Annotated in this window: 50 protein-coding genes, 10 tRNA genes and 1 pseudogene (1 of these 61 running past the window's edge); 22 read left to right on the top strand and 39 right to left on the bottom strand. The window is 42.1% G+C overall.

Translation table 11 applies throughout. The features are described 5' to 3' along the window. The 3 genes in view from metC to metH are tightly spaced (at most 3 nt apart) and all read left to right on the top strand, a layout consistent with a single transcriptional unit that may run on beyond the window. A protein-coding gene (gene metC, locus Q7A53_RS13050) for a cystathionine beta-lyase (protein ID WP_411789608.1) crosses the window boundary here: on the top strand, positions 1 to 20 show its end. The gene continues 1,168 nt to the left of window position 1, outside the view; the window shows 20 of its 1,188 coding nt (coding positions 1,169-1,188); its start codon lies beyond the left edge, outside the window; its stop codon occupies positions 18 to 20. Positions 21 to 23: 3 nt separating this feature from the next. Next, positions 24 to 1,886, top strand: a complete 1,863-nt coding sequence (locus Q7A53_RS13045) for a bifunctional homocysteine S-methyltransferase/methylenetetrahydrofolate reductase (protein WP_411789607.1) — start codon at positions 24 to 26, stop codon at positions 1,884 to 1,886. Then, entirely contained in the window at positions 1,867 to 5,319 is a 3,453-nt protein-coding gene (gene metH, locus Q7A53_RS13040) for a methionine synthase (protein ID WP_411789606.1), read from the top strand. Before Q7A53_RS13045 ends, metH begins: the two co-directional genes overlap by 20 nt. Positions 5,320 to 6,012: 693 nt before the next feature. Here metH and Q7A53_RS13035 read toward each other — a convergent pair. Then, positions 6,013 to 6,237 carry a DUF3892 domain-containing protein gene (locus Q7A53_RS13035; RefSeq protein ID WP_411789605.1) on the bottom strand — a complete coding sequence of 75 codons (225 nt, stop codon included), beginning with the start codon at positions 6,235 to 6,237 and terminating at the stop codon, positions 6,013 to 6,015. A 215-nt stretch (positions 6,238 to 6,452) separates the two neighbouring features. Between Q7A53_RS13035 and Q7A53_RS13030 the strand changes: the two genes are divergently transcribed. Next, positions 6,453 to 9,266 carry an EAL domain-containing protein gene (locus Q7A53_RS13030; RefSeq protein ID WP_411789604.1) on the top strand — a complete coding sequence of 938 codons (2,814 nt, stop codon included), beginning with the start codon at positions 6,453 to 6,455 and terminating at the stop codon, positions 9,264 to 9,266. 18 nt (positions 9,267 to 9,284) lie between these two features. Next, entirely contained in the window at positions 9,285 to 10,919 is a 1,635-nt protein-coding gene (locus Q7A53_RS13025) for a thiamine pyrophosphate-binding protein (RefSeq protein ID WP_411789603.1), read from the top strand. Between the two features lie 135 nt (positions 10,920 to 11,054). Here the strand turns inward: Q7A53_RS13025 and Q7A53_RS13020 are convergent, their stop codons facing one another. From Q7A53_RS13020 to Q7A53_RS13005, 4 genes are read right to left on the bottom strand one after another with little or no spacing between them, the layout of a single operon-like run. Then, positions 11,055 to 11,579, bottom strand: coding sequence for an RNA polymerase sigma factor (locus Q7A53_RS13020; protein WP_411789602.1), 525 nt, complete (start codon positions 11,577 to 11,579; stop codon positions 11,055 to 11,057). A gap of 22 nt (positions 11,580 to 11,601) precedes the next feature. Next, positions 11,602 to 13,566 carry a hypothetical protein gene (locus tag Q7A53_RS13015; protein WP_411789601.1) on the bottom strand — a complete coding sequence of 655 codons (1,965 nt, stop codon included), beginning with the start codon at positions 13,564 to 13,566 and terminating at the stop codon, positions 11,602 to 11,604. Beyond that, positions 13,541 to 14,437, bottom strand: a complete 897-nt coding sequence (locus Q7A53_RS13010; protein ID WP_411789600.1) for an ABC transporter ATP-binding protein — start codon at positions 14,435 to 14,437, stop codon at positions 13,541 to 13,543. Before Q7A53_RS13010 ends, Q7A53_RS13015 begins: the two co-directional genes overlap by 26 nt. Next, positions 14,430 to 14,807, bottom strand: coding sequence for a GntR family transcriptional regulator (locus Q7A53_RS13005; RefSeq protein ID WP_411789599.1), 378 nt, complete (start codon positions 14,805 to 14,807; stop codon positions 14,430 to 14,432). The genes Q7A53_RS13010 and Q7A53_RS13005 overlap by 8 nt, the downstream gene beginning before the upstream one ends. Before the next feature lie 325 nt (positions 14,808 to 15,132). On the opposite strand from Q7A53_RS13005, the gene Q7A53_RS13000 reads away from it, so the two are divergent. After that, positions 15,133 to 16,530 (top strand): amino acid permease, encoded by a 1,398-nt coding sequence (locus tag Q7A53_RS13000; RefSeq protein ID WP_411789598.1) that lies wholly within the window; start codon positions 15,133 to 15,135, stop codon positions 16,528 to 16,530. A 99-nt stretch (positions 16,531 to 16,629) separates the two neighbouring features. Further along, positions 16,630 to 17,433, top strand: coding sequence for a DUF2935 domain-containing protein (locus Q7A53_RS12995; protein WP_411789597.1), 804 nt, complete (start codon positions 16,630 to 16,632; stop codon positions 17,431 to 17,433). 135 nt (positions 17,434 to 17,568) lie between these two features. Here the strand turns inward: Q7A53_RS12995 and Q7A53_RS12990 are convergent, their stop codons facing one another. Next, positions 17,569 to 18,165 (bottom strand): flavin reductase family protein, encoded by a 597-nt coding sequence (locus Q7A53_RS12990; protein WP_411789596.1) that lies wholly within the window; start codon positions 18,163 to 18,165, stop codon positions 17,569 to 17,571. 152 nt (positions 18,166 to 18,317) lie between these two features. Here Q7A53_RS12990 and Q7A53_RS12985 point away from each other — a divergent pair, with 152 nt between their 5' ends. From Q7A53_RS12985 to Q7A53_RS12970, 4 genes are all read left to right on the top strand, one after another. Continuing rightward, positions 18,318 to 19,712, top strand: a complete 1,395-nt coding sequence (locus tag Q7A53_RS12985) for an alanine/glycine:cation symporter family protein (RefSeq protein ID WP_411789781.1) — start codon at positions 18,318 to 18,320, stop codon at positions 19,710 to 19,712. Positions 19,713 to 19,905: 193 nt separating this feature from the next. Continuing rightward, the gene (locus Q7A53_RS12980; protein WP_411789595.1) at positions 19,906 to 20,385 is read left to right on the top strand and encodes a glutathione peroxidase; all 480 of its coding nucleotides are present in this window, start codon (positions 19,906 to 19,908) and stop codon (positions 20,383 to 20,385) included. Between the two features lie 15 nt (positions 20,386 to 20,400). Beyond that, positions 20,401 to 20,844: a MarR family winged helix-turn-helix transcriptional regulator gene (locus tag Q7A53_RS12975; RefSeq protein WP_411789594.1), complete on the top strand. Its 444-nt coding sequence runs from the start codon at positions 20,401 to 20,403 to the stop codon at positions 20,842 to 20,844. Between the two features lie 220 nt (positions 20,845 to 21,064). Then, entirely contained in the window at positions 21,065 to 22,153 is a 1,089-nt protein-coding gene (locus tag Q7A53_RS12970) for an NAD(P)/FAD-dependent oxidoreductase (protein WP_411789593.1), read from the top strand. Between the two features lie 39 nt (positions 22,154 to 22,192). Here the strand turns inward: Q7A53_RS12970 and Q7A53_RS12965 are convergent, their stop codons facing one another. Further along, on the bottom strand, positions 22,193 to 22,771 hold the full coding sequence (locus Q7A53_RS12965; RefSeq protein ID WP_411789592.1) for a cell wall hydrolase: 579 nt from the start codon (positions 22,769 to 22,771) through the stop codon (positions 22,193 to 22,195). Between the two features lie 199 nt (positions 22,772 to 22,970). Here Q7A53_RS12965 and Q7A53_RS12960 point away from each other — a divergent pair. Then, positions 22,971 to 23,501 (top strand): annotated as a pseudogene (locus tag Q7A53_RS12960) (GNAT family N-acetyltransferase); the annotation flags it as partial. Positions 23,502 to 23,567: 66 nt separating this feature from the next. On the opposite strand, the gene uvsE reads toward Q7A53_RS12960, so the two are convergent. The 4 genes from uvsE to Q7A53_RS12940 all read right to left on the bottom strand — a co-directional run bounded on the left by uvsE (position 23,568) and on the right by Q7A53_RS12940 (position 27,656). Beyond that, positions 23,568 to 24,524, bottom strand: a complete 957-nt coding sequence (gene uvsE / locus Q7A53_RS12955) for a UV DNA damage repair endonuclease UvsE (RefSeq protein WP_411789591.1) — start codon at positions 24,522 to 24,524, stop codon at positions 23,568 to 23,570. A gap of 90 nt (positions 24,525 to 24,614) precedes the next feature. Further along, complete coding sequence (locus tag Q7A53_RS12950) at positions 24,615 to 25,577, bottom strand: nuclease-related domain-containing protein (protein WP_411789590.1); 963 nt, start codon at positions 25,575 to 25,577, stop codon at positions 24,615 to 24,617. A gap of 325 nt (positions 25,578 to 25,902) precedes the next feature. Continuing rightward, positions 25,903 to 26,727, bottom strand: coding sequence for an aldo/keto reductase (locus Q7A53_RS12945; RefSeq protein ID WP_411789589.1), 825 nt, complete (start codon positions 26,725 to 26,727; stop codon positions 25,903 to 25,905). Between the two features lie 83 nt (positions 26,728 to 26,810). Beyond that, entirely contained in the window at positions 26,811 to 27,656 is an 846-nt protein-coding gene (locus tag Q7A53_RS12940; RefSeq protein ID WP_411789588.1) for an SAM hydrolase/SAM-dependent halogenase family protein, read from the bottom strand. A 195-nt stretch (positions 27,657 to 27,851) separates the two neighbouring features. Here Q7A53_RS12940 and Q7A53_RS12935 point away from each other — a divergent pair, with 195 nt between their 5' ends. Continuing rightward, positions 27,852 to 28,271: a MarR family winged helix-turn-helix transcriptional regulator gene (locus Q7A53_RS12935; RefSeq protein ID WP_411789587.1), complete on the top strand. Its 420-nt coding sequence runs from the start codon at positions 27,852 to 27,854 to the stop codon at positions 28,269 to 28,271. A 32-nt stretch (positions 28,272 to 28,303) separates the two neighbouring features. Then, entirely contained in the window at positions 28,304 to 29,902 is a 1,599-nt protein-coding gene (locus Q7A53_RS12930) for an MDR family MFS transporter (protein ID WP_411789586.1), read from the top strand. A 249-nt stretch (positions 29,903 to 30,151) separates the two neighbouring features. Here Q7A53_RS12930 and Q7A53_RS12925 read toward each other — a convergent pair whose 3' ends face one another. From Q7A53_RS12925 to Q7A53_RS12915, 3 genes are read right to left on the bottom strand one after another with little or no spacing between them, the layout of a single operon-like run. Next, positions 30,152 to 30,646 (bottom strand): DUF1189 family protein, encoded by a 495-nt coding sequence (locus Q7A53_RS12925; RefSeq protein WP_411789585.1) that lies wholly within the window; start codon positions 30,644 to 30,646, stop codon positions 30,152 to 30,154. Between the two features lie 14 nt (positions 30,647 to 30,660). Continuing rightward, positions 30,661 to 30,915: a YuzB family protein gene (locus tag Q7A53_RS12920; RefSeq protein WP_411789780.1), complete on the bottom strand. Its 255-nt coding sequence runs from the start codon at positions 30,913 to 30,915 to the stop codon at positions 30,661 to 30,663. Then, positions 30,900 to 31,829, bottom strand: coding sequence for a riboflavin kinase (locus Q7A53_RS12915; protein ID WP_411789584.1), 930 nt, complete (start codon positions 31,827 to 31,829; stop codon positions 30,900 to 30,902). Before Q7A53_RS12915 ends, Q7A53_RS12920 begins: the two co-directional genes overlap by 16 nt. A 188-nt stretch (positions 31,830 to 32,017) precedes the next feature. Between Q7A53_RS12915 and Q7A53_RS12910 the strand changes: the two genes are divergently transcribed. Beyond that, a complete protein-coding gene (locus tag Q7A53_RS12910; protein WP_411789779.1) occupies positions 32,018 to 32,557 on the top strand; it encodes an HD domain-containing protein in 540 nt (179 codons plus the stop codon). Between the two features lie 256 nt (positions 32,558 to 32,813). Here the strand turns inward: Q7A53_RS12910 and Q7A53_RS12905 are convergent, their stop codons facing one another. Then, on the bottom strand, positions 32,814 to 34,313 hold the full coding sequence (locus Q7A53_RS12905) for a UDP-N-acetylmuramoyl-L-alanyl-D-glutamate--2,6-diaminopimelate ligase (protein ID WP_411789583.1): 1,500 nt from the start codon (positions 34,311 to 34,313) through the stop codon (positions 32,814 to 32,816). A 705-nt stretch (positions 34,314 to 35,018) separates the two neighbouring features. On the opposite strand from Q7A53_RS12905, the gene Q7A53_RS12900 reads away from it, so the two are divergent. Further along, positions 35,019 to 35,678 carry a type 1 glutamine amidotransferase domain-containing protein gene (locus tag Q7A53_RS12900; RefSeq protein ID WP_411789582.1) on the top strand — a complete coding sequence of 220 codons (660 nt, stop codon included), beginning with the start codon at positions 35,019 to 35,021 and terminating at the stop codon, positions 35,676 to 35,678. 225 nt (positions 35,679 to 35,903) lie between these two features. Here the strand turns inward: Q7A53_RS12900 and Q7A53_RS12895 are convergent, their stop codons facing one another. Then, a complete protein-coding gene (locus tag Q7A53_RS12895) occupies positions 35,904 to 36,128 on the bottom strand; it encodes a hypothetical protein (RefSeq protein ID WP_411789581.1) in 225 nt (74 codons plus the stop codon). 149 nt (positions 36,129 to 36,277) lie between these two features. Here Q7A53_RS12895 and Q7A53_RS12890 point away from each other — a divergent pair, with 149 nt between their 5' ends. Then, entirely contained in the window at positions 36,278 to 36,703 is a 426-nt protein-coding gene (locus tag Q7A53_RS12890) for a VOC family protein (RefSeq protein ID WP_411789580.1), read from the top strand. Positions 36,704 to 37,102: 399 nt separating this feature from the next. On the opposite strand, the gene Q7A53_RS12885 is transcribed toward Q7A53_RS12890, so the two are convergent. After that, positions 37,103 to 38,227, bottom strand: coding sequence for an NAD(P)/FAD-dependent oxidoreductase (locus Q7A53_RS12885; RefSeq protein ID WP_411789579.1), 1,125 nt, complete (start codon positions 38,225 to 38,227; stop codon positions 37,103 to 37,105). Positions 38,228 to 38,374: 147 nt separating this feature from the next. Then, a complete protein-coding gene (locus tag Q7A53_RS12880) occupies positions 38,375 to 40,084 on the bottom strand; it encodes a DNA-binding protein (RefSeq protein WP_411789578.1) in 1,710 nt (569 codons plus the stop codon). Between the two features lie 291 nt (positions 40,085 to 40,375). Here Q7A53_RS12880 and Q7A53_RS12875 point away from each other — a divergent pair, with 291 nt between their 5' ends. Next, positions 40,376 to 40,906: a YceI family protein gene (locus tag Q7A53_RS12875; protein ID WP_411789577.1), complete on the top strand. Its 531-nt coding sequence runs from the start codon at positions 40,376 to 40,378 to the stop codon at positions 40,904 to 40,906. A gap of 253 nt (positions 40,907 to 41,159) precedes the next feature. Here Q7A53_RS12875 and glpK read toward each other — a convergent pair whose 3' ends face one another. The 4 genes from glpK to Q7A53_RS12855 form a co-directional block, all read right to left on the bottom strand. Next, a complete protein-coding gene (glpK, locus tag Q7A53_RS12870) occupies positions 41,160 to 42,653 on the bottom strand; it encodes a glycerol kinase GlpK (protein WP_411789576.1) in 1,494 nt (497 codons plus the stop codon). Positions 42,654 to 42,669: 16 nt separating this feature from the next. Then, a complete protein-coding gene (locus Q7A53_RS12865) occupies positions 42,670 to 43,500 on the bottom strand; it encodes an MIP/aquaporin family protein (RefSeq protein WP_411789575.1) in 831 nt (276 codons plus the stop codon). Between the two features lie 232 nt (positions 43,501 to 43,732). Then, on the bottom strand, positions 43,733 to 44,401 hold the full coding sequence (locus Q7A53_RS12860) for a Dph6-related ATP pyrophosphatase (protein WP_411789574.1): 669 nt from the start codon (positions 44,399 to 44,401) through the stop codon (positions 43,733 to 43,735). Positions 44,402 to 44,412: 11 nt separating this feature from the next. Next, a complete protein-coding gene (locus Q7A53_RS12855; RefSeq protein WP_411789573.1) occupies positions 44,413 to 44,976 on the bottom strand; it encodes a GNAT family N-acetyltransferase in 564 nt (187 codons plus the stop codon). 229 nt (positions 44,977 to 45,205) lie between these two features. Between Q7A53_RS12855 and Q7A53_RS12850 the strand changes: the two genes are divergently transcribed. The 3 genes from Q7A53_RS12850 to Q7A53_RS12840 all read left to right on the top strand — a co-directional run bounded on the left by Q7A53_RS12850 (position 45,206) and on the right by Q7A53_RS12840 (position 47,555). Next, positions 45,206 to 45,586 carry a carbonic anhydrase gene (locus tag Q7A53_RS12850; RefSeq protein WP_411789572.1) on the top strand — a complete coding sequence of 127 codons (381 nt, stop codon included), beginning with the start codon at positions 45,206 to 45,208 and terminating at the stop codon, positions 45,584 to 45,586. A 207-nt stretch (positions 45,587 to 45,793) separates the two neighbouring features. After that, positions 45,794 to 47,014 carry a DUF819 family protein gene (locus Q7A53_RS12845; protein ID WP_411789571.1) on the top strand — a complete coding sequence of 407 codons (1,221 nt, stop codon included), beginning with the start codon at positions 45,794 to 45,796 and terminating at the stop codon, positions 47,012 to 47,014. 106 nt (positions 47,015 to 47,120) lie between these two features. Beyond that, on the top strand, positions 47,121 to 47,555 hold the full coding sequence (locus Q7A53_RS12840; RefSeq protein WP_411789570.1) for a S1 domain-containing RNA-binding protein: 435 nt from the start codon (positions 47,121 to 47,123) through the stop codon (positions 47,553 to 47,555). A 219-nt stretch (positions 47,556 to 47,774) separates the two neighbouring features. On the opposite strand, the gene glmS is transcribed toward Q7A53_RS12840, so the two are convergent. From glmS to sigW, 6 genes are all read right to left on the bottom strand, one after another. Further along, positions 47,775 to 49,577 (bottom strand): glutamine--fructose-6-phosphate transaminase (isomerizing), encoded by a 1,803-nt coding sequence (gene glmS / locus Q7A53_RS12835; protein WP_411789569.1) that lies wholly within the window; start codon positions 49,575 to 49,577, stop codon positions 47,775 to 47,777. Between the two features lie 636 nt (positions 49,578 to 50,213). Then, positions 50,214 to 51,563, bottom strand: a complete 1,350-nt coding sequence (glmM, locus tag Q7A53_RS12830) for a phosphoglucosamine mutase (protein ID WP_411789568.1) — start codon at positions 51,561 to 51,563, stop codon at positions 50,214 to 50,216. A gap of 98 nt (positions 51,564 to 51,661) precedes the next feature. Then, positions 51,662 to 52,624, bottom strand: a complete 963-nt coding sequence (locus Q7A53_RS12825; RefSeq protein ID WP_411789567.1) for a CdaR family protein — start codon at positions 52,622 to 52,624, stop codon at positions 51,662 to 51,664. Beyond that, positions 52,617 to 53,426, bottom strand: coding sequence for a diadenylate cyclase CdaA (gene cdaA / locus Q7A53_RS12820; RefSeq protein WP_411789566.1), 810 nt, complete (start codon positions 53,424 to 53,426; stop codon positions 52,617 to 52,619). Before cdaA ends, Q7A53_RS12825 begins: the two co-directional genes overlap by 8 nt. 300 nt (positions 53,427 to 53,726) lie before the next feature. Then, positions 53,727 to 54,374, bottom strand: a complete 648-nt coding sequence (locus Q7A53_RS12815) for a zf-HC2 domain-containing protein (RefSeq protein ID WP_411789565.1) — start codon at positions 54,372 to 54,374, stop codon at positions 53,727 to 53,729. Positions 54,375 to 54,389: 15 nt separating this feature from the next. Continuing rightward, on the bottom strand, positions 54,390 to 54,953 hold the full coding sequence (gene sigW / locus Q7A53_RS12810) for an RNA polymerase sigma factor SigW (protein ID WP_411789564.1): 564 nt from the start codon (positions 54,951 to 54,953) through the stop codon (positions 54,390 to 54,392). Between the two features lie 161 nt (positions 54,954 to 55,114). Between sigW and Q7A53_RS12805 the strand changes: the two genes are divergently transcribed. Continuing rightward, on the top strand, positions 55,115 to 55,309 hold the full coding sequence (locus Q7A53_RS12805; protein ID WP_411789563.1) for a Spo0E family sporulation regulatory protein-aspartic acid phosphatase: 195 nt from the start codon (positions 55,115 to 55,117) through the stop codon (positions 55,307 to 55,309). 7 nt (positions 55,310 to 55,316) lie between these two features. Here the strand turns inward: Q7A53_RS12805 and rocF are convergent, their stop codons facing one another. From rocF to Q7A53_RS12750, 11 genes are all read right to left on the bottom strand, one after another. After that, entirely contained in the window at positions 55,317 to 56,222 is a 906-nt protein-coding gene (rocF, locus tag Q7A53_RS12800; RefSeq protein ID WP_411789562.1) for an arginase, read from the bottom strand. 262 nt (positions 56,223 to 56,484) lie between these two features. Continuing rightward, positions 56,485 to 56,557, bottom strand: a tRNA-Ala gene (locus Q7A53_RS12795). 2 nt (positions 56,558 to 56,559) lie between these two features. Next, positions 56,560 to 56,634: transfer RNA gene (locus tag Q7A53_RS12790), tRNA-Arg, on the bottom strand. Positions 56,635 to 56,691: 57 nt separating this feature from the next. Next, a tRNA-Lys gene (locus tag Q7A53_RS12785) sits at positions 56,692 to 56,764 on the bottom strand. 137 nt (positions 56,765 to 56,901) lie between these two features. Next, positions 56,902 to 56,976 (bottom strand) — tRNA-Gln (locus Q7A53_RS12780). Positions 56,977 to 57,077: 101 nt separating this feature from the next. Next, positions 57,078 to 57,163 (bottom strand) — tRNA-Tyr (locus tag Q7A53_RS12775). A 13-nt stretch (positions 57,164 to 57,176) separates the two neighbouring features. After that, positions 57,177 to 57,252: transfer RNA gene (locus Q7A53_RS12770), tRNA-Thr, on the bottom strand. Positions 57,253 to 57,270: 18 nt separating this feature from the next. Further along, positions 57,271 to 57,346: transfer RNA gene (locus tag Q7A53_RS12765), tRNA-Val, on the bottom strand. Positions 57,347 to 57,352: 6 nt separating this feature from the next. Next, positions 57,353 to 57,427 (bottom strand) — tRNA-Glu (locus tag Q7A53_RS12760). 20 nt (positions 57,428 to 57,447) lie between these two features. Continuing rightward, positions 57,448 to 57,519: transfer RNA gene (locus Q7A53_RS12755), tRNA-Thr, on the bottom strand. Positions 57,520 to 57,522: 3 nt separating this feature from the next. Further along, positions 57,523 to 57,597: transfer RNA gene (locus tag Q7A53_RS12750), tRNA-Asn, on the bottom strand. Positions 57,598 to 57,671 lie beyond the last annotated feature (74 nt).

The raw sequence follows: 57,671 nt of genomic DNA, 5'->3' as shown, positions 1-57,671 counted from the left end.
TAAGAAGGGTGAGTGTGTAACTCGTGAAACTTCATGAAGCCTTGCAAGAGCGGACACTTATCGGAGACGGGGCCATGGGGACCTTGCTCTATTCATACGGCATTGACCTCTGCTTTGAAGAACTGAATCTTTCCCACTCCAAAGAAGTGCTGAACGTTCATAAAGCTTACGTTCACGCGGGAGCTGACGTGATCCAGACAAATACCTACGGGGCAAATTATGTAAAGCTTGCCCGCTATGGTTTGGAGGATCAAGTTAAAGAAATCAATACAGCCGCCATCAAGCTTGCTAAAGAGGCTGCCCAGAATCAAAGTTATGTAGTAGGAACAGTGGGAGGTATCCGCGGCATTCAGAAACAAACCACCCCTCTTGAAGAGGTTAAGCGGAGTTTTCGAGAGCAGCTTTATTGTATGCTTTTTGAAGAAGTGGATGGGATCTTGTTCGAAACTTACTTTGACTTAGAAGAACTGCTAACCGTGGTTGAAATTGCAAAAAAAGAAACAAACCTTCCGATTATTGCTCAAGTGTCCATGCATGAACCAGGTGTTCTTCAGGATGGAACACCACTGACGGAAGCGCTGGAATTGATTGAGGAGTTGGGAGCCGATGTCGTAGGAGTTAATTGCCGTCTTGGACCGTATCATATGATTCAGGCATTGGAAGAAGTCCCGCTTCCCAAAAAAGCTGTACTTTCTGCTTATCCAAATGCCAGTCTGCCCGATTATGAGGATGGACGCCTCGTTTATCCAACCGACCCCACCTATTTCCAGAAGAGTGCGATCCAGTTATACGAGCAAGGGGCGAGACTCATCGGCGGATGCTGCGGAACAACACCGGACCATATCCAAGCGATCGCAGAATCCGTAAAAGGAAGGGCGCCCATCACTTCTAAAACCATTCCAGTCCGGGAGCAGCCTGCTGCTATTGAAGTCACTGAAAAAGAACGCAAGCCGCACTTACATGAGCTTGCTCATCAGGGAAGATCCATTATCGTTGAACTAGATCCCCCTAAGCGGCTGAAAACCGACCGCTTTTTCCAGGGAGCGAAGGCATTGAAAGATGCTGGGGTTGATTCCGTCACCCTTGCAGACAATTCCCTCGCTTCTCCGAGGATTAGTAATACCGCCATGGCCACCTTAATTCATAAAAAATATGACATTAACCCTTTGGTGCATATTTCCTGCCGGGACCGCAACCTAATCGGCCTGCAATCCCATTTGATGGGACTGCATACTCTCGGGATTCATGAAGTACTGGCCGTTACAGGTGATCCTACCAAAATAGGCGATTTTCCCGGGGCGACCTCCGTCTATGATTTGTCATCTTTTGATTTAATCCATTATATAAAACAGCTCAACAAAGGAATTTCTTTTTCAGGAAAACCACTGGGGGAAAAAACGTCTTTTTCAGTAGCTGCAGCCTTTAACCCTAACGTGCGCAACCTGAACCGCGCCGTTGGAAGACTTGAAAAGAAGATAAAGTATGGAGCAGACTACTTTATCAGCCAGCCCGTTTACAGTGAAGAACAGATCCTTGAAGTCTATGAAGCTACCAAACACATAGAATCTCCCATTTACATTGGGGTCATGCCATTAACCAGTTCACGCAATGCGGAATTTCTGCACAATGAAGTACCGGGCATTACCCTGTCCTCAGAAATTAGAGATCGGATGGACCTATACAGAGATGACCCTGCCCTATCGAAAGACGAAGGCATTGCGATTGCAAAATCTCTAATTGATGCCGCCCTCGATCTCTTTAACGGCATTTACTTAATTACCCCATTTCTCCGCTACGAAATGACAGTAGAATTAACAAATTATATTCAGGAAAAGACGAAGGAAAGACAAGAAAGGAAGGTTTCAAATGGTATCCACATTATTTGAGCAGCAACTTCAGAAAAAAATCATGGTACTGGATGGAGCTATGGGGACCATGCTACAGCAAGCCACCCTCTCGGCAGAAGACTTTGGCGGTGAAGAATATGAAGGATGTAATGAATACTTAAATCTTACGTACCCTTCCCTGCTTGATTCCATTCATTCGGCGTATCTTGAGGCGGGGTCCGATATCATTGAAACGAATACCTTTGGAGCTACTGATCTCGTGCTGGATGAATATAACCTTGGCCACTTAGCTGAAGAACTCAATGTAAAAGGAGCTCAAATCGCCAAGCAAGCTGCGGCAAGATATACAATCGCTGACCATCCTCGTTTCGTAGCAGGAGCCATGGGACCAACGACCAAAACCCTATCCGTCACAGGCGGAACCACCTTTGAATTACTTAGTAAAGCGTATCAGGAGCAAGCCCGAGGCCTTATTAAAGGCGGAGTAGATCTTCTCTTGCTGGAAACTTCCCAGGATATGCTGAACGTTAAGGCGGCCTACCTTGGAATTACAAAAGCCTTTATAGAAACGGATCAGCACTTACCTCTCATGATATCCGGGACCATTGAACCGATGGGAACGACGCTTGCCGGCCAGAATATTGAAGCCTTCTATCTTTCCTTAGAACATATGAATCCGGCCGTAGTCGGACTTAATTGCGCCACCGGTCCGGAGTTTATGCGCGACCATTTACGATCCCTTTCTGATTTAGCTACCACATCCGTCAGCTGCTATCCGAATGCGGGCTTACCGGATGAAGAAGGAAACTATCACGAAACACCTGAATCTTTAGCAGAAAAAATCTCCGGATTTGCGGAAAAAGGCTGGGTCAATGTTGTCGGAGGCTGCTGCGGCACTACGCCCGCTCATATTAAAGCTCTCTCACAAGTGGTTCAAGGTTTTACACCAAGAACCGCACCCGCTACTCACCCTCATGCAGTGTCGGGAATCGAACCCTTTATTTATGAAGACAAAAGCAGCCGGCCGATTCTTGTCGGGGAAAGAACGAATGTGATTGGCTCTCGAAAATTTAAGCGGCTGATCGCCGAAGAAAAATTTGAAGAAGCATCCGAAGTAGCAAGAGCCCAAGTGAAAAAGGGGGCCCAGGTCATTGATATCTGCCTCGCCGATCCTGACCGGGAAGAAGCCAATGACATGGAAGCGTTCATGCAGCAAGTTGTAAATAAAGTAAAAGTACCGCTTATCATTGATTCCACTGATGTAGAAGTTATTGAAAAAGCGCTGACTTATTCGCAAGGAAAAGTCATTATCAATTCCATCAATCTGGAGGATGGCGAAGAACGTTTCAAAGAAGTTCTTCCACTAGTGAAGCAATACGGAGCTGCCGTTGTGGTTGGTACGATTGATGAAACAGGGATGGGTGTAACCGCTGAAAGAAAACTAGAAATTGCCAAACGATCTCATGATCTTTTAGTGGAAGATTATGGCCTGCACCCTTCTGATATTATTTTCGATCCGCTTGTCTTCCCTATTGGTACGGGGGATGAGCAATATATTGGTTCAGCAGAAGCCACGATTGAAGGAATTAAATCCATTAAAGATCACCTGCCCGAATGCCAGACCATTTTAGGGATTAGTAATGTTTCCTTTGGTCTGCCTCCGGTAGGCAGAGAAGTATTAAATGCTGTTTATCTTTACCACTGTACAAAAGCTGGACTCGACTATGCGATTGTAAATACCGAGAAGCTGGAGCGATATGCTTCCATCTCTGAAGCCGAAATTAAACAGGCAGATGAACTGCTTTTTCACACCACGGACCAGACGCTTGCCGATTTCACAGCTTTTTACCGGGGAAAGAAAAAAGAAGTAAAAGTCCCTACTTCTACCATGACCTTAGCGGAACGGCTTGCCCATTATGTGGTGGAAGGCACGAAAGAAGGGCTTCTTCCGGACCTTGAGGAAGCCCTTCGTCAATACAACACTCCCCTTGAAGTCATCAATGGACCCCTGATGAAGGGCATGGCCGAAGTCGGTCGATTATTTAATGATAACCAGTTGATTGTCGCTGAGGTGCTTCAAAGCGCGGAGGTCATGAAAGCCTCTGTTGCATTTCTTGAACCCCACATGGAAAAGGATGATCACTCTAATAAAAAAGGGAAAGTCCTCCTAGCTACAGTAAAAGGCGATGTGCATGATATCGGTAAGAACTTGGTTGAAATCATTTTGAGCAACAATGGTTTTGAAGTAGTCGATCTCGGAATTAAAGTGACCCCTTCGGATTTAATCAAACAAATAAACCAGGAAAAACCAGACTTTATTGGTCTTTCAGGATTACTTGTGAAGTCAGCACAGCAAATGGTGTTAACGGCGCAGGATTTAACTCAGCAAAAAATTTCTCTGCCGATCCTTGTAGGGGGCGCTGCCCTTTCGAGAAAGTTCACCCATACTAAGATTGCCCCTCAGTATAAGGGACCGGTCTTTTATGCGAAAGACGCCATGAATGGACTTACCATCTCAAACAAGCTGAGCAATAAAGAAGACCGGGAAATTTTACTCCAGGAACAATCAGAGAAACAGGCTAAAGCAGCGGCAGGAAGTGAAAAGCAGCAAGCTGCAGCTTCAGCAACCGCTGTGGCAGAGAAACCTAAATCCAAGGTAGCCACCAATGTGCCTGTGTATCTCCCTAATGATTTTAAGCAGCATGTCATTAAGAATCATTCGATCGCTCATATCGAGCCCTTTATTAATCAGCAAATGTTATTAGGTCACCATCTAGGATTAAAGGGAAAGATCACAAAGTTATTAGAAGAAAATAATCCGAAGGCTCTTCACTTAAAACAAGTCGTCGATGAATTATTAAGGAAGGCCAGTCAAGAAGGCTGGATTAAACCATCTGCCCTGTACCGCTTCTTCCCTGCCCAGTCAGATGGAGATGATGTGATCATTTATGACCCCATAGACAAGCAAACCGTGATCGAACGTTTTACTTTTCCACGGCAAGCTCGTGATCCTCACCTTTGTCTCGCCGATTATCTGCGTCCGGTTTCCAGTAATGAAATGGATTATACTGCGTTTTTTGCGGTATCAGCCGGGAAGGGGATTCGAGATCGATCGGTAGAACTCAAAAATAATGGCGATTACTTAAAAAGCCACGCCCTGCAGGCGCTTGCACTTGAAACTGCTGAAGGTCTGGCTGAGCATGTTCACCAGCTGCTGCGTGACAAATGGGGATTTCCTGATCCTACAGATTTCACGATGCAGGAACGTTTTTCTGCTAAGTATCAGGGCCAGCGTTATTCCTTTGGCTACCCTGCCTGCCCTGATTTAGAGGATCAGCGAAAATTGTTTAAACTGCTCCAGCCTGAGCAAATTGGAATTGAATTAACAGAGGAATGTATGATGGAGCCGGAAGCTTCTGTCACAGCGATGGTATTTGCTCATCCAGAAGCTCGTTATTTTAATGTCCATTAGTAAGAGCTCTACAGCACAGCGAAGTAAATAAAAACAGGGTCAGAAGAAAAAATCTTCTGACCCTGTTTTTTTCTTTAAACTTCAATGTTATTAATAATTGCTCCCCATTCATTTAAAAAACTGAACCGACAGTTGATTTCGAGATAACTAGGATTTGAACAGCTACTCTTATTTAGGAAAAAAGATGCCTCGGGTTCATTCGAAAGTTAGTATATCGATAGCGTGACACTGTCATTTAGAAGAACGGTGTATTTATTTCTTTTTTATAGAGATTTTATACGAACATCAGCTATTGATATTTCCGTTCTCCCTTAAACATAAAGAGGTCGGGGGAATGGCGAGACTCCTATGGGAGGATAGGACAGGTGAGATCCCACAAGGCAATTTGCCCAAGGAAGCTCACCGGCCGCCCATGGAAAGTGTACAAATGCGCAATCGTCCGGGTAGACACGACTCGCATAAGCAGGAACATCAAAAGGGATGCGCTTTTTCATTCCGTTGATGTTCCTGCTTATGACGCGAGTGTCTGGGCGATGGAGCTGGCCGAGTTATTCCCCCGACCTCTAACTCTCTATAACGTAACGGAAATCTTCAAAATGGTTCTAAACTGAGTCTTCAAGAATAGAGAAATAACGGATATCCAAAATGATATTCACACAAGAAAATCACCACTCTAAGGATAACCTTTTCCTACTAAAACCCAGGAAGGTTATCCAGGTTGTTGGAAACATCCCCATCAGGATCACTGCGCAAATGTTCATCCCCATCTCTGCCTTTAAACAAATTCACATGTTCAATCTGCCCTTCCCTTGCCATTTGCTGAGCTTCCTTATAACCCACCACTTTACCTGAAGAAAGCTTCATTTCCACAATACTTCCCTCACTATTTTTACGAACTGCTATTATTTGTTCTGCCATACGATCGCCTCCTTGACCTTAGTATGGAAGTCAAAATTAATATTATTCAGCCGATAATGTAAATACACCCTCTCTTTTACTGCTCATAACGACCCAGATGCCATCAAAAAATAAATCTTTTTAACCCTTATTTATGTAAAATTTGAATAAAAAAGCAGGAAATCTAGTAAAAAAGTCGAATTTTATCAAATAACATACAACTTGGAGGTTTTCCGATGTCTGATGAACAATCCAGATATTCGCGTCTCGCACAAATTACTAAACTCATCAACACGAAACTAGACCTATATGAGGTATTGGAGCATGTCGTAACTGCTATATCTGAAGAAATTGTACAGTGTGACTCCGTGGGCATCTATTTACCTCAAGAAGACGGGACATATCAGGGCTTCGTTGGAAAACCAGCACTAATTAATGGAATGAGTCTTGATAAGCAAATTGTTGATCCTGCACAAGACTTACTTGCTAAAGAAGTGATCGAAACCAGAGAAGCTATTTACATCCCAGATACTAAGAAAGATGACCGGCCGGATCAGAGAGTTATTCAAGCGTTTAAAATCAATTCTTTACTTGTCCTCCCTATCTCACAGGAGCAGGAACTTTATGGGCTGGTCTTTTTGTTTGACTACGGTATCCCCATGAACTTAACCAATTCCGAAATTGAAACAGTGAAAGCTTATGTGAACATGGCGGCTGTAGCCCTTAGAAACGCTAATAACTTGACGAGAAAAGAAGATTTAATTGCAGATAAACAGCTGCTGCTGAACGTCACTCGAGAATTATCTCTTTGTTCTAACCTGCAGGAAGCATTAGAATGCTGTTTTGATTATCTTGGAAAAGTGTTAAAGAACCCCAACATCGGAGCCCATTTTCTAGATCCTGTGGCAGAACGCCAAATTCATGCTGCCAGCTTAAGTAAGGATAGTGATTGGACAGAGGAGGAATGGAAGAAAACCCACAGCCTCCTGAAACTGGACCATTCCCAGGACCTCGTCTTTCGTGAAGTTATAGAAACCCGGCAGTCGATTCTAATTCCAGATTCTTTTGCAGACCCACGTCCGAGCCATAAAGCCTGTAGAAAGTTTGGTATTAAAGGGATATATATGATTCCGCTGATCGCTATGGGAGAGGTCTTGGGGACAGTGGCCATTGTGAACCTTAAGGAGAAAGGCTACATTTATCCCCCATCCGCTATGCAGCTTGCAGAATCGATCGTGGACGCTACAGCACCGGTTCTTTCCAACCTCCTCTACATTGAGAAACAGGAGTTAATTATTAATGATCGCACTTCACAATTAACTAAGAAAAATGAAGAGCTAGAACAGGTTGTTAAAGAAATAAAACAACTCAGCCATGAGAAAGAACTCATTCTAAACTCTGCTGGAGAGGGAATATTCGGGTTAGATTTAGAGGGAAACATCACCTTCTGCAACCCTTCCGCTACTTCAATTCTCGGCTATAAAAACCAAGAAGAATTAATTGGCCAGTCCTATCAGTATATCTTTGACTGGAGGTTTTCAGAGAAACAGGATTACTCTAAATCCTTCCCGGCAAATTTCAAAACACAGCGGAACAGTGATCATTCTGATGAATTTTTCTTTAAAAAAGATCGATCCAGCTTCCCTGTTGAATATGTGATCACCCCACAGAAACAAAACAGCGGGGTCGTCGGCTATGTGGTCACATTTAAAGACATAACTTCCCGTAAACAGATGGAAGAGAAAATTAAATACCACGCCTACTATGACAGTGTCACGAATATCCCTAACCGGGTACTGTTTCATGACCGGTTAAGCCAGGCATTAACGTACGCAGAAATCCATGATAGTCCTTTAAGCGTACTCTTCCTGGATTTAGATCGCTTCAAGAAAATTAATGACACATTCGGCCATGGGTTTGGAGATATTGTCTTGAAAAAGGTAGCACACCGCTTAACTGCTGCCATTCCTAAAGAAGCAACGGTTTCCAGACAAGGCGGAGATGAATTCATTATCCTACTGCCCAGCGTGAAGGACCGCCAGGAAGCTATTGGCTGTGCAGAGGAGGTGCTGCACTCCTTTTCCTCGCCCTTTCTCATTGAGGAACAGGAAATTGCCATCAAAACGAGTATCGGCATCAGTATTTTCCCTGAACACGGCGTGACTGCTGACTTACTTATTAAAAATGCTGACGTGGCTATGTATAAAGCCAAGGAACAAACCGGTAATAAATATCAAGTGTATAGCCCAGAAATTGAAGACCGTTCCCTGGAAAGTATTCAATTGGAAAACGATCTTTATAAAGCGTTGGATCAGAATGAATTCGTACTCTATTTCCAGCCTAAAGTTGATACTGCTTCGAACACAGTTACAGGTGCGGAGGCCCTGGTTCGCTGGAAACACCCTAAGCTCGGGCTGCTTGCGCCAAAGGATTTCATTCCTCTCGCAGAAGAAACAGGACTGATCCTCTCCATAGGAGAATGGGTGCTGCAGCAAGCCTGTCAGCAAACGAAGACTTGGCATGATCAGGGCTATTCTTCACTTGGTGTATCCGTCAATTTATCTCCTCAGCAATTTAACCAGGATCAGCTCATTTGCCGCATTAAAGGAATTCTGGAAGAAACCGGGCTCCCTTCCCACTCTTTAGAACTGGAGCTTACGGAGAACTTGATTATTCATAATACCGAAAAGACCTTAACCACGATTCATCAGCTGAAGAAGCTCGGGATCAAAATATCCATTGATGATTTCGGCACGGGCTACTCTTCACTTGGATACCTAAAGGATTTCCCAGTGGATACTTTAAAAATTGATAAATCATTTATTGACGACATCACGACGAATCCCAACAACGCGGCAATTACAAATACCATCATTACCTTAGCAAAAAGTTTACAGCTGCAAGTTATTGCAGAAGGTGTAGAAACCAAAGATCAGCTCGATTTCCTTATTGAACATGGCTGCACACTCATCCAGGGTTACTATTTCAGCCAGCCTTTAGAAGAAGCCCACTTTTTAAAGCAGCCCTTAAGAGTCATAAACAACAATTAATAAAGGAGCAAATGAATTATGAAATCAGTACGTGCTGTATTAGATTACTTACAATCCGGAGGAGTTTCCCATATCTTTGGGATTCCTGCCGGTTCGGTGAATGCCTTTTTTGATGAGCTTTATGATCTCCCTGCTATTACTCCGGTTGTTACGAAGCATGAAGGAGCGGCCTCCTATATGGCTGCCTCATACGCGAAATATTCTCAATCATTAAGTGTATGTATTGCCAGCAGCGGGCCCGGGGGAACCAATTTAATTACCGGTGCCGCTAATGCCATGCGCGAACACCTGCCAATCCTCTTCTTAACCGGTTCCGTGCCTGTAGATACGGTGGGATTAAATGCTTCGCAGGAATTAGATGCTTCTCCACTCTTTGCTCCCGTCACAAAATACAGCAAAAGGGTAGATTCAGCAGAAGAGCTATTAACGGAAATTGATAGAGCCGTTACAATCGCTCTATCCGGTGTACCGGGGCCAGTTCATATCGCTATGCCAATCGATGTTCAGCTGACGAATATTGAACCACCACAGCTGCCTGATTTCCCTGCCCGCACTCCGCTGCTCCCCGATGACCAGCTCATTGAGCAGACGGTGAATAAACTATCAACGATTTCTAAAGGTTACATATTTGCCGGGCAAGGCATTCGAGGATGTACAGAAGATGTGATCGAGCTTGCAGAACTGCTGGACTGGCCGATTGTCTGTACTCCCCAGGCCAAAGGTTTAATGAGAGAAGATCATCCTTTATTTAAAGGCGTATTTGGATTTGCCGGGCATGAATCAGCCTCTGAGCTTGTAAACGAAGCAGATACACAAGCCGTTCTGATTGTGGGATCAAGCCTCGGAGAAACAGCAACCAACAATTACAATACAAACATAAACAAAGATAAGTTCACGGTGCAGATTGATTTAGATCCGACAGTATTTAACCGCAAATATCCGGTAGATCTAGCTATTCATGGAGATGCAGGCGTCAGTGTGAGCGGGTTAACTGCAGGATTAAAACAGGCAGGATTAAAACCGCACCAATATTCAAAAACTGCCCCTGCCACTCTTAGCCCATCTGCTGAATTTAACACGCAAAATGTATTGCGTTCACTGCAGGACATGCTTCCGAAATCGACCCGGTATACAATCGATATCGGCGAGTTTATGTCCTATGTCATTCACCATATGAATGTACTATGGGAGGACAGCTTTGATATTAATGTTCATTTCGGGGCAATGGGAAGCGGTATTGGCAGTGCCATCGGAGCTAAACTAGCTGAGCCTGAGCGTCCGACAGTGAGTATCACGGGAGATGGCTGTTTCTTTATGCATGGAATGGAGCTTCTGACAGCTAAGGAGTATCAGATTCCCGTCCTCTTTATCGTTATGAATAATGCCAGACTTGGAATGGTTCACCATGGCCACGCCCTTCAATATAAACGAGTACATGAACGGTTTGGTCAAGAAGCTGTGGACGTAGCTGCAATGGCACAAGCGTTGGGAATCCCGAATAAGCGTGTAGAGCAATTAGATGAACTGAAGCAGGAAACTTTGGAAGAGCTTCTTCAAACCGATGGTCCAGCGATCCTAGAGATCGCGCTGGTTGATGATAATGTACCACCCATGGGGGACCGTGTGAAATTCCTTTCTTCCTTTGGTAAATAACAAAGCTCCCGTTAAGCTCTGCTTAGCATCTAACATGGGAGCGAGCAATCCTTTACTTAACGCTAAACACAACGACCCCGAACCAATCTACCTGGTTCGGGGTCGTTGTGTTGTAACAATTTGATTCACACTCACTTAAGCAGACTGTTCTCCTGCTACATCTAATACTTTTGTTTTTAAATTATTTCTCGCTCGGAACAATCGCGACTTTACTGCTGAATTGGTAAGCTTAAGTGCAGAAGCAATTTCTTTTTCCTGAAGCTCGCCATAATATTTCAGTTGAAATACTTTTCTTAGTTTAGTTGGTAAAGTATTGATCTTCTCCTTAATCCCCTGACGAATATCATTTTCTTCGATCTCTTTTTCTACCGCAGACTCAGAAAAATCAAGTTGATGCTCCGGTAAACAGGTCTCCTCAAGGGACAGTACAGGCGTACGTTTTTCTTTGCGTAATAAATCAATCGCTGTACGTTTCGCAATCGTCGTCAGCCACGCCCCCACTTTGGCTTCATCCTCTATTAAATGTAGTTTGTGGTAAGCTTTCAGGAAAGATTCCTGCAGAACATCTTCAGCAAGTCCCTGATCCTTAGTCAAACTGAAAGCTGCCCGAAACACTCTTTGATAATACGTTTCATAAATGTAATTAAAATCCTGCTTCACTGTGCCTGCCCCTTTTTAGGATTTAGTTAAAGTATTTTTTTACAAAATCAGGTACTTCATCACTTTCCAGACCGTAAACTTCCGAATTCGCAGATGGTGAATCGCTATATTGAATTTGAACTAAATAAGGATAAGAGGAATGATAAACTAGCTGCTTCGTAAGCGGTAAAAGCTGGCGGATTTGAGCTTTATCGATTACTTTTTTGCCAGCTTCACTTTCCCACTGCCCACTTTCAAAAATTCTTGATCGCTCTTCCCATTTCATTGAATCCCGAACTTTTATAATTTTTATAGAGGAAATTTCATCCGGTGTAGTAAAGGCATCGTCGTATTTACCATGCTCCTTCAGCCAGTTGACTGTATGCTCAAAGGTTGGAGGTATTGTAGCTGATCCTACTACCTTTCCGTTCTTCTTCCCAAGTACGTGAGAGGAATTGGCAGGTGGCGATTGCATGCTGCTGTAAGACTCGTCTATCAATTCCTTCTTAAACCGGGTGAGATACTCTTCTATTTGTTCGGGGTCCTTAATATGGATCCCAGTATTTCGTGGTCCTACTGGGTATATGGTAATCTCATCCAGGTTGCTTGTCGTCATTTGCAGAAATGGTTCGGTAAATTGTTTATAGTCCAGGGACTCATAGATCGGTTTTAAATAAGGATCCAATGAGTGATCGTACTTGTATTCATAGCTTCGAATCACCTTACTCCCATTGTCTAATTCATAAGCTATGAAGAGAGTTCGATCCCCTTCTCCTTTTGGTACAGCATTGTTAATTAGGTGTTTTTGAAGTTTTCGAACATCCTCGATGGTTTTGGAGTCTGTTAAGTATTTCTCTTCATCGTCTTTCTTATATCGATAGGAACTTCCATCAAGGAAAACTTGCTCAATGTTTTTCTGCTGAGGAATTTTTGTTTCATAGCCAAGCGGATCCCAGTTGACGATAAGGATAATAAGTACCCCTGCCGCTAGAAAATACGCATATCCTTTGAAATGCTGCAGTCCGAAGATTCTCCACGATTTATGGAGCAGCATTTCTGCCAGCAAATAGCCAATTAACGATCCCACAATATAGCCAAAAGTCAGCCAGCCGTAGCTGGATTGAGAACTCCAGAAAAAGGATCCTGCTAACAACGCGAAGCACGCAGCGACTCCATATTTAAAGAAAGGCTTGAGCTTAGGATAAGCAAGTGCCTGAGAGGCCGTCTCAATCGGCCGCTTCTGGTAGAAATATAGCGAAAGAAAGAATAACGCTACAGAAATCAAGCCATATAACAAAATATCAATTCCAGTGATGTCACCATGTTCAGCATATAACAGCCGGGTAATGGGTGATAAATGAGAAATTTGATAGTTAAAGATAAATTCTGAAGTAAAACCTTTTAAATAAATTTGCAAATTATCAGCAGTGAGAAAAATTAAACCTGTAGGCAAGAACAAAAAGATATACGTTAAGCCCCCTTGGACTAACGAGAGACCCGTTAGCGTGCCTACAAAAATGCCAGCAATATAAAGTAACGTGGTATAAAGAAAGATAACTCCCATCCAATGCCATACATCACTAGTTGAATAATAGATCGAAACATCCACACCAGCCTGCATCAATAATAAAACTATCCCTGTAATAATGACCGGAATCATCAGTAAAACAAAACCTGTAACTACATGGAGAACAAACAGCTGGACTCTTTTCACAGGAAGACTGTGAATGAAATCTGAAGAATTCTTCACCTGTACATAACGCAGAAGAAAGATGGCCATTAATATCGGTACCGACAACAGCAAAAAGTATTGCATTCCATAACTCGTGGTAAAAAGACCTTTCTGTGCCGTTTGAAAAAATGGGTCGTCGTTTTTACTAACCTCCATCAATATTTGGAGCGGGAGAATGAACAGCAGACCGGCCAGATAGACTAAGCTGATCCACCCCGTAATACGAAGATCCTGTTTGATGATTTCTTTTTTAAACAATGATGTTTTCAATGGCATAGCCGGCACCTCCCATTTCGTAAATAAAGATCTCTTCAAGCGTCAATGGAAGCCGGTCATAAAGGAGAGGACCTTGTGAGTTGATTTCTTCCTCTACGATCTTTTCGTCACCTCGGATAATATAGAGCCTTACACTTCCTCGCTTCTCCTGATAAACTACATCCAATTGGCTGGCATCCAAATCCTTCCCACCACGGAAAGCGACCTGCACTTTATGGATATCAGACTTTAAGTCATCGAGTTCTTTTTCTATTAAAATCGAACCTTTATGAAGAATACCAATATGATCACAGATATCTTCTACTTCTCTTAAATTATGAGAAGAGATCATCACCGTCATGGAACGATCGGCCACATCCTGAATGATTAAATTCTTCACTTTCCGTCGAACGACAGCATCCAACCCATCAAATGGCTCATCAAGAATTAATAAATCCGGCATAGCGGATAAGGCCAGCCAAAAGGAAACCTGGCGCTGCATCCCTTTTGAAAAGTTGCTGATTTTTTTATTTTCATCCAGTTGAAATAAATCCTTTAACCGATGATAACGTTCTTGACTCCAGTTTGGATAGAGATCCTCATAGTAGCCTGCCATTTGTTTAGTAGTGTAATGGGCAAAGAAAAAAGGGGCATCAGGGAGAAAGATTTGACGGCTCTTTACTTCGATATTCTCAAACACCGGCTGATCTTCAATTTGTACTTCCCCCGAGTTCTGTTTAATGATACCTGCAAGCATTCTTAGTAAGGTGGTCTTCCCTGCTCCGTTTGATCCTAACAGACCGTAGATCGACCCTCTCTTAACTGTGAAACTCACATCGTTCAACACCTGAGTACGATCAAAAGTTTTATGTAAATGTTTGATATTAATCATCGTCTTTTCCCCCTTTAACTTCGTTTATTAAGGCTTCCATTTCAGAAACCGGCATCCCCAGGTAGTCTGCCTCTGCCAAAAGACGCTTCAGCTCTGCCCGAACCTTTTCAAGCTTTTTCGTATTTTCTGTTTGATCTAATGAATTCACAAAGCTGCCTTTACCTTTAAGTGAGTAAATAAACTCTTGAGATTCTAATTCCCGGTAGGCTTTCTGTATCGTATTAGGATTAATGGTCATTTGCTGTGCAAGTTCTCTGACGGAGGGGAGCTTCTCATCTGCTTCCATGACTCCTTCTATAATGAGCCGCTTAAATTTTTCAACTAATTGTTCGTATATAGGTTTACGACTCCTAACATCCAGCTCAAACATCCATTCACCTCCCAGGTTTATTTACACTGTATTAACTGTATTAATATTTGTAGTACAGTAGTAGTATAGCGAATTATATTTGAATTGAAAAGGATAAATTTCAATTTAATCAACTTTTCCGAGGGCATGCGCTGATCATCCTCAGACTTTTCACTGCTCCCCCATTGTTGAAAAGTGTCTACGCAAGCGATGCAGCTGAACGCGTTATATCCAACCTCTGACCCCTATAAAAGCAATGGAAACACCCGCTTCTCCCTTAGACTTCACGAGTATTTTTTTCTCCTTAGCCCAGACTATAGATAAGAGACAGGAGGAAAAAAAATAGATGAAAAACCATCATATAATCGAACAGACGGTAAAGCACAAACAAAAGAAACAAATGGCCAAAGGAAAAAGCGGTGCCCTCGTCTGGTGGCAGCTTTCTTTAATTGGAATTGGCTCCATTATTGGGGCAGGTTTCTTTCTAGGAACAGGATTGTCCATCCATCTAGCAGGCCCCGCTATTTTAATCAATTATTTCATCGCTGGTGTGACTGTCTTCTTTGTATTTGCCGCGTTAGCTGAAATGACCGTCAATGATCCTGTTAAGGGGTCATTTAGAATTTATGCCAAGAAAGCATACGGGCACTCGGCAGGATTTGTATCGGGGTGGATGTACTGGCTTTCTGGAGTATTAATCATGTCCAGCGAAATCATTGCCCTTTCCACTTTCACGCAGTATTGGTTTCCAGCTATTCCTTTATGGATTTTTTCAATTATTTATACAGCCATTGGATTTGGTATCAATCTACTTGGGGTGAAGAACTTCGGAAAGATAGAATCGATCTTTGCTGTGGTGAAGCTGACAACCCTGCTCGCTTTTATTTTGTTTGGCTTACTCCTTTTGTTCCACATCATTACGCCAGCAGATATAACGGCAAGCGGCAGCCATTTGTTCCAAGAATTTATGCCTAATGGATTAAAAGGATTGTGGTCAGCCCTTATTTTCGTTTTCTTCTCATTCGGTGGCATTGCCGTGATAGGCGTGGCTTCTACTGAGTTGAAAAGTAAAAAAGATGTACCTAAAGCAGGAATCGGGATGCTTGTGACACTCGTTTCCGTCTATATTTTATCGCTTTCCTTTGTATTGTGGATGGTTCCGTGGAATAAAATTAATGAATCGGAGAGTCCATTTGTTACCGCTTTATCTTCCTTTCAAATTCCATATTTAGATTCGATTTTTAATATTATTATTATTAGTGCAGCGTTCTCTACTATGGTAGGAGCACTATATTCCATTACAAATGTGCTCGTTTCGCTTGCCCGGGATGAAGACGCTCCTTCTTCCATGGCGAAAAAAAACAACCGTGGTATCGCGTTGAGATCTCTCGGTTTGACTGCCATAGCTCTTGTAGTATCAATTTCACTTTCCTTTTTTCTTCCAGATACCGTATATGAATACATTACAACCTCTGCTGGGGTACTCTTGATCATGAATTGGGCGATTATTCTTTCCTCCCAGCTTAAACTTCGTCCTCATTATAATGAAGAATCCGCTGGCAGATTTAAAATGCCAGGTTACCCCTTCACCTCCTATGCCGGACTGTTAATGATTGCTCTAACGATAATAGGCGCCCTGCTCAGCGGCGGCCAGCGCATCGGAGTTTTTATTAGTCTCGGTCTAATTCTAATAATTATCGGTGTATATAAACTGGTTCAGCATCGTCTTCATCCCAGGGAATAATTTTCATATTCCCCCGTCCCAAGGCCCTGAATTTTCATTCATCAAACGTACGAGCATTGAATACCTTTGAAGAAGAATGAATGTTGGGGAGGAGTATACGTGAAAGGCTATGTTGAAACCGCAGAATTTGAGCATCTATTCTGGCTGCAGATCTTAGGTGACCATGCTCGTTTTATCCATGATGCTCTTGTGGTAAGCGAAAAAGAAGAACTTAGACGTGCCACTGAATTTAAAGACACGTGGGATGATTTGTTAAACCATGTAAGAAACAAGGAAGTAAAGGACTATCAAATATTCACGAATGAAATCGGCGACACGGCAAGAAGTTTTCATAAATACACGCTGGCTTTGCTAGATAAAAGCCTGATTGGAGATATTAGAATTCATATTGGCCCCACCTTTATGAACCACATGATTAATGAATTAGAGGAATATTTACTCGTGATCAGCTATTTAGGTATTGGAGAAATCCCTCCTATTTTCCACGAGCTTCACCACCACATGCTGTGGCTGTTAGACGCTTCCTTCCATTCCTCCGCCATCAATGATGAAATCGACGGTGTGGAAAAACGACTGAAAGCCAAAAGCGCTGAATTTGAACATGAATTTAATCAATTCTACTTAAAAGCTGTGGAAATGCACGGATATTTGCGAACTCACCGGCAGTCCTTTCCTGCGCTCAGACGATTTAATAAAGAAGTAGAAATAGAAATGAAAATTTTTAAAACCTTCCTCAGAGAATTAGAAGAAATGGAGATTACTGCGGAGCTCTTAGGGACTTTTAATGTTCTTATGGCTGACCATATGGCAAGAGAAGAATGCTATTATTTATATAAACTAGCTGAATCCACAAAAGGTGACTATCCGGCATGCGACCCTACCAGTCCACGGGTTGAAAAATAATTAACGGTCCATGGTAAAGCGGAAAATTAGAATAGGTGAACTTCCATTTCAAACACAAGAAAGAAAAACCCGAACCAATTTAAAAATCAAAGGTTCGGGTTTTTCTGGTTCATAAATTTCCTTTTTTTCTTCCCTTTATTCAGGAAAATCCGGATTAGGCAGTTTATAAAACTCTCGAATATAGCTGTAGTCCCCAGCCATCCTTCCCACAGGTGCAAGTTTATATGGATCTACCTTGTCCGTCTGCTGGTAGAGGTCATCTTGAATATGGTAGCCGGTGACTTTTCCAAGGACGAGGTTATTCGATCCCAATTCAATGATACGGTCAAGCTCGCACTCCATACTAATTGGTGCTTCAGCTACTCTTGGAACACGGACGGACCGGCTGGAGGACGATCGGGTGCCGGCAAGGGAAAATTCATCTTCATCCGGTCGATATGCCTTGCTGGATTCATACATTTGATTGGCCAGAGACTCTGAAACAATATTAACTACGAACTGATCCATTGCTTTTATATTCGTTAACGTATCTTTCTCCATCTCGTTGCTTCCAATTGAAAAACACAAGGTAACAGGGTCCATCGAGGCAACGGTGAAGAAACTGAACGGAGCCAGGTTCCGGACTCCATCTATGCTGAGGGTGGAGACCCAGGCGATGGGTCTTGGCACAACCGCTCCTTTAATCAACTTGCTCATATCATGATTTGTAAAGTCATCTCGCTCAATAAACATCTCAATCCCTCCTCCTAGGATGTAAAGCCATTTTATCTCAGTTGGAAGTTCTTCTCACTTAAATTGCCTGAACATTTGTTTAATAGAAACAAAAAAGGGAATATAAGGATAAATACAATTAGAGAGGAGCACATCCCGTGGAACTATGGAGTATGATCCAAGCTGGTATTGCAGACACCTCAAACTTTTTATGGAAGTATGTTCTATCTATTATTTTAATTGCAGGCGGAATCTTTCTTACTTTCCGAATCAAGTTCTTTCAATTTCGTTTCTTCGGTCATGTTCTTCACCAAACCATTGGTCAGATATTCAAAAAAAATCAACAAAAAGGGACAATCAGCCCTTTTCAAGCCTTTACCTCTGCTTTAGCTTCCACAGCCGGAGCCACAAATATTGTAGGTGTACCGGTTGCCATCGCCCTCGGCGGACCCGGAGCCCTATTTTGGATGTGGACCGTAGCCGTTATTGGAATGTCAACGAAATACGCAGAAATTCTTCTTGGCATGAAATACAGGGAAACAAACAAAAAAGGAGTTTGGGTGGGCGGGCCCCAATATTACATAAAAAAAGCCCTCGGCTGGAAGTGGGTATCTACTGCCTTTGCATTTTTCCTCATGCTTGAACTAATTCCTAGTGTAATGGTGCAATCCAATTCCATCGCTACTCAAACTGAAGGCGCCTTTGGATGGTCGGTCATTATTACAGGAGCTGTGATGTGCGTGGCCATTGCCCTTGTAGTCTTTGGAGGAATTAAACGAATCGCCAGCGTCACAGACAAAATGGTTCCCGGAATGGTACTTATTTATGTAGGAGTTGCCTTGTATGTCATCTTCGCAAATGTCGGACAACTGCCTCATGTGTTTGCTCTCATCTTTACTCACGCCTTTACTCCTACTTCAGCAGCGGGAGGATTTGCCGGTGCTGGTATAGCTCAAGGTATTCGCTGGGGGGTAGCACGCGGACTTTATTCTAATGAAGCCGGACTTGGAACGGCGCCTATTGCCCACTCGGCAGCGAGAACAGACCATCCCTCTAAGCAGGGACTCTGGGGCATCTTCAGCGTTTTTATTGATACAATTGTCATCTGTACCATTTCAGGGTTAGCTGTGCTGGTCACTGATGCATGGAGACAGGTAGGAGTCAGCGATGCTTCAAATATGATTAACGTTGCATTTGCCAGTGAATTTGGTGATGCGTTCGGCGGCACCTTCATCAGTATATTTCTTCTCTTTTTCGTTATTACCACGATTGGAGTTCTGGTCTTTTACGGGGAGAAACAAGCCGAGTATCTCTATAATTTGAATGCTGCAAAAGCGATGAGAATTGTATATATCCTCTCGGTCTTTGTCGGAGCGATCGGCGGACTGCAATTTGTCTGGCAATTCCTTGATTTACTGCTCGCTTTTGTACTTCTCTCTAACATTATCCCACTCTTATTCCTGCATAACGAAATTGCAGATTTAACGGATGATTACGTCAATCGGGTCTACAAGAAACGAACGAAAGAAAAGAAAGTCGAACTCTTCCGGGAAGAAGACGCCAGTTAAATATAATTTTCAAATTTACGATGCAGCTTACAAATAGACTACAAAGCGATCTACGATTTCAAACGCAAAGAAGCCCAGAGTGCACATTCAACTCTGGGCTTTATTTAGTTGATCAAGCACGTACAAAATTGCTCCCCTCTATTATATCGTGTACAATTAAATCGTACACAACTTAAATAAGGGGGCACTATGAATGAATACAGTTTACGATTTTGCAGTGAAAAAGCCTAATGGGGAAAAACAAGCGTTGAATGATTATAGAGGAAAGACTTTGCTGATTGTAAATACTGCCAGCAAATGCGGGTTCACTCCGCAGTTTGAAGGTCTGCAGGAACTTTATAACAATCATAAAGAGGAAGGGTTAGAAATTCTAGGTTTCCCATGTGATCAATTTAATAATCAAGAGTTTGATGACATTAATGAGACCACCGAATTCTGCCAATTGAACTATGGCGTCACCTTTCCTATGTTTGCGAAAATTAATGTAAATGGGGACCAGGAAGATCCATTATTTACTTTCTTAAAAGACCAGAAAAAAGGAGTTCTATCGAAAAAAATTAAATGGAACTTCACAAAATTTCTAGTTAATAAAGATGGACAAGTAATTAATCGCTACGCCCCCACCACTAAACCTAGTGATATTGAAAAAGATATTAAAGAATACTTACAGTAAAAAAGGATGAATCCATTGAAAGACTTTTTAACCCTGGAGAACCAACTTTGCTTTACCATCTATGAAACAGGAAGCCAATTTAATAAGCTCTATACGAAAGCTCTTCAGCCCTTTGGCGTCACATATCCCCAATACCTCGTTCTGCTTGTGCTCTGGGAGAAAAATGGACGGACCGTGAAAGAATTGGGTGAAAAATTAAGTCTAGGTTCAGGGACGTTAACACCGATGATTAAAAGAATGGAAACAAAGGGATGGCTCACGAAGGAAAGGTCAAAAAAAGACGAACGTCAGGTTTGTCTTTTCCTGCGACCAAAAGCCTTCGAGGAGAAAGCAAACATCACGGAACAAATCACACGTGAAATAGCAAGCTGCAACATTGAGCTTGAAGAATACGAACAGTTAATGAAGCAGTTGAAAATTCTGCAGCATAAGTTAATACAACGACAGACAGTGACTTGAATCAACAAGTGCCCGGGCTTATATGGTCCGGGTTTTTTACGCTTCCATTTTACTTTTCATTTCTAAAAAAACCGAATGACCCCCGTTTGATTTCACCTCCTCCCACATCTTTAATGTTTCTTCAAAAAAGATCCTCCAACCTTGCATTAGAAAGAAAAAAACGGGGATACGAATAGATAAGCTGGTTCAGTAAATTCTAAGAGGATGAGGAGGGAAGTATATGAAGATAGCCATTATGGGTGCAGGCTTAGCCGGACTTTCCTGTGCTCTTATGTTAGAGAAACATGGATATAAGGCTGATCTATTTGAACGAAGAGGGATGGTTGGAGATCGGATGATCTTCGGGGAAGCGATTTTTTCCTTATTCCATACTCCTATCCCAGATTATGTAAGGTTCCTCTCAGAAAAGTATAATTTTGACGTTAAGCCCACCAGTAATATTAATAAACTGTATATCCATTCCCCTAATGAAACAGCATCCCTGGAGGGAAACCTAGGCTTTATTAATATGCGCGGCAAGCATCCTGAATCCTACGACAAACAACTGGCGGAGCAATTATCAGCACCTATTCACTATCATCAAGATTGTAGTTATGAACAGCTTTCCAAGGAATACACTCATATTGTGCTGGCAACCGGAGATGCTCTCGACACAAAGAAGATCCAAACATATGAAGAGGCCTATACCGCATGTTTTAAAGGCGCAACTATAAACGGAAACTTTAAACGTAACGAGGTTCACGCCTGGTTTAACAATGACTTTGCTCCCAAAGGAATGGCATATATTCTCCCCCACTCAGAAACCGAAGCTAGTTTAATTTTAGTTTATCCTGAGTACCCAGAGAATAAGGAAAAAGATAAAGAAGAACTTTGGAAAACACTTCTGAAAACAGTGGACAGCACCCTGGATCAAAAATTTATTATATCGAGTGAATTCAGCATGGAAAACTTTATGATTGGAAAGTCAGGATACCCACGTATTGGAAATACATTCTTTACTGGGAATTGCTTTGGTTGCATTTCCCCTTTTCTTGGATTCGGAGAATTTGCTGCAATATTAACAGGTATCTATGCGGCGGAGGACTTGTGCGGGATGTCCAGTTATGAAAAAAGAACAAAAAAACTGTATCAAAAATATCATGATTCCCTGACCCTTCGCCGTTCGATTGAAAAATTAAGCAATGACCAATTGGACAAAGTAGTCAAGACAGTGAAAATGGAACTCGTAGGCAAGGCTTTAGTTAACCCTCATATTCACCCATTAAAGATATTAGCAAGAATTCTTCATCCTTTTCACCGGGAAACGTAGAAAAAAAGCAAACCCTTGTTGGGTTTGCTTCTCTATCTATTATTTCATAAAGACATGATTTCCAATAACGGTGGTTACTTGTCGGTTACTCAAATAGTCACTTGACGCTTTTTTAGGATTATAGAAAAATAGAGAATCATGATCATACCCTTGATAAGCAATAGCCTCTCGTACTGCCTGTTTAGATTGACTACTTGCCGGCTGGTGGATTGTGCCGTTTAATACCGGAGAAAACTGATAGTTGTCATAAATTACTCCATACAGGGAATCTGGGAACTGATCGCTTTGAACGCGATTTAATACCACTGTGGCTACAGCTACTTTCCCTGCATAGCTCTCCCCTTTAGCTTCGGCTTCGACTAAGCGTGCAAGTAAATTCTTTTCAGAAGCGGTTGGTGCAACGGGTAGTTTAAGCGTCTGTCCAGGATAGATCATATTTCCATTTTTATCATTCATTGCTTTTAATTGCTGAGCAGAGATACCATATTTCTGGGCTATATCATAAAAAGAATCACCCTGCTGGACCGTATAGGTTTGATTACTCTCCGCATGGGCCTGAATTCCGAAAGTTAAAGAACTAATGATAGCAAGGGATGCGATCACTAAACGTTTTAACATGTTATACCTCCTTGAAAAATTCATCCCTTACAAAGTATCATAGCCTTTTATTCATTTCATTATTAATTCTTTCCAATGTTTCCATAACCCAAATTTAGCAGTTAGGATTTCAATTAGAGTCAGTTTTTTCCTTGGAAAATCGTACGAATTATAGTTAATCCGCTATTTAGAGGTGATTCCTATGTAGCTTTATTTAAGAGAATTGAAGGAACAGGATTGGCGGTATGTCCACCGTTACGCTGCTCAAGAAAAGGTTTGCCAATACCAGCCGTGGGGACCAAATTCAGAGGAAGATTCCCAAACATTTATTAAAGATGCATTAAAAGACAAACTGACCTCTCCCCGCACACGATTTGCCTATGGAATCATTCTTGATTCTACGAAAGAGTTTGTGGGAGTCGCAGAAATAAACCTTCGGGATCAAGTAAATCGAAACGCAGAAATCTCTTATATTATCCACCCAGATCACTGGGGGAAGGGGTTGGCATCGAAAGCCGCACTTAAGCTGCTGGACTTTGGCTTTAATGCCTTGCGCATGCATAGAATCTACGCTACCTGTGACCCCCGAAATACCGGTTCTGCACGAGTTCTGCAAAAAATCGGAATGAAAGAAGAAGGAAGAACCCGTGAAGATCTCTGGATAAAAACGGAATGGCGAGACTCCTTACTATTTGGCTTATTAGCCCACGAATATCACCACTCGAAAAAAATGGATCATGAGCTGTCATGAGGCCAATAGATGAGCAACCTTTGTTCACATCTTTCCTGGCATCAATAGGGCTCGCTCGAGGCGGAGTTACATTTCAAGAGTTCCGCCTCCCACCCTCTTCACCCCGCGTATCCCTGCGATATCTTCTACTAGCTTCAGCAATGCCCGGTCCTTCTCCTTTGCCTCTACCATAAAATCCACATTTACATCCAATTTCTTTAATTCACTAAGTAAAGGTTTAATAAAATCTGCGTCTACATAATTTGCATGACTGCGATATTCTTTCTCCGTTTTCGGTGAAGAAACATGAAGCTTCGGAGGAAATGGACTGGATTTCCATGTATTAAAAAATCGAGGAAGCAGACTTGTTAACGTTTCTTCTTCTGAATGATTCGCCATAAAGTGATGATAATCAAACATCATAGGTATGTTCTCTTTTTCACAAACATTCAGCGTCTCAGAAGTAGTATAAGTCTTATCATCATTCTCCAGTGTCATCCTCTCTTTAATAGAAGCTGGAAGCTGCTTAAGATTAGCATGGAATCGTTCAAGGGCGGCGTTCTTATCTCCATAAGCTCCTCCAATATGCAGATTAATATAGGCTTCGTCCTCAAGACCCATCGCTTCGAGCAAAGCATAGTGGTACTTCATATCTTCTACGGCATTAGCGGTTACATGAGGTTTGTCACTTGTGAAAAGGGTAAATTGATTCGGGTGAAAGCTCGTTCTTATCTCATGCTTTTTCACAAGCTTTCCAATCGCTTTGTACATTTCTTTAAATGGTGCAATATAATCCCAGTTCACTTCTGGATGGGTCGCTAGAGGAACGAGCGACGAGGAAAATCGATACAATGGAATCTCATGTGCAATATTATAATGGATCGCTCGTAAAGTATGTTCTAAATTTGCTTTGGTGATCTGTATTAACTGCTCCTTCCTCTCTTTTTTTTCAAGCTTTTGATAACGTGAATACGTCATTGTTTTCGCCGGAGTTGCGTTCCAGAGTTCCAATGCATGAGCTACGTAACCAAACCTGATTTTCATAAATTTTCTCCTTTATATAAAAAGCTGTCTGGTTACTTTTCCCTGAAACTTAATATCCTATAGCTTTCGATGTTTTATACCGCTGAAATTTTAAGGAGCATCTGGCAGGACGTACCTTCTCCAGCGGTTCACTCCAGTCTTATCACAGGCTAGTTTATTCAGTAGCCTGTTCGCAGCAGCAGGAGAATCCAAATGTAAAAAACGACGAGCTTCTTGATTGGAGATCCTTTCATGAATTAAGTATTTATAATCCTGCAAAGCAGCTGCATGGGCGTTGCTTGAAATTTTGTTACATAAAGGACATCGCCATTTCCCTTTAATTCTTATCATTGCGTATTGATCGCATCCAGGACACTGGACTCCCGTGCGAATTTCATTTAGTTTCAGTTCGTACTGCTGAAACAAGTCAGCTTTGGGTTCCAGATGTTTTTCTATTAACTGACTGCTGAGTTGGTAAAGACGGTCCTGATCAATGACTTCGTTAGGATAGGTCATTTTCATAGATTGGACTCTTTTAGGAATTCCTTCAGCACGAAGTAGTGCTGGGTGACTCTCTTTATTTTTGAATTTAATCATGACTTTTCGATGAGTAAACGCAACTAGAAAATCAACAGGTACTGCCATTGAAAAATGCTCCAGCAAAAAATTCTCTAATTGTTCTTTTTGTCTTTCCGCTTGAATGACAGGATCAGGAAACACTTCCTCTTTATTTTCATTCCCTCGAATAAGCTGATGAACTTGTTGGTCAAGGGTAATTACGCCTGAGATATTCTTTACTTCAATAATGAGAAAAAAAGAAGAAGTGAGGATAAGCGTGTCAATTTGGAAGAAACGCTGGCCATCGAATAGCCGGAGGTCATGCAAAATGAGGTCATTCGTCTGTGGTAATAAACCGAGGTAAAATTCAAGCGACTGCTCGCCCGAAAATCCTGCCTTTAATCTTCTGTAGTTGTCATTGATGAGGGAGAGCTTCGGATGATGGGGGTGGAGCCTTCGGGTGAGGGACTCTAATTTCCTCAACCTTAAAGGGAGTGAGCGCTGCTTTACAATCATTCAACCATTTCCTTTCTTAAACGAACTCCTTTTCTTATTCTCCTTAAAAGAAAAAAACTCCTTTCTTATTTCAAGATTTTTCTATCGCTCCGATTATTGGATCTATCCTTCTTTATTTAACTTTTTATCGGAGCTTCATTCAATTCTATCGTTTCTTAAAGTGATTCTATCTACTATTCCTCTGTTTCTATCGCACCTTGGCCTTTCTATCGACTGATCATTATCACTGAAATCACCTCTATCGCTCCAAATTTTCTTTCTATCACATCCAAAACTCCTTCTATCTCACCACAAAAAAAGAGCGCCTCTCCGGCGCCCTCCTCCTTTACCTTTTATTCATTTCTGCAGGTTTAGGTCCTTTACGTTCTCCGCGGTCCAGTCCGTGGATTTGGTCCATTTCCTCTGCACTTAGTTCAAAGTCAAACACATCAAAGTTTTCTTCTATACGGTGAGGAGTTACCGATTTCGGAATCACTACCGTATCGTTCTGCAGGTGCCAGCGTATGACTACTTGAGCCGATGTTTTTCCATGCTTTTCAGCGATGGATTGAATCACATCATCCTTAAGAACTTCTCCACCCTGCATCAGCGGACTCCACGCTTCTACTAGAATTCCCTTTTGACGGCAGAATTCTTTCACATCATTCTGCGCTAAGTATGGGTGGCATTCAATCTGGTTAATCGCCGGTTTAACATCACATTCATCCAGCAGTCGCTGCAGATGATCCGTGTCAAAATTACAAACCCCAATGGCTTTCACCTTTCCATCATGCTTCAGCTGCTCAAGTGCTTTATACGTTTCTACATAATCATCATATTCTGGTGTCGGCCAGTGGATTAAATATAAATCGACATATTCAAGTCCAAGCTTATCCAGACTTTCATCTAAAGCTTTTAATGTATTCTCGTAACCTTGATCACTATTCCACACTTTCGTAGTGATGAACAGATCTTCTCGAGAGACTCCACTTTGACGAATGGCCTCTCCTACTTGCCGTTCATTTCCATAAATGGCCGCTGTATCAATCGAACGATAACCAACTTCAATCGCTTTTGTTACAGCAGGAACAGCATCTTTTTCTTCTACTTGCCAGACTCCAAATCCAAGCTGCGGCATTTTCACGCCATCGTGCAAGGTAACTGTATTCATGTGAATTCTCCCTTTCTATTAAGGTTTACTGTGTTATTCTAGCATAGTAATATTTGTAAATCTCATATTATGCTTACAAGTGGTTACTCCTTTACCTTTCGAAAGCTGATCTCCCAATTGGATCCGGTACCGATTCCATAGGCTTTCGCGAAGGACCCCTGGTTGATCGCCACCGCTAAATTATCCAGAGAGTTAACATAAACCAAAGGCTCCCCCATGTGTGTATCTGCAAACGAGCGGCCAAAAGTCATTTCATTTTGATAAACGGGGCGGCCATTATGAAGAATAACTACCTCCAATGTGTCCCCATAATCCACCTTCATTTCTTTAAACAGAGAGCGTTGAATATTTGTCCATAAATTCCCGAACCGTATATCAAGAATATCAATAAGTCCCTCTACTACTCTTCCGTGGATTTGCGGCTTTTTCACCATTAAATGTGTTAAAGAGGGGACATCCACACGCGGACCTACCTGCTCAAAAGTAATCACACCAGCAGCAAGTCTAGCTCCGGTATAAGCATAGATATCCCTGCCATGAAAGGTGTACGACTCACCAGAATGAGGCAGACGATTAATCGTCTCATCAATTTCTCTTGCTTCGATGATTCCCGCGGTACGATCAATATGAGTGAGCGTTCCATTATCAGGAGTAATCACGAAATGTCCTGTTCCCGTTTTCACACCTAGACTTCGCCTTGTCGAACCCACTCCTGGATCTACAACCGAAACAAAGACCGTTCCTTTTTTCCAATACATCATGGTCTGCCATAGCCTGTAAGAGGCTTCCCATATGTTAAACGGAGGGATATCATGGGTTAAATCAAAGATAGATAACTGATGATCTACGGAATGGGACACTCCATGCATCGCACTGACTGCCCCGTCACTACTGCCGAAATCTGATTGAAGAACCAAAGCTTTCTTCATACTGACGACCCGCCTTTGTTTATCAATTTGAGAACTATATTCGATACTTTCTTTCCTTTTCCCTTTATTTTAGTCCTATTGGAACTGTCTAAAGACAGAATAGTTACATATCATTAATCAAGTAAATATTTCTTGTATAAATATTTAACTTGGTTTAATATTCATATGGTAATCATTTATGGAGGAGAGATTTTTTTGCAGGATAAAGAAACCAAACACCTCATTGCAGAACTCGAACTTGTTATGCGTTCTTTTATTAGGGATTTCAAGAAAGAATTAAATGAAATTCTTGGCGAAGGATTCACCAGCAGTGAATTTAGTTTCTTGAGGGCGATGTACGATAGCAGCTGTCAAAATGTATCCAGTCTTGCTTCTATGCTTAACGTTTCAAACAGCCACGCGACGTCTGTCATGGACCGTCTTGTTGATAAAGGATTAATTACACGAGGCAGGTCTGAACAAGACAGGCGCGTCGTCGTTTTCACTCTGACAGAGACAGGTACAGAAATCTTTAAGAGCCTTCATGATAAGCGAGAAGCCTATATGGAAGAACGCTTTAGCAAGTTATCCAGCAAGGAAATCAAAGAGTTAATTCGCATTTTTAACCGCTTATAGTCTTACTAATTACTTTTTAAAGGAGAAGTGTGATGGAGCATCTAGAGCACAAACAAAAGGTGACAATTATGATCGCCATTATGGCTGCTATGTTATTTGCAGCACTGAACCAGACGATTGTTGGAACTGCCCTGCCGATCATTGTGGCTGATATCGGCGGGATGGATTATTTCAGCTGGGTTTTTACCATTTATATGCTGACTACGAGTATTACAGCTATTCTTGTAGGGAAATTATCCGATACTTACGGACGTAAACCCTTTATTCTAACGGGGATCGGAATTTTCATTCTAGGCTCGTTTTTATCGGGTACCTCGGTTAACATTTACCAATTGATTATTTACCGCGGTCTTCAGGGATTTGGCGGAGGAATGATTATGTCTACTGCTTTCACAGCGATTGGAGATTTGTTTGCCCCCCGTGAACGAGGACGCTGGCAGGGATTAATGAGCTCTGTATTTGGTCTTGCAAGTGTATTTGGTCCAACTTTAGGGGGCTATATTGTCGATACGTGGGCTTGGAACTGGGTGTTCTGGGTCTTCCTCCCATTCGGTATCGTTGCTTTCATTATGATTTGGAAAATGTTCCCTAACGTTAAATCTGCCGAAAAGACGTCCGTGGACTTTGTCGGAGCCGTCATTCTTGCTTTAACTATCGTGCCTTTGCTGCTTGCTTTTTCATGGGCCGGCCAAACGTACGCCTGGGATTCAGCTGTGATCATCGGATTGTTCAGCTGGTCTGCAATTGCCCTTGTTTCCTTTATCTTTATTGAAACAAAAGCGAAGAATCCGATTATCCCGCTTCATTTGTTTAAAAACAGCATTTTTTCTATTTCCAATATTGGCGGTTTGCTTATGGGTATGGGAATGTTCGGAGCGATTATGTATATGCCTTTCTTTGTGCAAGGCGTACTTGGAATTTCGGCTACAAGAACCGGTTTTGTTATGATGTCTATGATGCTCAGTATGGTGGTCACAAGTACAATCGGCGGCCAGCTGATTACTAAAACAGGCCGCTATAAGATCTTTGCGATCATCGGATTAATCGTCATGAGTATCGGCATGTTTTTGATGTCCAGAATGAGCGTCGATAGCACTCTGTTCGGAGTGATTCGCAACTTAATATTGGTAGGACTGGGACTTGGATTGACCTTCCCTGTACTGACATTAACCGTGCAAAATGCGGTGGAACATAAATATCTCGGCGTAGCGACTTCTGCCTCGCAGTTCTTCCGGCAGGCAGGGGGAACCATCGGGGTGTCGATTATGGGATCGATCATGAGCATGATCATGAGGGATAAAATGACGACCATGGCTGCCGATACCGCCGAGCAGACTAAAGGGATGAAAGATATTGGCGCTATTGAAGATCCTCAAGTACTCATGGATCCGGACAAAATTGCTCAATTTAAAGACACCCTTCCTGACCAGATGATGCCTGTTTTCAATCAAATCGTTGGAACTATGAGAGAGGTGCTCAGCTCTGCCCTAAGCGGTTCATTTTTATTTGGTACTTTTATTCTGTTGTGTGCGTTCGTGCTGATTCTCTTCCTGAAAGAAATCCCATTGCGACTTACTAATAAAACGGAAGAAAAACCTAAAGAAGAAAAACCTTCAAAAATGACATCCTAGTAACATTAGAGGAGAAGAAAAAGAAGACGGAAACCACCAGCTTCGCTTCGTGTATATTAAACACAGAAAGAGACTGGGGTGGTAGTCTTTAGACAAAATAAAATCCGAACGATGATGAAATGTTAACCGCATTTTTCCATCATCGTTCGGATTTTTGTATTTCATGAGGCAGGATTTCTGCCTTTGTATAATGAGATTTCTCTACCCTTCACTTGATGCTGCGTCTGTTTTCTCAAGGTTTCTCCCATGCTATGATACCCGCTTCTGTGGAAGCTTTGGATAAATTGAGATCATCCGGTAAATGTACACAAACAAAATGGTTACGAACAGAAGAAAGCTGATCCAATTGGGCACGGGAGTATGTTTCAAAATCACACTGATAATCAAGGGCAGCGTAGACGCATAAGAGACCATTTTCCATAATTGCTGGTAAATCAACTTGCGCTTAAGTAGACTTTTAAGCAGCAGTGCCCCGCCTGCTAAGATTGAAATTCCCGTAAGGATCATAAAAATAATAAACAACGGGTAAAAAAAGAGCACTTGAAAAATGTAAAGACCCCGGGAAACTTCCTGAAGCCGAACATCTAAGTGCTGGATGGTCAAAATTAAGTCGGGTAAGAAGAGCAAGCTTAATAAAGTGAACATATAAAGGATCGTGTTCGTCATACCCTTGCGATTTAAATGAAACATTGCTTTTTTCCTTGGTAAACGCAAACTGCTCACCAGTGAATCCAGAAAACCCATCCTTCTCCCCCATTTTAGTCCGCATAAATGGCTAATTCTTCTTCAATCTTCGTACGGATTTTATCTAATGCTTCTTCAGGTGTTTTTGCAAATATGCGTGAGTTATTTACGAGAGCATAAGGCTTTAATGCGCATAGTCCGCAAAAAGAAAGACAATCATTCTTTAGAACGGCCGCATCTGGATATTCAGATTCAATGATGCTCTCGATATCCAAAACATTAATTAAGTTGCTATCACAAATTTCTACAACAACTACCCCATGTTTGATTTCTCCTTTTCTAAGGTGTCCGTAATGCCTAAAATTTTTCTAGCTTCCAATTCATCCATCTTCATTTGTTCCACTAAAGCATCCAGACCTTCAAAGTTAACTTCATCTCGAAGGTGCCGGAAGAATTTCAATGTCACTTGACGGCCGTATAAATCTCCTGAAAAATCCAGAAGATAGGCTTCTACTTTATAGGAGTCCCCATTTACCGTCGGTCGATAGCCTGCACTCACTAAGGTATAGTAAGAAGAGTCATCGGATAGATCTACTATTCCCAGGTACACACCCGGTCTGAGCTCGACATAATCCTGAATATCCCCCATGTTCAATGTAGGAAATCCAAGCTGCCTTCCTAACTGCTCTCCTTTTTCAACGATGCCAGTTATTTCAAAAGGTCTGCCCAGCATAGATTGAGCAGCTTCCATATGCCCTTTACTTATTAGTGTCCGTATAGTGGAGCTTTGAATAGTTAAACCATGTATGGTCGCAGAAGGCAGTACAGTCACAGGGACATCATTCTTACGGCCTGCCTCCTCTACCGCTTCTGAATGCTTCATATCGGTTTCATCCCAATGGAAATCTTCGCTGATAATCATCCGTTTAATATTTAAGGAACGAATAGAATTCTCGATTACTTCTTCGATCGTCTGATTTTCGGAAGAATTCATATGGTAATATCGATCAGCTCCAGCGGATTTAAAGGCATGAATCCTGTCTTCATAGGAAGATAAAGCACACCCTGGCCGGGAATGGCCTGCGAAGCCAAGCACAGATACTCTTTCTTCATAACTGGCTAACTGTTTAGCCTTATCCACCAGCTGCTGATGTCCTTTATGAAAACCGTCCCATTTTCCAATTACAAGCACAACAGGGTCAGAGCTTTGCGGAATGGCGGAAGTTACTTCGATCGTATCCATATTCATTCTATCCCCTTTATCTGTAAACTATTAGTAAACTTATTTATTATATAACACTACGTTATATTTAAGCAACCATCAGAAAGAAATGCAAGTCTTCTGCACGACCTTAATCAAACGTTTGTTTAAATGAACAGGGTTCAGTGAAATACGTTTATAACTACTCATTTTCAGGAGGAAAGGCATTGATGAGAGAAAAGGCAGAAAATTTTGCAGCTCAAGCACACAAAGGACAAAAACGAAAAAATTCGAATACGGACTACATCGTTCACCCGGTAAGAGTCGCCCGCATTCTGGAAGATGCCGACTGTCCGGAAGAAGTCATTTGCGAAGGATTTCTTCACGATGTAGTAGAAGACACCTCGATAGAACTATTAGACATTGAAAGAGAATTCAGTTCAGAAGTTATGAAAATTGTAGCTGCCCATACAGAAGATAAATCAAAATCCTGGAAAGAAAGAAAGCAGCATACGATCCATACACTGCGTAACGCAGCAAAAGAAATTAAATACTTAATCGTCGCCGATAAACTCGATAATCTTCTCTCGTTAGAAGAAGACTATACCGCTATGGGGGAGGATATCTGGAAGAATTTTAACGCAGGAAAGTCTGAGCAGAAATGGTATAACGAATCCATTGCCGAAGTGATGGCCACGGGACTTGATAAAGAGGACATTCCTTCCTTCTTTGGAGACTATAAAAGAGCCGTTCATCGTGTCTTTGCATAGAAGGGACTGAAAAACTCTAGAACCGGTCGCTGAATAAAGAAAATCCGAACCAATGCAGCTACTATGGTTCGGATCGAATACTTTCGCTACAGCCTCATTTATGAATGGACTGCTTTATCACTGCTTACTTCGACTTTTCCTTTTGAAAGGGCTAATGTACTTTAAGTACGTATTAAGTCAGGCAGATGTCAAAGCAGCATCCACACCAAAAGACCTAATCAGTCATTGCGCTCGACTGATTAGGTCTTTTATACATTTAATTCAAATGGGGAGTTGAGTGGTAATAAGCGCGAATGATTTCTTCATCCGAATGAGGGATTTCTTTACCTTTAACCATCTGGGCTTCATTAATGCAGCCGCTTGTCAGGAGAATAATATCATTAGGTTCAGCAATAGATAAACTTCGCAGCACCCCTTCTGCACGTGTTAAAGAAGTGTAAATATGATTTTCATGCGGTTGGGTAAATCCTTTCATGACTTGATCTACAATCACTTGAGGATCATGGTATCCAGGGTGGTCTACGGTTACAATAACCGCGTCTGCCTGGCCTTCAATAGCAGCGGCCATCTTTGGCATTTTGTTGAAATCCCGAATACCGATACCAGCAATCATGACGATTAAACGGTTGTAGTTCAGCTTCTTTACTTCTTCTACTAACCTTGTTAACGCTACTGGAGTATGAGCGTAATCCAAAATAACTTTCTGATTCATCGGGGTCTGGATCACTTGGAACCTTCCGACTGGGCTTTCAAGCTGTGGAAGGACATTCACAATTTCTTCAACAGAATAATTCAAATGAAGAGCAGCAGCGATTGCCGTCAAAACATTAGCCACATTGTAAGTGCCGTATACAGGAACATGAGCAAAATACGTTTTTCCTAAGATACGCAAATCGAAACTGGCCCCGTTCTCAGTGATTTGAATATGATCAGCCTGGATATCAGCATCCCGGTTCTGTTGAATACTATAAGTGAGTGAAGGACCTGTAAACGATCCGGCCAGTTCTCTTCCCATTTCCTCATCATCTATATTAATCACAGCCGCTCTTGCTTGGTCAAATAGTTTCAGTTTACAAGCTTTATACCGTTCAATGGTATGGTGATATTCTAAATGCTCCTCAGAGAAATTAGTAAGAATGGCTACATCAAATTGAATGCCTTCCAACCGCTTCTGATCAATTCCGATAGAGGTGGCCTCCATGACAGCTGCCTGGTCTTTCAAAACATCCAAGTCGTGAAAGATCTGGTGAAGATCTATAGATTCAGGCGTGGTGGGAGTGGACTTCTTATACGGAATCTTCTCGGAAGATGACCATATCCCTGTTGTCCCAATAGAGCCTGTCCGCAAACCGAGTAAAGTAAGCAGAGACCTTACATAGGCGGTTACCGTCGTTTTCCCGTTCGTTCCTGTTACACCGATGGTTTTAATTTTTTCATCTGCGTTTCTATAGAAGTGCTTGGCAAGATTGGCCATCGCCTTCCTTACGTCTGGCACAACTATGAATGTGCACGTTAAATACCGTTCGCTTAGCCGGGATAGCTGGTGAACATCACTTCCTACAATAACGGAGGCCCCCAATTGAATAGCGTCTTCAATAAACTGATGACCGTCGGCGTTTTCCCCTTTCATACTAAAAAATATGGTGCCCGTTTCCACCCTTTTTGAGTGAAAGGAGAGCTTGGCTACTTCTTGTTCCTTTGGTCCGAACAACTCTTGAATCGACAGACCTTTCACTTGCTCAAATTGTATATTCATCGCTAATTCCTCACTCTTTATCGTTTTTTTTCTATTGGTGCAGTAAACAGAAAGTATGTATGAAACAGACAGAAGTGATCTTCAGCAATTATTCATTTTTTATTTTATCTTTGACCAACAAGCGGATGGTCGCTCTTATCAAGGGGTTATTTTGGGACCCGTTGTCTTTATACAGCTATAGCTTTTTCCATAGACTATTGGATTATTCCTTTCCCTTAATACTTTGAATTCAAACCTTTTTTGCACACTGAGTACACTTGTTTTTTCTCCAGAGAAACCCCGGCGAGCATGGTCACACCCTCTTCCAAGGAATCCGACTATTTCCCACATGTATCGTGAGTCGATTTACCCGGTACAGTTTCACCCCTGATCATAACGAAACAGGAAACACTCATACAACTATCGTCTCATTTAATGGAATAAATAGAAATGGAAAATCACTGTAAACCACTGATTATATAGGCAATTAAAAAAAGGATAAACCCTGATGTGGCCTGTCCTTATGCTAATTGTTCATCGATTTTTACAGATCGATTTAATTTGTGAGTTTTTGTTTTTTTGCTGCCAAACCTCGCATAAGAACAGCACCCCTTCACATAATCACCTCATTACATTAGGTAAGTTCAATCATTTGTTTTTAGAAAAGCACAGGATTACAATGTTTCCTGTACCATCGATTTAAGCTTAAAGGGAGGAATGAAGTGTATGTCTAAAAAAATTCTAATGGTTGTAACAAACCACGAAAAGATTAATGATGATACACCAACCGGCCTTTGGTTATCTGAATTCGGCGAGGCCTATAATGAATTCAAAAAGCAAGGGTATCAGGTCACCGTTGCCAGTCCTCTTGGCGGGCAAGCTCCTGTTGACCCAGGTAGTGTTAGTGAAGATGAACCACAAGAAATTTTAAATACTAAGTCTCAGCTTGAAAACACATTGAAAACATCGGAGGTTGCTGCAAAAGACTTTGATGCTATCTTCCTGCCAGGTGGACACGGTACCATGTTTGACCTTCCAAAAGATGAGAAGCTGCAAGAATTGCTGAGAGATTTCTATGAAACAGATAAGCCAGTGGCTGCTGTATGCCATGGCCCATCAGGACTTGTTGGAGCCACCCTTTCTAATGGCGAGCCGCTCGTAGCAGGAAAGCGTGTGAATGCTTTCACTGATCTTGAAGAAAAAGATACCACATTGGATCAATATATGCCTTTCTTACTTGAAACAAAAATACGGGATCTGGGAGCAACTTTTGTTGCTGCACCAAACTGGTCCGTTCATGTTGAAGTCGATGGTAATCTTATTACAGGACAAAACCCACAATCCACTGTGGCTGTAGCACAAGAATTTATTAAGAAATTAGCCTAATCGATAAAACTAGAATGGGACAAGGTTTATGCCGATATTTAATCCGAGCGATGATGCTATGTTAGTGACATTACTTCATCATCGCTCGGATTTTTTGTGCTATATGATTCTAGATGTCTAGACATTCACCATTTTGTGACTCTGTAGCCCCTTAATGGTTCGTCTATCGATGAGGAGCAGCTTCTTCTCTTTATGTAACAGGGAGCTGGACAAGCCCCCTGAAAGTTAGTGGATATCCCTGGGAACTTCATCTAATTCATCAATGATTCGAGAAACTAGAATATAAAACATAAATTGCCAGAATAAATACAAGATACCTAGAACAATTAATGCAGGGGCAGCCTTATACCCAGGTGTTACGATGGCGGCAATGGCTACTGCCGCAAGGGATGCAGGCACAAGAAATGCAGTGAATAAAGCTAGACCAAGGGCTTTTGCAATGGCTTCCATAGGAACCTCACCTCCTGTTAACAGCTTATGAAACAGGGAATTTAAATTTTGGACGAGTACCTATGTTCACGTAAAAACAGGCGGTTTGCCAGACACTTTGTTCTCATGATGATAAAATGAAAACCATCATTTAGAAAAAGGAGCGCGGTATGATGAAGAAGCTTGATCATATTGGTATCGCCGTAAGAAATATAGAAGATAGTATCCAGTTCTACACAAACGTTCTTGGCGGCAGGCTGATTGACCGATACAGGAGTGAAAAAAAGGGCGTGGAAAGTGAAATTGCCATTATCGATGTAGACGGAGATCGGACAGAGCTTTTGATGCCTACTAATAACACAACTTCTCCGATTGCCAGATTCATAAAGCAGAAAGGTAAAGGAGTCCACCACGTTGCCTATCATGTAGGTGATTTAGATGAAGCATTAAAAGAACTTGAAGAAAAAGGGGTTCGAACACTTGAGGGCTCATTAAGAATAAATAAGCATGGGAGACGTCTTGTCTATTTAAACCCAATGGACACAGAAGGAACGATCGTAGAGTATTGCGATTACCCGGAAGAATATAAAAAGTAAAGCTCAATATATAGAGAAAGAGGCTGGAACAAAAGAAAATGCCTGCCATCTAAAGATGGACAATCAAGGAAGTACAGGACCTTACTCAGCATGACCGCTACGGAACTACACTCCGCTTTTCGCGGGCGGCTGGTCTGCCTCCTCGTGCTGCGCACTCCGGGGTCAAACCTATGCCTTCCTCCCGCAGAAGTCTGCGTGTATTTCCTACGCTCGGATTAGTTTCTATTTTTTCCTTCCTTGTTCACCAGGGAGCCAGATTATTTAATTGGTAAACCAATAGACGTCCTTGGTAAACTCAATAAATTCTGCCTCATTCTTGCCAGAAAACCCGAACGAGGAAGGTGATACTCCTTCATTGTTCGGGTTTAATAATGGCTAACAGGTTTCTGTCCCAGCCTCTTACTGCGTGAAATCCAAAGCGCCTTGTATATCATAGTCCTCAGGATCAAGTTCCGTCTGTTGATTAAGGGCAAGCTTTGCAAGCTGATCCCCTAAATATGGGCCCGAGGTCAAGCCAGAGGCACCCAGACCATTTGCTGCTAGAATCCCTTCAAACCCGGGCAATGCACCAAACACTGGTAAGAAACCCGGAGTGAACGGACGGAACCCCACCCTTGTTTCCAGAAACGTACTATCTTTAAGGCCAGGAGCATAGTCTAACGCTTTATCAAAAATTTCAAATATGCCGCCTGCCGTAATTCGGTCATCCAAGCCGACATCATTCTCATGAGTCGCTCCTGCCACAACCCTGCCGTTCTCAAAGGAAAGAAGATACTGATCATTGGGCGGCATGACGACGGGCCAGGTGCTTGTATCCGTGTTGGGAAGCTCGAGATGTACAATTTGAGCTTTCTGGGAACTCACAGCAAATTGGATTCCCAGCGGCTTGAGGAGATGCTTAGCCCATACCCCAGAGGTTACGATCACCTTATCGGCATACAATGCTTCGTCCTCCACCTCCACTCCTTTGACTCGCTTGTTTTCATGCAATAATAACGCTTTCCCTCGCCTCACGGTGGCACCATTTCTTTCGGCAGCACGAATTAAAGCAGTTCTCAATGCTCGACCATCCACTCGAGCCGCTCCGCTGACGTGAACAGCCCCGTATTCGTCCGCAAGAGGTGGGAAAAGATTCTTTGTTTCACTGGCAGACAGTCGAGTGATCTCCCCTATTTCCGGGGCATCTTCTCTTCTTTTCTTGGCACGTTCCACCATTTTCTCTAACTTTTGTTCATCGGTGTGAAGGCTTATGGCCCCTACACGCTTATACCCGGTCTCTGTCTCCCCGTCGGCTTGTAACTCTTTCATAAGAGCAGGATAGTAGGCTGCTCCGCCCTTAGCAAGCCGGTACCAAATCTTATTCCGGCGCTGGGACAACCAAGGACATACAATGCCAGCTGCCGCATCTGTAGCTTGACCCAGGTCTTTCCCATCTATGATCGTGACACTCGCACCTTCTTTAGCAAGTCGGTAGGCTGTCGATGCTCCCAGCACCCCTGCTCCTACAACAATAAAGGACTCCATAAGCTTCCCCTCTTCCGTATATTCTCGTAATCGCTATTCTACAAGATAATCGGTACTCTCACAAATGACGCGAAAACAGCGTCAGGTTTTTCACAAAAAATAAACTCAAGATGCAGAATCCACCTTGAGTTTACTTTGAAGCGCTGGTTATTTATTCAGTGCTTTAATTGTCAGGTTTTCAACCGTTGCGGTTCCATTTCCTCTTACTTTCACTTCTGCATCCACCTGATCCCCTTTTTGCAGGAAGATCGATAGCGGAGCTTTACTCACATTCACCGTATAAATGGTGGAATCTCCTTCGATCAAGAACTGCACGGACTGTCTTTTATCTGTGGAGGTGACGAGAACGCGGTTAACCGTACCACTTTTCGTTACGGTTTCTACATCTTCACTTCCCTCTACATTACTCGGATCCTGGGCAAGCTGAAGCCGATATGCATTCAATGTTTGCTGTGCGGTGTCGCCAAACACGGCAAAATCAGAATCGGAAGCTTTAATGTAAGCATATTGTTTAAATAAACCGTTCGGATCTAATACGTTTACGATCCAAGTCGGATTTCCGTCGATATTATAAAGAATAGGCATCGAGCCTTCCCAATTTTTCTCAGGAAATTCTTTATTTACGATTTGCTTTGCCCCTTTACTATCCATAATTCCGTTATTCTTCTTCCCATTATAGTATGTGAGCTGACCTGTTCGGGCATGAATAAGTGTATAACCAAGGGCTGAATCAATGTTTTCTTTTGGAGAGGCCATATCGGTAAAGTAATACATTTCTCCATTTTCATTAAAGATCGGAGTCACACTGCTTTCAGTACCCGAGTCATTGGGAATCTTCACATCTTTCTTACCAAACAACGAATTCAGCCAGCCGTGCACGTATTTACCGAAATACGTGTTCACATCAGCAGCCATTTCTGAACTGATGGACCCATCAATGAACTCAGGTGATTTATCTGTGTCATAAGATTTCACTTTTCCTGAAACAGGATCCACCACAGCCACTTTTACCTCGTTTAAATCCGGACGGTTGGTGAGAGGAATCGGCTTGTAAAGAGTCTGCACGTACCATGGCTTGCCCTTATCATCCACTTCAATCTGGGCTTCGCCACTTTGAATGTAAGCGGGATATGCACCATAAATGGCTCTTTGGACATTCTTATTAAAATAACTGGAATTGGTATATTTCATTTTACTATCCAAAAATTCAGGCTGAGCATTCACATTCGTCGCATCGATAGAAAAATACCCTTCCGTTTCTTTGCCTCTTAGATATTTCCAAAAGCTCGTAAACTCGACAGGAGCAATATAAACAATGTCACCGTCTACACGCTGCGCCTGAAGCTTACCCAAATCATAGAACTGCGTATTCGGTACTACACTCATCGCTTTTTGGATTTTATTCCTTGCTGATTCTGGAGCCACTGAAATAGGGGTATTATTTTCATTCAGTGGTTTCGCTTCCCCTTCTTCCTTTTTATCAATTGAATTATACGTGTTATCTAAGGAAAGAATACCAGCAACGAATATTCCCACGATCGCAAGAGCCGTCAGGAAGAATATGATTCCCGATGGAGATCTATGAATTTGTTTTAATTGGGTATTAATTCTAGCGCCTGCATAGAGAAGCGGCGTTAATAAAGCTGCCACTACGCCATTAATAATAATCATATTGGCAAGAGTCATCGGCGGCAGGAAAATATAAACGATTACACTGACCACAATAAATCCAAAGATCAACAGGCCAACACCGGTTTGGAGGATTTGTTTTTTGTTTTTTCTTGTAAGTAAAGCTACCACGGTTAATAAAATAAACAATAGAAATGACATTAGCGTGGTGGTTATAATTCCAGACATAAGCTTTCTCTCCCATTTTGCAATTTTTTGTATGCACCTGTTTCATACGTTCCATAAGAAGCTTTCGTTTCATTTTTCTTTTAAAGAATTCCCCCTTTGCCCGCCAATAAAAATAGCTAAGTGGATTGTGCGATTATGTCTTCCGCTATCTCCAAGGTATCCAGAACTTTTTAAAGTTATCTCGAATTAAAGATAAAAACCCTTGACGGATTCAAATGCTCATTATATACTACTTACATAAAGTAAGTTGATAAAAAATTATTAGTTACTATTTTGTAGGAGGAATTATTAATGCCAACACTAACATTAGACAAGGTACACAGCGGGATCGATTTTCAAATTAAACACATGATGGTTTCAAAAGCCAAAGGAGAATTTAAAGATTTTGACGTGACCTTCAACGGAGACTTAGATGATCTTTCATCCGCTTCAGTAAAAGTTAAAATTGCAGCGGCATCCATCGATACCGGAAATCAAGATCGTGACGGACACCTTCAATCTGGTGACTTCTTTGAAGCAGAAAAATACCCTCACTTCATTTTCGAAAGCACTTCTATTAAAAAGCTTTCTGATGAAGAATATGAAATTACCGGCGACTTTACCATTAAAGAAGTAACAAACAAAGAAACGTTTACCGTAGAATACAACGGCACATCTAAAAGCCCATTAGACGGCAGCACAGTAGCAGGTTTCGATGTTACCGGCAAACTCAACCGCGAAAAATACGGACTTACCTATAACGCAGCCCTAGAAACAGGCGGCGTACTCATCGGTAAAGACGTCAAATTCGACGGAAACTTCGAATTCATAGTAAGTGAATAACAAAAGTGGAGAGGAGCGTTTAGATCCTTCGGGCTAAGTCAGCGGCGGATTGGACCTTTTGCTCCTTTATAAATCCGAACGATGATGGAAATGTTACAGACATTCTTCCATCATCGTTCGGATTTTTTATGTTTAAATGTCTAGAAATTTAAAGAAGACTCACGCTATGGCCGTTCCCTTGTAGGTCAGCCCTTTTTTCATGTACACAAATAAAAAAATCCGGGAGCTCTTCCCTCCCGGATTTTTTGGAAACTTATTTGAATTCTCTAGTTGCTGCTACAGCTTTTTTCCAGCCATTATAAAGCTCGTCACGTTTTTCTTTTTCCATATTTTCTTCAAATGTTTTTTCAACATTCCATTGCTTAGCAATATCATTTTTATCTTTCCAGTAGCCGACAGCTAGTCCGGCAAGGTAGGCTGCCCCTAAGGCAGTGGTTTCTTGAACTTGCGGACGCTCGACAGGCACACTCAAAATATCACTTTGGAATTGCATTAAGAAATCATTCTTTACTGCTCCTCCATCCACTCGCAGCGTTTTCAGGTCAATACCTGAGTCAGCAATCATAGCGTCCAGCACATCTTTCGTCTGGTAGGCAAGCGACTCTAAAGTTGCCCGGACAATATGCTCTTTCGAAGTTCCTCTCGTTAAGCCAAACATGGCGCCGCGAGCATCACTGTCCCAGTAAGGCGTTCCAAGTCCGACAAAAGCAGGAACCATATAGACTCCATCGGTAGATTCCACAGATAGTGCATCTTTTTCACTATCGGGAGCACTTTCAATTAACTTCAATCCATCTCTCAGCCATTGAATAGCAGAGCCTGCCACAAAGATACTTCCTTCGAGGGCATATTCTACTTTGCCATCTACGCCCCATGCAAGTGTAGTCAACAGTCCATTATCAGAGCTGACTCCTTCTTCCCCAGTGTTCATAAGCATAAAACAACCTGTACCATAGGTATTCTTCGCCATTCCTTTTTCAAAGCAAGCCTGCCCAAATAGAGCTGCCTGCTGGTCACCTGCAATACCAGCAATCGGTACTTCTTCGCCAAAGAAATGATAATCAACCGTATTTGCATACACTTCAGACGACTGCTTTACTTCTGGCAGCATGCTTTTAGGTACCGTCAAGATATCAAGTAATTCTTGATCCCACTCTAAATCATAAATATTGAACATAAGAGTACGGGAAGCATTCGAGTAATCAGTGATATGAGCTTTTCCTCCAGATAGCTTATGCACAAGCCAAGTATCAATGGTTCCAAACAGCAAGTCCCCATTTTCTGCTTTCTCACGTGCGCCATCAACGTTATCTAAAATCCACTTCACCTTTGTTCCGGAGAAATAAGGATCGAGAAGCAGTCCTGTTTTCTCCCTAAAGAGGTCGTTATGTCCTTTTTCACGCAGTTCTTTACAAATTCCTTCGGTCTGGCGGGATTGCCAGACAATCGCTTTATACACAGGTTTTCCTGTATTTTTGTCCCATACAACCGTCGTTTCCCGCTGATTGGTAATTCCAATGCCGGCAATCTGATTCGGTTCTACGTCTGCTTTTCTTAATACATCAGCAATACAAGAAAGAACAGAGGTCCAAATTTCATTCGCGTCATGCTCGACCCAACCCGGCTTAGGAAAGAATTGCTCAAACTCTTTCTGCCCAGTTTCTACAATTTCACCTGCTTCATTAAAAAGAATAGCTCTTGAACTGGTTGTTCCCTGGTCTAAAGATAGAATAAATTTTTCACTCATGTTTCTTCCCCTCCATTTAGCTTATTTTTTCTTCTATTTCGTCAGCTGCTGTTTCTTTTTTCTGAAGCTCAGATTTAGCAGCACCTACGACAATAATTAGCATTACTACACTCAGTACCCAGAATAAAACCGTAAACTCACCTAGAAATAAAGCTCTATAGAAAACCGCTCCATAGGTTCCCCCTAAGATCGGCCCTACAATCGGGATCCAAGCATAACTCCAGTCGGAACTTCCTTTTCCTGGAATCGGCAGCAGGGCATGAGCAATTCTCGGCCCTAAATCACGCGCAGGGTTGATTGCATAGCCAGTTGCTCCTCCCAGAGACATTCCGATAGCGACAATTAAGGCACCCACGATAAGTGGATTTAACCCTTCTGTGAAATCATTCGCTCCGATAAACATCAAACCCATTAACAGGACAAAAGTACCGACAATCTCACTCACTAAATTTGAGAAAGGACTGCGTATCGCGGGATCGGTTGAAAATACTGCCAGTTTCGCCGCCTTATCTTTCGTTTCCCTCCAGTGAGGTAAATAATTCAAGAATACAATCCCCGCTCCAATCATAGCTCCAAGCATTTGAGCTGTGATATAAAGTGGCACCTTCGACCAAGGGAACTCCCCGGCCACAGCAAAGCCAATCGTAACAGCCGGATTAATGTGGGCTCCTGTAAAATTACCAACAGCGTAAACCCCCATCGTAACGGCAAGACCCCAGCCAATCGTAATGACGACCCAGTCGGAGCCCTCCGCCTTTGATCCTTTCAAAACAACACCGCCTACAACGCCGCCTCCTAGAATTATAAGAATCATTGTGCCAATCAGTTCTGCAGCAAACTCTGACATTCTATCCACTCCTTTTTTGTTAACGTTAGGAACAAAAAAAGACCCACACGTATCCACAGCACTTATTGGTGACCAAAAGTGCTAATGTTCGTGTGAGTCTCTAATTCTCCGTCACATTGTTAACTTGTTGTTAATTAGAATAACCCATTATGAAACCGCTGTCAAATAATAGATTGCTAATTTAAGATATTTTGTCAGATTACAACACCTTTGCATTGGCAAGCAGGTTTATCTACCATGCTGCTAACTCTGCATGAGCAAATTGACCCCCAAACGTCTCGAACCGCTGTCCTGCCTTTACGCGGACAGGAGTGTGGAAGATCGGTCCATCAAACACAAAGGTATGAAATTCTCCCCTTTCCCCGCACGGATCAACCGTATCAGGAAGAGCCTCTAAGAACGATTCATCAAACAATTGCCCCGCCATTTCTTTCGGTAGTTTCTCCTTATCTACTGTGGTAACGATCGCCTGAAATCCTCCGTCCACAAATTCTTTTGCAACTTCTAGGGTATCTCGTTTCCACAAAGGGTATAATCCTGTCATTCCAGCCTGAGCCAGATTCTTGTCCCGATATTGTCGAATGTCTTCCAAGTAAAGATCAGCGTGAACAATAGTAGTCATTCCGTCTGCTTTAAATGTATCAAACTGCTCTTTCATACGCTGCTCGTAAACAGCATTGTCAGCCTGTTCGGGAAGTTTAACTTCATATAACGGAAGTCCCAGCGCTTCGGCCTGCTTATGAATCCACTCTCGTTTCACCTCATGCATCGGCAGCCGGCCACTCTTCTCAGAAGTCGTCGACAATAACCCACTCACTTGAACGTCCTTCTGTTTCGACAATACATAAAGAGCGAAAGCACTATCCTTTCCACCACTCCAGGACACAATCACCTTATTCATAGAAACACTCCCTACAATTTGACCTTTGAATAAATGCACGTATCCCTAAGTTCCTGTTCATCAACGGATAAGTCATCATTTTCTAAAATGGCGTCTAAATGAAACCCCAGTCTTTCCGGAATCGCTCTGCTCTTCCTATTTTTCGTATCACATTTTATTTCCACACGTTTCGCTTTTAATTCTTTGAAAGCGAAGTCTGTTAATCCTGCCACTGCTTCAGTTGTATACCCTTTTCCGCAATAGCGAGTGTCTGTCCAATAGCCAATTTCAAACTTAGGTACACCCCAATGAATTCGGTGCAGCCCTGAGGAGCAAATAAACTCGCCCGTTTCTTTATGAAAGACCAGAAATCTTAAATCCTCTCGTTTAAGAAATTTAATATGAGATTCCCGGATATTAATTTCCGTTTCTTCCTCGGTCTGATCCTTTTGGGCAAAAGGCATCCACGGCTTCAATTCATTGATAGAAGCTTGTAACGCATTATGTACAACCTTGCCGTCTCCTGACATAGGCAACCTGATTACGAGTCGGTCTGTCGTAAATTCGTGGGGAAATTTAAGTAAGATTTTATTCATCCTCATCTTCTCCTTCCTTACCATCGATTCAAATCCCAAGTTCCTCTGTTACTCTTGCTGGTCTGTAGGTTAAGATTACCAGTAAACAGTAGGGAATGGTAGAATAAAAGAAGTTAACCTAAGACTTTTCTATTGTTTGAAACTCCTGGAGAGGTAAGCTATACTTTTTTTAATAAGCTTTGGGTTCTTGAAGCTCAACACTCATAAAAATTACTTGGAGGGATAGTCTATGTCTCAATCTAAATTTGTTACAGCTATTAATTGTATGGATGGAAGAGTTCAGCTTCCAGTGATCGAATGGATGAAAAATGAATTTTCCGTGCCTTACATAGACATGATCACCGCAGCAGGACCTAACGGGGTTCTTCTTTCCGATGGTGCTGAAGAAATCGAGCTCATTAAGGCGAAAGTTCGCGTATCACAGGAAGCTCATGGTTCAGAGGCAATCGCGATTATCGGACACCATGATTGTGCAGGAAACCCTATTCCAAAAGAGGAAAAATTAGAGCAAATTAAAAAATCAATGGATATCATTCATGGATGGGGATTCCCTATGGACGTGCTTGGTCTTTATGTGAATGAAAACTGGGAAGTTGAACGAGTGAAATAACTTTTACGGCTGGCCGCATTAGCGGTCAGCTTTTTTTGTATGAAAAAGTCTCTTTCAGCAGCGGTTAGCGCATTTCATTATTAAATCTCTGCTACAAACTGCGGAAACGATGCCTCATTTCCTTATTTTTCAAAAAAAGGAAGAACGTCTGATTGAGCCCTCCTGTCAATCCTGATAGAATACTATACTAAAATAGGAGGCATGGACATGAATCATACACTAGTTCAATCGGATGATATATGGATTTTATGGGCATTTCTAGCAGGATGGGCTGCCATAAGTATCTATCTTGAACAAAATTTCAAATGGGCCTCCAAGGTCTCAGGAGCGATTATTGCCCTAGTGGGTGCAATGCTGCTTGCAAACCTGCAAATCATCCCTCTAGAGTCTCCTGCGTACGATACGGTTTGGAATTATGTCGTTCCTTTAGCTATTCCCCTTCTCCTTTTTAAGGCAAATATTAAAAAAATATGGAACGAAAGCGGCAGACTCCTGCTCATCTTCTTCCTAAGTGCTGCCGGTACAGTTACGGGCTCCATCATTGGTTTTTTCCTTTTACGTAAATTGGTCCCTGGCTTGGATAAGGTCGGAGCAATGATGACTGGTTCCTATATAGGGGGCGGCGTAAACTTTGCTGCTCTTTCTACCAAATTTGAAGCTCCAGGTGAATTGGTCTCATCTGCTGTAGTTGCTGATAATTTAATGATGGCCTTATATTTCTTCGTACTCATGACTATTCCTGCCATCCGTTTTTTCAGCAAAAATTTCAGAACACCTTACTCGGTGAAACAACGTAATAACGAGAAAGACACAAATGAAACAGAAGCCGCTTCCTATTGGGGCAGAAAAGAAATGTCGTTACAGGATATCGGACTGGCTGTCGGCACTGCATTTGCCATTGTAGCTGCTTCCTTTTTTATCGCTGGCTGGCTGGATAACCTGATTCCTTCCGGGGATGAGGTTAACTTCTTCTTCAATTTTCTTAATGGACTGCTAGGGGATAACTACCTCATGCTGACTACACTGACCATGATTACGGTGACCGTTTTCCCAAAATACTTCGAAAGTATTCAAGGGGCCCAGGAAATTGGGACTTACTTAATTTACATTTTCTTCGTGGTGATTGGAATACCAGCTTCGATCATGCTCATCTTCCAAAATGCTCCACTGCTCCTGGTTTTTGTATTTATCGTTGTTCTCAGTAATATGTTGATGTCTTTTTTGTTAGGCAAGGTATTTAATTTTAGTTTAGAAGAAGTCATTGTCGCTTCCAATGCAAATATTGGCGGTCCAACTACAGCTGCCGCTATGGCTATAGCAAAAGGATGGACGAAGCTAGTTATTCCCATTTTACTTGTAGGAACTTTAGGATATATTGTCGGCAATTACATTGGCACAGGTATTGGGGTGTGGTTTAGCAGCTTTTAAAAAAGGTTGTATAATGATATACTTTTAACCATCAAAAGCCATTTGCAACATTACCAAATAATTGTTATAATTAAGTGGTTTTAAAATTAGCTAGGGGGAACTTTTTTTGTCCATTGAAGTAGGCAGCAAGGTACAAGGTAAGGTTACAGGAATCACTAATTTTGGCGCATTCGTAGAATTGCCAGGCGGCACCACAGGACTTGTTCATATCAGTGAAGTTGCAGACAGTTACGTAAAGGATGTTAATGATCATCTGACTGTCGGAGACGAGATTGAAGTGAAAGTCATTAGTGTAAAAGATGGTAAAACGGCCTTGTCCATTAAACAAACGGTAGATAAACCTGAAAGAAAAAGCTCATCATATTCCAAACGCCCTTCCGGTCAAGGAAGAAATGCTCGCCCATCCAAAGGCGGCTATAAGCCTAAGGAAAGTTTTGAAGATAAAATGGCTCAATTCTTAAAGACTAGTGAAGAAAACTTATCTACTCTTAAGAGAAGCACTGAATCAAAACAAGGCGGTCGAGGCGGAAGACGCGGATAATTGGATACGCACCTATAGATAAAGAAGGCAAGCCAGGAGAAACTGGCTTGCCTTCTTTATCGTTTCTGCGATTTCATTTTTTTCAATTCTTCACGATGAGGCTCTGTTCCTTACTATTCCCAGCCTTTTCTATTTGAACTCGTTACTCTTCACCCTTTTCAGAGAAAAGGAAAAACGCTTGAGTCACAGAAAGACTCAAGCGTTCCTATTCAATCGTTCCTATTCTACCGTTACACTTTTAGCTAAGTTTCGAGGCTTATCAACATCGCAATCACGATGAAGCGCTGCATAGTAAGAAATTAACTGCATTGGAATAACTGATGCCAGCGGAGTTAAGAGTTCATGAACCTGTGGGATAACGAAAGCATCGCCCTCTTTATCCAGCCCCTTCATGCTGATAATCATACTATTCGCACCACGTGCCTCTACTTCCTGTACGTTGCCGCGAATGGAGTAGTTTACATTCTCCTGAGTAGCAAGAGCAATCACAGGAGTTCCATCTTCGATCAGTGCAATCGTACCGTGTTTTAATTCCCCTCCAGCAAATCCTTCTGCCTGGATATAAGAAATTTCTTTTAATTTTAATGAACCTTCCAGACCAACATAGTAATCAATTCCGCGTCCGATAAAGAAACAGTTACGCGTAATAGTTAGATAATCACTAGCCAGCTGCTCTAATTCTTCTTTTTGATCATTCATCGCTTCCATTGCATTGGCAACAATGGCAAGTTCCTGCATAGGGTCGAATTCTAATGGAATGTTCTTAGCCCGAGCTGTATCCACAGCTAATATCGTAAGCACGGCCATCTGTGCCGTATAAGCTTTAGTTGAAGCTACAGCAATTTCTGGACCTGCATGTAAATGCAGTGTGTAATCCGCTTCCCGGGAAAGGGTGGATCCAGGCACATTCGTAATTGTTAGTGCTGGATGACCAAGTTCTTTTGTCTGGACTAGTACGGAACGGCTGTCTGCCGTTTCCCCGCTTTGAGAAATGTAGATGAATAAAGGCTTTTCAGATAGAAGCGGCATGTTATAGGAGAACTCGCTGGCCACATGGACTTCAACTGGGATATTTGCAAGCTTTTCAATGAATTGCTTACCCAATAGTCCTGCATGGTAGCTGGTACCCGCAGCAATGATATAAATACGGTCACACTCTTTCATTGCCTGACGCACTTCAGGATCCAATTTAATTTGATCATTTTCATCCTGGTATTCCTGAATAATTCTGCGAATAACGAAAGGCTGCTCATCGATTTCTTTTAACATGAAGTGAGGATACGTTCCTTTTTCAATATCCGCAGCATCAAGTTCTGCCGTGAATGGTTCGCGGGTAATAAGGTTTCCTTCTGGATCCTTAATTTCCACACCTTCACGCTTAAGAACGACGGTCTCTTTATCCATTAATTCAAGAAATTTATCAGTCACATGAAGAGCTGCCATTGAATCGCTGGCCACTACATTGAAATCATCACCAAGACCAATAAGAAGCGGGCTTTTATTCTTAGCTACATAAATTCTTTCTGCATCTTCTCTGTCGATTAAAGCAATTGCATAAGAGCCACTCAGTAATTGAACAGCTTTACGGAAGGCCGCTTCTACATCCTTTAATTCATTATGAAGAATTTCGATTAACTGTACGATGATTTCAGTATCCGTCTCGCTCTGCAATTCCACACCTGCAAGGTATTCATCACGGATATCTACATAGTTTTCAATGACTCCGTTATGAACAATAGTGAAACGGTCAGAGGCACTCTGGTGCGGGTGAGCATTCTCTACACTTGGTGCCCCGTGAGTCGCCCAGCGCGTATGACCAATTCCCATCGTTGCCTTCACATTTGCATCTACAGCTTCACGTAAAGAAGCAATCCGGCCTTTAACCTTCGAGACCTTCACACCGTCGTTATTTAAAGTAGCGATGCCTGCTGAATCATACCCTCGATATTCTAGTTTCTCAAGTCCATTCAATAAAATTTCCTTTGTATCTTTTTGTCCAATATATCCTACTATTCCACACATTGTGTTGTCCTCCTCATATTCTCACCGGAGAAAAGGGACAGCCAACACCCATTTACGAAAAAAAAGGAACATCTTTAGAAAAACAGTTGTCCGTATGCTGATTGTATAAGACTGGGAATCCTGCCTTAAAGTATTATTTCTTAGAATACGGACACTTAAGATCTTTTCTAAAGTTCTCTTCCTGTTTTCTCTCATTTTCAGGGGCATCAGTCTGCCCCTTTCCCGTGAACATTCTTTATTTATAACACTTTGATCTAATGCTTTGTAAAAAGAGTCACCTCTTAATTTTCCCATTAAATCCTTCAGTTGAAGTGTGACAACCGGGAGGCATCCGCCGAACACTCGATGAACCTCCTCCTCGTCAACTGTGCCGTTTCATCCGTTGCACACAGTTCAGGCGCTATTTAAAAGTAATTAACCTCTTTCCTCCTTTACAGTTCTAGACTCAAGTACTTAAATATTCCACCTAATCTTTCTCATCTTAAACTTTACAGAAATATTTTACAAGCACAACTTTCATTTTACCTAATACTTTTTTGTCTCGTCAATCGAAAAATACAACTGTTACAGGAAAGTTATCCTTGTGTAATATAATATGCGCAGGCTCCACTTCCCGTGTGGCCTGCGCATAGAAGGTTAATCCACCATTCCTAATTCTTCCTGCACGACTTCAACTACTTTATTTACATAAGTCTCACATTGTTCTTCAGTAGGTGCCTCAACCATGATACGGACAAGCGGTTCTGTCCCAGATGGACGCACAAGTACACGACCGCTGTCTCCCATTTCTTCCTCTACAGCCTGAATCGCTTCTTGAATTCGAGGATGAGTTTGGACACGTTGTTTATCAATCACACGAACATTCTTCAATACTTGCGGGAATTTCTGCATCTCACCTGCAAGTTCAGAAAGCGGTTTTCCAGTTTCTTTCAACACGTTTACCAGCTGCAAAGCGGACAGCATACCGTCGCCAGTAGTATTGTGATCAAGGAAAATAATGTGGCCGGATTGTTCGCCACCCAGGTTATAGCCTCCACGACGCATTTCTTCCATTACGTAACGGTCACCTACGGCGGTCTTATCACTTTTCATCCCATTAGACTCCACAGCTTTATAAAAGCCTAAATTACTCATCACAGTTGAAACTACCGTATTATGATTAAGTGTACCTTGTTGATTCATATGTTTAGCGCATATGTACATAATCTGGTCACCATCAACGATATTTCCTTTTTCATCGACAGCTATTAACCGGTCGCCATCTCCGTCAAAAGCAAGACCAATGTCCGCGCCCTTTTCCTTTACTAATTCCTGTAAGGATTCCGGGTGAGTCGATCCCACATCTTTATTGATATTAAGTCCATTAGGTGAAGAACCGATAGAAGTAATATCAGCTTCCAAATCCGCAAACAGATGGGAAGCAAGAGAAGATGTGGCCCCGTGGGCACAATCTAAGGCAATATGCAACCCTGCAAAATCATAATCCACTGTTTGTTTCAGGTGCTGCATGTACTTCTGGCCGCCTTCAAAGTAATCATTGATCTGACCTAGATCTTCTCCAGCTGGACGCGGCAGCGTATCTTCTTCTGCATCAATGAGCGCTTCCACTTCCTGCTCTTGCTCATCAGTCAATTTAAAGCCATCCGGACCAAAGAATTTAATGCCATTATCCTCTACTGGATTGTGTGAAGCAGAAATCATAATGCCTGCTTCTGCCTGCAGCGCCTTCGTTAGGTAAGAGACTCCAGGGGTGGAAATCACGCCAAGACGCATCACTTCTGCACCTATAGAAAGAAGTCCTGCAAATAAAGCTCCTTCTAACATCTGCCCTGAGATACGTGTATCCCGGCCAATTAAAATTTTTGGTTTATTCACATCTTTCGTAAGCACGTAGCCGCCATATCTACCAAGTTTAAAAGCTAATTCCGGGGTTAATTCTTTATTGGCTACTCCTCGGACGCCATCTGTACCAAAATATTTTCCCATTATACTTGACCTCTCTTTCCTAACATCCTAATTATATATATTTTCGATAATACTCCTGGCAGATTCTTCATTCACCTGCCTGTCGGCTGAAGAGGAATTTAAGAACCTTCGATATCTACTGTCACTTCAATCGTATCAGGATTCGAACTGGTGACCCCATCCGGTTTCGGAATTTTGACATCCATGGTTTCATCCGAATTGACTTCAGAGATATCCACAGGAATATTAATTTTGTCAATTTTATCTAGTACATCGTGTGGACCATAGATTGTAATTTCATCTTTATCAGGGATCACGTTGTTAACGATTACTCCATTAGGTGCACCGCCCTTAACCTTAAGCGAAACAGGAACTTTCTTCTTAGGCTTGCTTATTGGGACACTTACACTGACTACTGTTGGGTCGACAATAACATTTAATTCATTTCCTTGAGCATCATACACCTTAACAGGAGCTTCTGCTTTTTCAATAGAACTATTCTTATCGCCTATATTAACAATGGCCTTGACTACCTCGACCTTGTCCATGACTGACTTAGACCCTGTAACTGTAACTTTACCCGGATTAATCTCTGCTTCCCCAATATTAATATCATTACTCACCTTGTTCTCATTAATGTAATCGACACTGACATCATAATCTTTGCTGACTTTCTTCTCAATGGTTACATCCACCGTCTTCGGTTCCGTAGTTACGGTAATACGGTTGGAAATTCCTTTATATTCAACAGGAACGTTGTGTGTCCCTGGTTTTAACCCATTCAAATTCACGTATACCGTGAAATTCTTCTGCCTGACTACCGGGGCAATCACACTTTTAGTGCCTTTTACTGTTACGCTTACGTCTTGAGGAAGGCCGCTCACCACATACTCTTCATCGTTAAAATCTATATCAAGCGGGATGTTATTCATGACTTCTGTTTCTGAGGAATTGTCGTTAAACCAGAGTGATTGAGGATCAGTGTTCTTATTATTCTCCAGATTTACAGAAACCCATAGTAATACGGCCAACAGCAAAGAAATAATACGGATAAACCATGGACTTTTCAGTAATTTATCCATCTTTATTCCCCCTTCTGCCCCAGGTTGGAATTTTAAGGGAAATATCCAGTTCATTACGCAGGATCTCTTCTAGCTTTTCTTGATCGAGATTCCGGTGCAGTTCTCCATTTTTAGTACAGGAGATCGCACCAGTTTCTTCTGATACAACAATAGTTAGTGCATCGGTAACTTCACTAATTCCCATCGCTGCTCTATGCCTTGTACCAAGCTCCTTTGAAATAAAAGGGCTCTCAGATAAAGGAAGGTAACAAGCAGCAGCTATAATTTGATTTTCTTTAAGTATAACGGCTCCATCATGAAGAGGAGTATTCGGAATAAATATGTTCGTCAGCAGTTCACTAGACAGATGGCCGCCAATTCCAATTCCTGTTTCCACGTAATCTCCCATCCCTGTTTCACGTTCAATGGTGATTAACGCGCCAATCCGCCGCTTTGCCATATAATTACATGATTTGATAATCGCCTGAATTGATTTTGCCGTATCTTCTTCTTCAGCTGTGTTCCTGCTAAAGAAGCTGCCCCGTCCGAGCTGCTCAAGCGCTCGTCTGAGTTCCGGCTGAAATAAAATAATGATCCCTAAAAATCCCCAGGTTAAAGCTTGTGACATCAGCCATCTTAGTGTGGTTAGTCCAAATAAATTACTTAATAGATATATCCCGAGGACTACAAAGATCCCCTTAAGCAGCTGAACGGCTTTCGTCCCCTGGATCAGCATCATTAATTTATATAAAACAAACCAGACAAGGGCGATATCAATAGCAATCAATAAGTAATCTAAAAAGTCACGTCCCCCATCAAGCATGCCTACACTTCCTTTTATAAAATAGTACCCTTTATACATTCAACTAACTTTCATGCGCTCAGGGCGCGATTCATACCTCTAATTTGGAAAAATTAAAGCCTGTATCATTATATCACATTTCCATTTTATCGAATATTAGAAACAATTAATTAAGAAAAAAGACTCCGGGAACAAAAGCTTATGCTGACGGCCTCTCCAACATACAGGGGGGGCGCTATTGATGAAGATGATTATCTCATCATCCCGGAACCTTTCCCTATCATCAAAAAACCGCCATAACCTTAGTCATAGCGGTTTGTGTCAATTTGACTGAAATGAGAAAATATCTTTCACTGTATTTTTAGCATTGTACCAGATCCATTCAAAAACCTGGTTCACTTCATTTACTTCTCCACTTACGTACGCCTGATAATTTTTGCTATCGGAATATAACTCATTATGGTCTTTCGGGATAATATCTCCATTAATAATGGTAATATTTCCGTCTATTTTTCCATCTATTTTCAAGTCGCCATTCCGGACAACTAAATCGCCATCAACAGTAACTCCATCAGGAACAATAACTGTATTATCCCGAATCACTAAATTCTCTTGTTTAGAAACAGTTACTTGCTGATCCTGGTTCCAGGCAGAGAAAATTCCTCCAAACATGAGAATGAAGAATACGGCAGCAGCTGTAATCAGCGGATGTCTCTGTAAAAACCTTGCATAGTTTTTTCTTTTTCTCTCTTTAGGCAAGCTGGACATCACGTTAGCTGTAAAGCTTGTTGGTGCTGTTACAGGGCCCGCATTTTTAATTAGAGTAATAGAGCGTTTTAACTCATGGAAGTGGTTCTGGCAGGACGGGCATGCTTGAAGATGGTCTCTCAGTCGTCTCTCTTCATCTTTATTTAAATCTCCATCCAAGTATTTATGCATTAATGCAACAGCTTCTTGATTGCATTTCATTCCCTCTCAACTCCTTTACACATGTCGAAGCCTTTTACGTAATGCTTCCCTGCCGCGGTGAACGCGTGTCTTCACCGTGCCCACTGGAATATCTAACACTTCCGCGATTTCTTGAAGCGGAAGTTCATCTAAATACCGCAAGACGATAACACTTCGGTATTTGGGCGGCAAGGCCAGTATTTCCCGATGAATGTAAGTCTGAAGTTCTAGACTTTCCACTTCTTCTTCGGGTAACGCTTGATCAGCAGCCAGCTGGGAATACATATCCAGACCATCCGTTCCTCTTACCTCGGCATCAAGATAATAATCCGGCTTTTTCTTTCGAATCCGGTCGATCGTTAAATTTGTGGCAATCCGATACAACCAGGTTGAAAATTTTCGCTTTTCATCAAACGTATGAATATTGGTGTATGCACGAATAAAGGCTTCTTGTGCAAGATCCTCAGCTTCATAGGCATTCCCAATCATGCGGTAGCAGATATGATACACTTTATTCTGGTAAAAAGAAACAATATCTTCAAATGCTGATTGGTCACCTTTTTTTACTTCTTTAATTTTCTTTTTAATCATGGTTTCCATCTGCTTCAACCTCCGCTATAGTTGCGGTCTGTATCCTTTACGGATGACTACACCCCAAGGTTTCAAAAAAAATCTCTTTTTTTAAATAAAAAATGTTTAATGTATAATAGAATAGGTTATAGGTTCTTAACTGTAAAATATTACATGGGAGGACTATACGAATGAAACTGGAAACCATGTTAGTGAGGGAAATTGAGGATTGTCGAAAAGAAATGGCTCGCTTAGCTAAATTACACTCATTAACTTCCAAAGAAGTTGTATATATGAGCGTGAGGCTTGATCACCTGCTGAATGAATATGAGGAATTGAAACAAAAGGAACAGCAACCTGCCCTTAGACAGGCAAGCTACTGCTAACTTACATTTATTTTAGTTTCTCGCCGAATAAAGATCCCATCAAGCCGACAGCTACGCTGGCGGTCTTATTTTTTTCGTCGAGAATTGGGTTTACTTCCACAAATTCCGCTGAGGTAATCATTTGAGATTGATACAGCATTTCCATTGCTAAATGACTTTCCCGATAACTTAGTCCACCCATAACAGGAGTCCCAACCCCTGGAGCTTCATTTGGATCCAGTCCATCCAGATCTAAACTTAAGTGTACACCATCTGTACGATCTTTCAAATATTGGATTGTTTCTTCCATTACTTTCGGCATGCCCATGCTGTCTACTTCGTGCATCGTAAAGACCTTCATTCCTTTTTCTTCTATCAGTACACGCTCTCCTTCGTCAAGGGAACGAGCTCCAACAATGACTACATTTTCAGGCTTGATCTTCGGCTGATAATCTAAGATATTGGTCAATTTTTCGTGACCAATTCCCAGACTCACCGCGAGCGGCATTCCGTGAATATTTCCAGAAGGAGAACTGTCGCCAGTATTCAAATCTCCGTGTGCATCGTACCAAATTACTCCTAAGTTTTCATAATGCTTGGCGATACCAGCCAGCGTCCCCATCGCTATACTATGATCTCCTCCAAGAACTAACGGAAAGCGGCCTTTTTCTACCACTTTGTCTACTTCAACGGCTAGTCGGTGACTCCCTTCAGCCACTTCATTTAGATTTCGCAGGTTGTCCAGCTTTTCGGACTGGTTTCTTTCCGGACGAGGAATATCAATATCTCCTAAATCATCTATCACATACTTTAACTCTTCCAGACGTTCAATCATTCCTGCATAGCGAATTGCACTGGGACCCATGTCCACTCCACGCCGCATTTGGCCTAAGTCCATAGGTACACCGATTACTGATAAATGGTTATTCAACATAAAATAATCCTCCTTTAATCGTTACCTATATTGTAGCCGTTTTCATGATGATGACTCAACTCGACAATTCACTGCATATATATACGCTATAAAGCGCGTGAGGGACAATGTAATGTATGAATACTAGTTCAACAAGAATACACTTACAAGAATGTTCTGGTCATTCGACAAACACAGGAAAAGTTTTCCCTTAATTACATTTTTCCAGCACTAAAAAAAGCTGACACTCAAAGTGTCAGCTTTTTCATTCAATTCTCTATAATGGAGCCTAGCGGGATCGAACCGCTGACCTCCTGCGTGCAAAGCAGGCGCTCTCCCAGCTGAGCTAAGGCCCCAATGGAGCGGGAGACGGGAATCCAACCCGCGACCCCCACCTTCGCAAGCTGATGTTCTACCACTGAACTACTCCCGCAATTTAAAAAAATAATATAAAAAACGGACCTTGCAATTGCAACCTCCGCATTTGTAATGAGCCATGGAGGATTCGAACCTCCGACCCTCTGATTAAAAGTCAGATGCTCTACCAACTGAGCTAATGGCTCGCAATCATCGATCATGCGTCCATTATTCAGTAAAGTATAAACACACTCTTTTGTGCTGCAAGCAAACTCTCTACATAAACTTTACGCAATACTTGCGAGTTGGTTAGTCACTCGAATCCTTGCTACTACTGAAAAAATGGCTGGCCCAGCTGGATTCGAACCAGCGCATGACGGTACCAAAAACCGTTGCCTTACCGCTTGGCTATGGGCCAACATCTACAAAACTTAGTATTACCAGTTAAACAGAGATTATACTGTTTTTCAAAAAAAATACTATTTGTATTATAAATCAGCTTTAACTGTAATAAAAAAATGGTGGAGGGAGTAGGACTCGAACCTACGAACCCGATGGGAGCGGATTTACAGTCCGCCGCGTTTGGCCAACTTCGCTATCCCTCCACTATTTAGAAAGTGGTGCCGGCCAGAGGACTTGAACCCCCAACCTACTGATTACAAATCAGTTGCTCTGCCAGTTGAGCTAGGCCGGCAACTATTTAAAAATTGAATGGAGGAGGATGCAGGGTTCGAACCTGCGACCCCTTGCTTGTAAGGCAAGTTCTCTCCCAGCTGAGCTAATCCTCCAAATAATGGTGACCCGTACGGGATTCGAACCCGTGATACCGCCGTGAAAGGGCGGTGTCTTAACCACTTGACCAACGGGCCATACAACTGCTTTCTTTGAGAGCTTCCAGCCGGACTTGAACCGGCGACCCCTTCCTTACCATGGAAGTGCTCTACCACTGAGCTATGGAAGCAAGTGGCTCCACCGGTAGGATTCGAACCTACGACCAATCGGTTAACAGCCGATTGCTCTACCACTGAGCTACGGTGGAATACTAAAAAAGCTTCTCTAATTAAGTATAAAAGAAATGACGTGGCGACGTCCTACTCTCACGGGGATCGACCC

The organism is Halobacillus rhizosphaerae, assembly GCF_046719735.1.
GTDB classification, from domain to species: domain Bacteria; phylum Bacillota; class Bacilli; order Bacillales; family Halobacillaceae; genus Halobacillus_B; species Halobacillus_B rhizosphaerae.
Note: the sequence above shows the minus strand (reverse complement) of the source record. Positions and strands in the feature narration are given on the sequence as shown.

Coding starts and splice junctions, on each gene's coding strand:
- glmM (WP_411789568.1), bottom strand. CDS start 51,563: ATGGGAAAATATTTTGGTACAGATGGCGTCCGAGGAGTAGCCAATAAA.
- Q7A53_RS13005 (WP_411789599.1), bottom strand. CDS start 14,807: ATGTTTGAGCTGGATGTTAGGAGTCGTAAACCTATATACGAACAATTA.
- Q7A53_RS12815 (WP_411789565.1), bottom strand. CDS start 54,374: ATGAAATGCAATCAAGAAGCTGTTGCATTAATGCATAAATACTTGGAT.
- Q7A53_RS12945 (WP_411789589.1), bottom strand. CDS start 26,727: ATGAATACAGTTACCTTGCACGATGGCGTGAAAATGCCGCAGCTTGGA.
- Q7A53_RS12875 (WP_411789577.1), top strand. CDS start 40,376: ATGCCAACACTAACATTAGACAAGGTACACAGCGGGATCGATTTTCAA.
- Q7A53_RS12985 (WP_411789781.1), top strand. CDS start 18,318: ATGATCCAAGCTGGTATTGCAGACACCTCAAACTTTTTATGGAAGTAT.
- Q7A53_RS12915 (WP_411789584.1), bottom strand. CDS start 31,829: ATGGATACGATCGAAGTAACTTCCGCCATTCCGCAAAGCTCTGACCCT.
- Q7A53_RS12885 (WP_411789579.1), bottom strand. CDS start 38,227: ATGGAGTCCTTTATTGTTGTAGGAGCAGGGGTGCTGGGAGCATCGACA.
- Q7A53_RS12890 (WP_411789580.1), top strand. CDS start 36,278: ATGATGAAGAAGCTTGATCATATTGGTATCGCCGTAAGAAATATAGAA.
- Q7A53_RS12965 (WP_411789592.1), bottom strand. CDS start 22,771: ATGTTAAAACGTTTAGTGATCGCATCCCTTGCTATCATTAGTTCTTTA.
- glpK (WP_411789576.1), bottom strand. CDS start 42,653: ATGAGTGAAAAATTTATTCTATCTTTAGACCAGGGAACAACCAGTTCA.
- Q7A53_RS12860 (WP_411789574.1), bottom strand. CDS start 44,401: ATGAATAAGGTGATTGTGTCCTGGAGTGGTGGAAAGGATAGTGCTTTC.
- Q7A53_RS12895 (WP_411789581.1), bottom strand. CDS start 36,128: ATGGAAGCCATTGCAAAAGCCCTTGGTCTAGCTTTATTCACTGCATTT.
- rocF (WP_411789562.1), bottom strand. CDS start 56,222: ATGTTGAATAACCATTTATCAGTAATCGGTGTACCTATGGACTTAGGC.
- Q7A53_RS12990 (WP_411789596.1), bottom strand. CDS start 18,165: ATGTTTATTGAGCGAGATGACTTTACAAATCATGATATGAGCAAGTTG.
- Q7A53_RS12905 (WP_411789583.1), bottom strand. CDS start 34,313: ATGAATATACAATTTGAGCAAGTGAAAGGTCTGTCGATTCAAGAGTTG.
- uvsE (WP_411789591.1), bottom strand. CDS start 24,524: ATGAAAATCAGGTTTGGTTACGTAGCTCATGCATTGGAACTCTGGAAC.
- Q7A53_RS12940 (WP_411789588.1), bottom strand. CDS start 27,656: ATGAAGAAAGCTTTGGTTCTTCAATCAGATTTCGGCAGTAGTGACGGG.
- Q7A53_RS12855 (WP_411789573.1), bottom strand. CDS start 44,976: ATGAATAAAATCTTACTTAAATTTCCCCACGAATTTACGACAGACCGA.
- Q7A53_RS12930 (WP_411789586.1), top strand. CDS start 28,304: ATGGAGCATCTAGAGCACAAACAAAAGGTGACAATTATGATCGCCATT.
- Q7A53_RS12970 (WP_411789593.1), top strand. CDS start 21,065: ATGAAGATAGCCATTATGGGTGCAGGCTTAGCCGGACTTTCCTGTGCT.
- Q7A53_RS12825 (WP_411789567.1), bottom strand. CDS start 52,624: ATGGATAAATTACTGAAAAGTCCATGGTTTATCCGTATTATTTCTTTG.
- sigW (WP_411789564.1), bottom strand. CDS start 54,953: ATGGAAACCATGATTAAAAAGAAAATTAAAGAAGTAAAAAAAGGTGAC.
- Q7A53_RS12865 (WP_411789575.1), bottom strand. CDS start 43,500: ATGTCAGAGTTTGCTGCAGAACTGATTGGCACAATGATTCTTATAATT.
- Q7A53_RS12950 (WP_411789590.1), bottom strand. CDS start 25,577: ATGATTGTAAAGCAGCGCTCACTCCCTTTAAGGTTGAGGAAATTAGAG.
- Q7A53_RS12900 (WP_411789582.1), top strand. CDS start 35,019: ATGTCTAAAAAAATTCTAATGGTTGTAACAAACCACGAAAAGATTAAT.
- Q7A53_RS13000 (WP_411789598.1), top strand. CDS start 15,133: ATGAAAAACCATCATATAATCGAACAGACGGTAAAGCACAAACAAAAG.
- Q7A53_RS12880 (WP_411789578.1), bottom strand. CDS start 40,084: ATGTCTGGAATTATAACCACCACGCTAATGTCATTTCTATTGTTTATT.
- glmS (WP_411789569.1), bottom strand. CDS start 49,577: ATGTGTGGAATAGTAGGATATATTGGACAAAAAGATACAAAGGAAATT.
- Q7A53_RS13035 (WP_411789605.1), bottom strand. CDS start 6,237: ATGGCAGAACAAATAATAGCAGTTCGTAAAAATAGTGAGGGAAGTATT.
- Q7A53_RS12845 (WP_411789571.1), top strand. CDS start 45,794: ATGAATCATACACTAGTTCAATCGGATGATATATGGATTTTATGGGCA.
- metH (WP_411789606.1), top strand. CDS start 1,867: ATGGTATCCACATTATTTGAGCAGCAACTTCAGAAAAAAATCATGGTA.
- Q7A53_RS12925 (WP_411789585.1), bottom strand. CDS start 30,646: ATGGGTTTTCTGGATTCACTGGTGAGCAGTTTGCGTTTACCAAGGAAA.
- Q7A53_RS12980 (WP_411789595.1), top strand. CDS start 19,906: ATGAATACAGTTTACGATTTTGCAGTGAAAAAGCCTAATGGGGAAAAA.
- Q7A53_RS13015 (WP_411789601.1), bottom strand. CDS start 13,566: ATGCCATTGAAAACATCATTGTTTAAAAAAGAAATCATCAAACAGGAT.
- Q7A53_RS12850 (WP_411789572.1), top strand. CDS start 45,206: ATGTCTCAATCTAAATTTGTTACAGCTATTAATTGTATGGATGGAAGA.
- cdaA (WP_411789566.1), bottom strand. CDS start 53,426: ATGCTTGATGGGGGACGTGACTTTTTAGATTACTTATTGATTGCTATT.
- Q7A53_RS13010 (WP_411789600.1), bottom strand. CDS start 14,437: ATGATTAATATCAAACATTTACATAAAACTTTTGATCGTACTCAGGTG.
- Q7A53_RS13025 (WP_411789603.1), top strand. CDS start 9,285: ATGAAATCAGTACGTGCTGTATTAGATTACTTACAATCCGGAGGAGTT.
- Q7A53_RS13030 (WP_411789604.1), top strand. CDS start 6,453: ATGTCTGATGAACAATCCAGATATTCGCGTCTCGCACAAATTACTAAA.
- Q7A53_RS12805 (WP_411789563.1), top strand. CDS start 55,115: ATGAAACTGGAAACCATGTTAGTGAGGGAAATTGAGGATTGTCGAAAA.
- Q7A53_RS12910 (WP_411789779.1), top strand. CDS start 32,018: ATGAGAGAAAAGGCAGAAAATTTTGCAGCTCAAGCACACAAAGGACAA.